At 73.2% G+C, this 57,671-nt stretch carries 47 protein-coding genes and 2 pseudogenes (2 of these 49 cut by a window edge); 23 read left to right on the top strand and 26 right to left on the bottom strand.

The genetic code is table 11. From position 1 onward, the window contains the following. Together eccB and eccD are read right to left on the bottom strand one after the other, a co-directional pair. A protein-coding gene (gene eccB / locus BR98_RS01885) for a type VII secretion protein EccB (protein WP_051969200.1) crosses the window boundary here: on the bottom strand, positions 1-1,043 show its 5' portion. The gene continues 205 nt to the left of window position 1, outside the view; 1,043 of the gene's 1,248 nt are visible here — the first part of the coding sequence; the start codon lies at positions 1,041-1,043; its stop codon lies off the left edge, out of view. A 66-nt stretch (positions 1,044-1,109) separates the two neighbouring features. Beyond that, positions 1,110-2,486, bottom strand: a complete 1,377-nt coding sequence (gene eccD / locus BR98_RS01880; protein WP_063774746.1) for a type VII secretion integral membrane protein EccD — start codon at positions 2,484-2,486, stop codon at positions 1,110-1,112. A 182-nt stretch (positions 2,487-2,668) separates the two neighbouring features. Between eccD and BR98_RS01875 the strand changes: the two genes are divergently transcribed. Beyond that, positions 2,669-6,673 carry a type VII secretion protein EccC gene (locus tag BR98_RS01875; protein WP_035839329.1) on the top strand — a complete coding sequence of 1,335 codons (4,005 nt, stop codon included), beginning with the start codon at positions 2,669-2,671 and terminating at the stop codon, positions 6,671-6,673. A gap of 286 nt (positions 6,674-6,959) precedes the next feature. On the opposite strand, the gene BR98_RS01870 is transcribed toward BR98_RS01875, so the two are convergent. Beyond that, positions 6,960-7,355, bottom strand: a complete 396-nt coding sequence (locus BR98_RS01870; RefSeq protein WP_035839326.1) for a MerR family transcriptional regulator — start codon at positions 7,353-7,355, stop codon at positions 6,960-6,962. A gap of 52 nt (positions 7,356-7,407) precedes the next feature. Here BR98_RS01870 and BR98_RS01865 point away from each other — a divergent pair, with 52 nt between their 5' ends. Next, the gene (locus BR98_RS01865) at positions 7,408-8,691 is read left to right on the top strand and encodes an MFS transporter (protein WP_051969198.1); all 1,284 of its coding nucleotides are present in this window, start codon (positions 7,408-7,410) and stop codon (positions 8,689-8,691) included. 219 nt (positions 8,692-8,910) lie between these two features. On the opposite strand, the gene BR98_RS01860 is transcribed toward BR98_RS01865, so the two are convergent. Both BR98_RS01860 and BR98_RS01855 read right to left on the bottom strand, forming a co-directional pair. Beyond that, positions 8,911-9,387, bottom strand: coding sequence for a hypothetical protein (locus BR98_RS01860; RefSeq protein ID WP_035839322.1), 477 nt, complete (start codon positions 9,385-9,387; stop codon positions 8,911-8,913). 99 nt (positions 9,388-9,486) lie between these two features. After that, entirely contained in the window at positions 9,487-9,669 is a 183-nt protein-coding gene (locus BR98_RS01855; protein ID WP_035839319.1) for a hypothetical protein, read from the bottom strand. A gap of 232 nt (positions 9,670-9,901) precedes the next feature. On the opposite strand from BR98_RS01855, the gene BR98_RS01850 reads away from it, so the two are divergent. Together BR98_RS01850 and BR98_RS40035 are read left to right on the top strand one after the other, a co-directional pair. Then, positions 9,902-10,591 (top strand): hyaluronoglucosaminidase, encoded by a 690-nt coding sequence (locus BR98_RS01850; protein ID WP_232247198.1) that lies wholly within the window; start codon positions 9,902-9,904, stop codon positions 10,589-10,591. A 1-nt stretch (position 10,592) separates the two neighbouring features. Then, complete coding sequence (locus BR98_RS40035; RefSeq protein WP_198042103.1) at positions 10,593-10,748, top strand: hypothetical protein; 156 nt, start codon at positions 10,593-10,595, stop codon at positions 10,746-10,748. Between the two features lie 33 nt (positions 10,749-10,781). Here BR98_RS40035 and mycP read toward each other — a convergent pair whose 3' ends face one another. Together mycP and BR98_RS35930 are read right to left on the bottom strand one after the other, a co-directional pair. Then, positions 10,782-11,966: a type VII secretion-associated serine protease mycosin gene (gene mycP, locus BR98_RS01845; RefSeq protein ID WP_035839314.1), complete on the bottom strand. Its 1,185-nt coding sequence runs from the start codon at positions 11,964-11,966 to the stop codon at positions 10,782-10,784. Continuing rightward, positions 11,963-12,649 (bottom strand): response regulator transcription factor, encoded by a 687-nt coding sequence (locus BR98_RS35930; protein WP_051969197.1) that lies wholly within the window; start codon positions 12,647-12,649, stop codon positions 11,963-11,965. Before BR98_RS35930 ends, mycP begins: the two co-directional genes overlap by 4 nt. A 244-nt stretch (positions 12,650-12,893) precedes the next feature. On the opposite strand from BR98_RS35930, the gene BR98_RS01835 reads away from it, so the two are divergent. Beyond that, positions 12,894-16,274: a right-handed parallel beta-helix repeat-containing protein gene (locus tag BR98_RS01835; RefSeq protein ID WP_035839312.1), complete on the top strand. Its 3,381-nt coding sequence runs from the start codon at positions 12,894-12,896 to the stop codon at positions 16,272-16,274. Positions 16,275-16,341: 67 nt separating this feature from the next. Here BR98_RS01835 and BR98_RS35925 read toward each other — a convergent pair whose 3' ends face one another. From BR98_RS35925 to BR98_RS01800, 8 genes and pseudogenes are all read right to left on the bottom strand, one after another. Further along, complete coding sequence (locus BR98_RS35925) at positions 16,342-17,391, bottom strand: hypothetical protein (RefSeq protein WP_051969196.1); 1,050 nt, start codon at positions 17,389-17,391, stop codon at positions 16,342-16,344. Positions 17,392-17,420: 29 nt separating this feature from the next. Beyond that, positions 17,421-19,472, bottom strand: coding sequence for a hypothetical protein (locus BR98_RS01825; protein ID WP_035839309.1), 2,052 nt, complete (start codon positions 19,470-19,472; stop codon positions 17,421-17,423). Between the two features lie 101 nt (positions 19,473-19,573). Continuing rightward, positions 19,574-20,092, bottom strand: coding sequence for a hypothetical protein (locus BR98_RS01820; RefSeq protein ID WP_157537312.1), 519 nt, complete (start codon positions 20,090-20,092; stop codon positions 19,574-19,576). Between the two features lie 96 nt (positions 20,093-20,188). After that, the gene (locus BR98_RS01815; protein ID WP_232247197.1) at positions 20,189-20,794 is read right to left on the bottom strand and encodes a sigma-70 family RNA polymerase sigma factor; all 606 of its coding nucleotides are present in this window, start codon (positions 20,792-20,794) and stop codon (positions 20,189-20,191) included. A gap of 393 nt (positions 20,795-21,187) precedes the next feature. Next, positions 21,188-22,348, bottom strand: a complete 1,161-nt coding sequence (locus tag BR98_RS40805) for an FtsX-like permease family protein (protein WP_051969195.1) — start codon at positions 22,346-22,348, stop codon at positions 21,188-21,190. A gap of 8 nt (positions 22,349-22,356) precedes the next feature. Beyond that, positions 22,357-23,610, bottom strand: a complete 1,254-nt coding sequence (locus BR98_RS40800) for an FtsX-like permease family protein (RefSeq protein ID WP_051969194.1) — start codon at positions 23,608-23,610, stop codon at positions 22,357-22,359. A gap of 156 nt (positions 23,611-23,766) precedes the next feature. Next, positions 23,767-24,510 (bottom strand): annotated as a pseudogene (locus tag BR98_RS01805) (ABC transporter ATP-binding protein); the annotation flags it as partial. A 95-nt stretch (positions 24,511-24,605) separates the two neighbouring features. Beyond that, complete coding sequence (locus tag BR98_RS01800; protein ID WP_035842437.1) at positions 24,606-25,109, bottom strand: PadR family transcriptional regulator; 504 nt, start codon at positions 25,107-25,109, stop codon at positions 24,606-24,608. 141 nt (positions 25,110-25,250) lie between these two features. On the opposite strand from BR98_RS01800, the gene BR98_RS01795 reads away from it, so the two are divergent. The 6 genes from BR98_RS01795 to BR98_RS01770 all read left to right on the top strand — a co-directional run bounded on the left by BR98_RS01795 (position 25,251) and on the right by BR98_RS01770 (position 33,249). Beyond that, the gene (locus BR98_RS01795) at positions 25,251-26,558 is read left to right on the top strand and encodes an ABC transporter substrate-binding protein (protein ID WP_083975858.1); all 1,308 of its coding nucleotides are present in this window, start codon (positions 25,251-25,253) and stop codon (positions 26,556-26,558) included. Between the two features lie 140 nt (positions 26,559-26,698). Continuing rightward, positions 26,699-28,345: a glycoside hydrolase family 13 protein gene (locus BR98_RS01790; protein WP_035839305.1), complete on the top strand. Its 1,647-nt coding sequence runs from the start codon at positions 26,699-26,701 to the stop codon at positions 28,343-28,345. A gap of 72 nt (positions 28,346-28,417) precedes the next feature. Next, on the top strand, positions 28,418-29,752 hold the full coding sequence (locus BR98_RS01785; protein ID WP_035839302.1) for an ABC transporter substrate-binding protein: 1,335 nt from the start codon (positions 28,418-28,420) through the stop codon (positions 29,750-29,752). 8 nt (positions 29,753-29,760) lie between these two features. Next, positions 29,761-31,068, top strand: coding sequence for a carbohydrate ABC transporter permease (locus BR98_RS01780; RefSeq protein WP_035842433.1), 1,308 nt, complete (start codon positions 29,761-29,763; stop codon positions 31,066-31,068). 2 nt (positions 31,069-31,070) lie between these two features. Further along, the gene (locus tag BR98_RS01775; protein WP_157537310.1) at positions 31,071-31,931 is read left to right on the top strand and encodes a carbohydrate ABC transporter permease; all 861 of its coding nucleotides are present in this window, start codon (positions 31,071-31,073) and stop codon (positions 31,929-31,931) included. 79 nt (positions 31,932-32,010) lie between these two features. Continuing rightward, positions 32,011-33,249, top strand: coding sequence for a sensor histidine kinase (locus BR98_RS01770; protein WP_083975856.1), 1,239 nt, complete (start codon positions 32,011-32,013; stop codon positions 33,247-33,249). A gap of 7 nt (positions 33,250-33,256) precedes the next feature. Here the strand turns inward: BR98_RS01770 and BR98_RS01765 are convergent, their stop codons facing one another. After that, a complete protein-coding gene (locus tag BR98_RS01765) occupies positions 33,257-33,811 on the bottom strand; it encodes a hypothetical protein (protein WP_051969193.1) in 555 nt (184 codons plus the stop codon). Positions 33,812-34,190: 379 nt separating this feature from the next. Between BR98_RS01765 and BR98_RS01760 the strand changes: the two genes are divergently transcribed. Both BR98_RS01760 and BR98_RS01755 read left to right on the top strand, forming a co-directional pair. Continuing rightward, a complete protein-coding gene (locus BR98_RS01760) occupies positions 34,191-34,952 on the top strand; it encodes a DeoR/GlpR family DNA-binding transcription regulator (RefSeq protein ID WP_035839299.1) in 762 nt (253 codons plus the stop codon). A gap of 72 nt (positions 34,953-35,024) precedes the next feature. Next, entirely contained in the window at positions 35,025-35,312 is a 288-nt protein-coding gene (locus tag BR98_RS01755; RefSeq protein ID WP_198042102.1) for a DUF4429 domain-containing protein, read from the top strand. Positions 35,313-35,383: 71 nt separating this feature from the next. On the opposite strand, the gene BR98_RS01750 is transcribed toward BR98_RS01755, so the two are convergent. Together BR98_RS01750 and BR98_RS01745 are read right to left on the bottom strand one after the other, a co-directional pair. Next, positions 35,384-37,147 carry a cation:proton antiporter gene (locus BR98_RS01750; protein ID WP_035839294.1) on the bottom strand — a complete coding sequence of 588 codons (1,764 nt, stop codon included), beginning with the start codon at positions 37,145-37,147 and terminating at the stop codon, positions 35,384-35,386. A 95-nt stretch (positions 37,148-37,242) separates the two neighbouring features. Further along, the gene (locus BR98_RS01745; protein ID WP_035839291.1) at positions 37,243-37,614 is read right to left on the bottom strand and encodes an ArsR/SmtB family transcription factor; all 372 of its coding nucleotides are present in this window, start codon (positions 37,612-37,614) and stop codon (positions 37,243-37,245) included. Positions 37,615-37,779: 165 nt separating this feature from the next. On the opposite strand from BR98_RS01745, the gene BR98_RS01740 reads away from it, so the two are divergent. The 4 genes and pseudogenes from BR98_RS01740 (at position 37,780) to BR98_RS01725 (ending at position 41,685) form a co-directional block, all read left to right on the top strand. Then, positions 37,780-39,837 carry a heavy metal translocating P-type ATPase gene (locus BR98_RS01740; protein WP_035839285.1) on the top strand — a complete coding sequence of 686 codons (2,058 nt, stop codon included), beginning with the start codon at positions 37,780-37,782 and terminating at the stop codon, positions 39,835-39,837. Beyond that, positions 39,834-40,241, top strand: a complete 408-nt coding sequence (locus BR98_RS01735) for a (2Fe-2S) ferredoxin domain-containing protein (RefSeq protein ID WP_035839284.1) — start codon at positions 39,834-39,836, stop codon at positions 40,239-40,241. The genes BR98_RS01740 and BR98_RS01735 overlap by 4 nt, the downstream gene beginning before the upstream one ends. A 101-nt stretch (positions 40,242-40,342) precedes the next feature. After that, positions 40,343-40,879, top strand: a pseudogene (locus BR98_RS01730) (MFS transporter); the annotation flags it as partial. Between the two features lie 44 nt (positions 40,880-40,923). After that, a complete protein-coding gene (locus tag BR98_RS01725) occupies positions 40,924-41,685 on the top strand; it encodes a maleylpyruvate isomerase family mycothiol-dependent enzyme (RefSeq protein ID WP_063774692.1) in 762 nt (253 codons plus the stop codon). Between the two features lies 1 nt (position 41,686). Here BR98_RS01725 and BR98_RS01720 read toward each other — a convergent pair whose 3' ends face one another. Then, positions 41,687-42,457, bottom strand: a complete 771-nt coding sequence (locus BR98_RS01720; RefSeq protein WP_035839282.1) for a pirin family protein — start codon at positions 42,455-42,457, stop codon at positions 41,687-41,689. 129 nt (positions 42,458-42,586) lie between these two features. Between BR98_RS01720 and BR98_RS01715 the strand changes: the two genes are divergently transcribed. Continuing rightward, a complete protein-coding gene (locus BR98_RS01715; RefSeq protein ID WP_063774691.1) occupies positions 42,587-43,153 on the top strand; it encodes a TetR/AcrR family transcriptional regulator in 567 nt (188 codons plus the stop codon). Positions 43,154-43,315: 162 nt separating this feature from the next. Continuing rightward, positions 43,316-46,033: a helix-turn-helix transcriptional regulator gene (locus BR98_RS01710; protein ID WP_035839278.1), complete on the top strand. Its 2,718-nt coding sequence runs from the start codon at positions 43,316-43,318 to the stop codon at positions 46,031-46,033. Positions 46,034-46,051: 18 nt separating this feature from the next. Here BR98_RS01710 and BR98_RS01705 read toward each other — a convergent pair whose 3' ends face one another. The 3 genes from BR98_RS01705 to BR98_RS01695 all read right to left on the bottom strand — a co-directional run bounded on the left by BR98_RS01705 (position 46,052) and on the right by BR98_RS01695 (position 49,292). Continuing rightward, the gene (locus BR98_RS01705; protein WP_035839275.1) at positions 46,052-46,825 is read right to left on the bottom strand and encodes a DUF1266 domain-containing protein; all 774 of its coding nucleotides are present in this window, start codon (positions 46,823-46,825) and stop codon (positions 46,052-46,054) included. 186 nt (positions 46,826-47,011) lie between these two features. Beyond that, positions 47,012-48,604, bottom strand: a complete 1,593-nt coding sequence (locus BR98_RS01700) for a serine/threonine-protein kinase (protein WP_035839272.1) — start codon at positions 48,602-48,604, stop codon at positions 47,012-47,014. Positions 48,605-48,674: 70 nt separating this feature from the next. After that, positions 48,675-49,292: an HtaA domain-containing protein gene (locus BR98_RS01695; protein WP_035839269.1), complete on the bottom strand. Its 618-nt coding sequence runs from the start codon at positions 49,290-49,292 to the stop codon at positions 48,675-48,677. A gap of 182 nt (positions 49,293-49,474) precedes the next feature. Between BR98_RS01695 and BR98_RS01685 the strand changes: the two genes are divergently transcribed. Beyond that, the gene (locus BR98_RS01685; protein ID WP_035839265.1) at positions 49,475-50,707 is read left to right on the top strand and encodes an NAD(P)/FAD-dependent oxidoreductase; all 1,233 of its coding nucleotides are present in this window, start codon (positions 49,475-49,477) and stop codon (positions 50,705-50,707) included. Here BR98_RS01685 and BR98_RS35910 read toward each other — a convergent pair. Then, positions 50,652-51,662 carry an SDR family oxidoreductase gene (locus BR98_RS35910; RefSeq protein ID WP_198042101.1) on the bottom strand — a complete coding sequence of 337 codons (1,011 nt, stop codon included), beginning with the start codon at positions 51,660-51,662 and terminating at the stop codon, positions 50,652-50,654. The two genes, BR98_RS01685 and BR98_RS35910, sit on opposite strands and share 56 nt — an antisense overlap. 46 nt (positions 51,663-51,708) lie before the next feature. After that, positions 51,709-52,905, bottom strand: a complete 1,197-nt coding sequence (locus BR98_RS38900) for a wax ester/triacylglycerol synthase domain-containing protein (protein ID WP_198042100.1) — start codon at positions 52,903-52,905, stop codon at positions 51,709-51,711. A 327-nt stretch (positions 52,906-53,232) separates the two neighbouring features. Here BR98_RS38900 and BR98_RS37315 point away from each other — a divergent pair, with 327 nt between their 5' ends. Together BR98_RS37315 and BR98_RS01665 are read left to right on the top strand one after the other, a co-directional pair. After that, positions 53,233-55,056, top strand: a complete 1,824-nt coding sequence (locus tag BR98_RS37315) for a fatty acyl-AMP ligase (RefSeq protein WP_051969190.1) — start codon at positions 53,233-53,235, stop codon at positions 55,054-55,056. After that, positions 55,053-55,331, top strand: a complete 279-nt coding sequence (locus tag BR98_RS01665; protein ID WP_051969189.1) for an acyl carrier protein — start codon at positions 55,053-55,055, stop codon at positions 55,329-55,331. The genes BR98_RS37315 and BR98_RS01665 overlap by 4 nt, the downstream gene beginning before the upstream one ends. Here BR98_RS01665 and BR98_RS01660 read toward each other — a convergent pair. After that, a complete protein-coding gene (locus BR98_RS01660) occupies positions 55,294-56,499 on the bottom strand; it encodes a cytochrome P450 (protein ID WP_035839259.1) in 1,206 nt (401 codons plus the stop codon). The genes BR98_RS01665 and BR98_RS01660 overlap by 38 nt on opposite strands. A 2-nt stretch (positions 56,500-56,501) precedes the next feature. Further along, a complete protein-coding gene (locus BR98_RS01655) occupies positions 56,502-56,726 on the bottom strand; it encodes a phosphopantetheine-binding protein (RefSeq protein ID WP_035839256.1) in 225 nt (74 codons plus the stop codon). A gap of 186 nt (positions 56,727-56,912) precedes the next feature. Here BR98_RS01655 and BR98_RS01650 point away from each other — a divergent pair, with 186 nt between their 5' ends. Continuing rightward, on the top strand, positions 56,913-57,671 hold the 5' portion of the coding sequence (locus BR98_RS01650; RefSeq protein WP_035839253.1) for a beta-ketoacyl-[acyl-carrier-protein] synthase family protein. 462 nt of this gene lie beyond the right edge of the window; only the first 759 of its 1,221 coding nucleotides appear in the window; the start codon lies at positions 56,913-56,915; its stop codon lies beyond the right edge, outside the window.

Raw genomic sequence — 57,671 nt, 5'->3', positions numbered from 1 at the left:
GAGCCCGAGGTGACGCCGAGCGGCTGCGGGACGCTGGGCGGGTAGTCGGCCGTCACCGAGGAGACGGCGGAGTGGTGGGCGGCGGCCAGCGCGGCCGAGCTGACCGTGATCGGGGCCACCGTCTGGTCCCCGTAGGCGGCCTGGGAGCCCGGGTCGCCGAGCAGCAGCGCCTCGTCCACCGGGGAGAGCGGCGACAGCCCGTCGGCGAGCAGCACGAAGTAGTCGCCCTTGGCGGCCGGGTTGTCCGCCTTGAGGATCTGGCCGACCCTGGTCGCCCGGCCGTCGATCACCGGGCCGCTCTGGCCTCGGCCGGGGATCTGACGGGCCTTCAGATCGGGGCCGGCCGGCAGCGCGTCCAGCCAGGCGGCGCCCACCGGCAGCGGCTGGACGCCCTCGTAGCCGAGCGCCGTGCGGGCGGTGCCGGACATCCTGAACCGGCGGTCGTGCCAGGCGAGGTAGCCGGCGCCGTCGGGGGTGCGGACCACCAGCGCGCGCCCGTCGTCCAGCGCGGTGACCGGCTTGCCGGCGCCGACCTCGACGGTGACCACCGGGCGCGGCTGGCCGTTCGGGTCGGGCACGCTGGTCGCGCAGACCGACCACGGGCCGGTGGTCAGCGCGGTCGCGGTGGGCAGCGACTCGGGTGCGTCCGGGATGCCCACCGGCAGCCCGTGCGGCACCCCGCTGAGCGAGGCCCGGGTCACCGTCTTCACCGCCGGGGTGGCGCTGCCGACCACCAGCAGGGCCGAGGTGTGGTTCAGCACCGGTCGCAACTGGCCGTCGGCGAACAGGAATCGGGCGCCGGTCTCCTTCTCCACCAGGATCGTGTTGGGCGAGCCGAGCTCGGACTTCGGCGGCGGCGAGATGAACCCGGCCACCGCGACGCCCGCGACGATCAGGATGGTCAGCATGGTGCCGGCGAAGAACCCCATGGTGGAGCGCCGCATGGGCGTCTGCGGTACGTCCGGCTCCCCGTGCACGAGGCCGGATACGAGCCGTCCCACCACGAACAGGTGGGCCTGCAACTGGTCGCGCCGGGTCTGCATCTGATGCTCCGTCAGTTGTGGTTCGCGCGGGGGGTGGCGTCGGGCGGGATGGCGTCGGGCGGGAGGTCAGGCACCGAGGGCGTGGGCCCAGCCGAAGACGCCGAGCACGGCCACGGCCAGCGGCGCCAGCGCGACCGCGACCAGGATCTCCAGGATCTCGGCCGCCCGGCCCCAGTAGGGCAGCAGGCGCCGCTCGGGCATCGTCCGGGACAGCGACAGCAGCAGCAGGCTCGCGGCCAGCACGGCGCCCAGGCCGACGCCGAGGCGCCGCACCTGGTCGGCCCCGGCGGCCAGGTGCACGGCCAGCACCGCCAGGCCGTACGCGGCCGGCACCAGCAGGGCCAGCCGCTGCCAGCCGCTGATCAGCAGCCGGGAGCGCAGCAGCAGCCCCGCGCAGACGCAGAGGATCACGGCCGGCGCCCCCCAGCCGCGCCCGTGCCCCAGCGCGGTCAGCGCGCCGACGCAGGTGGCGCCGGTGGCGAAGAACAGCGCGGCCATGAACTGGTCGGTGGCGGCGGCCCGTTCGGCCAGCCGCTCGGCGTCCAGCGGCTCGGTGTTCTTCAGCAGCTCGTCCACGTCGGCGGGCAGCGGCGGCACCCGCAGGCCGGCCAGCCGGAACGACAGGGTCGGCACCAGCGGATTGAGCGCCAGCGCCAGCACCGCCACACAGGCGCCCGCACCGACACCGGTGGCCGCTGTGCCGGTGGCGATCACCCCGCCCACCGCGCCGCAGAGCGCGGCCGTGCCGACCGCCAGGAAGACCCGCCGGTGGACACCGACCCCCAGGGCGCCGAGCACCGCACAGACCAGCACGCAGGCCGAGGCGCTGAGCAGCGCCGGCGCCCCCAGCCCCTGCCCGGCCCGTGGGGCCTGGGCGAGCAGCCCGCCCAGCGCGCCGTAGGGCAGCGCCGCGCAGCCGAGCAGCAGGCCGGCGGTGGCGTCGCCGAGCGCCCGGCTGGCCACCGTGCCGGTGAGCAGCAGCACCAGCGCCACGCCGCCGGCCGCGTACCCGCGCGGCGCGGAGCTGCCCGGCAGCAGCACCAGCGCCAGACCGATCGCCAGTGCGGCGGTGAGCAGGCCGAGGAACATCCACCGGGTCATCGCCGCGGTCCAGCGGTCCGGCCGCTCGCTGATGCCCTGGGACAGGCCCGCCACCAGGTCGTCGAAGTCGATCGCGGGCAACTGCTCGCGGCGCGGCCGGAAGTAGAGCCGGTCGCCGTCGTGCAGCCCGGCGGCGGCGACGGTGGCGTCCTCGTCGAGCGGCGCCTCGCCGAGCCGCTGCAGCACCCAGCCCTCGTGCTCGGTGCCGCCGTCGGCCAGGTCACCGCCGGCGTGCCGGAGCAGGGTGGGCAGCAGGTAGGAGATCGGTACGTCGGCCGGCACCGCGACGTCCAACGCTCGGTCGGAGGTCACCAGAACCAGTCGGCACAGGTCGTTCGGCATGTCGTCGCCCCAGATGACGGATCGTCGGCGGCACCCGGCGGCCCCGCACTCCAGGACACGGTCGAACCCCGCCGCCGGTTCGGTCGTGCCCACGGTCGAACCCCGCTGCCGGTTCGGTCGTGTCCACGGGTGCCACCCGTATAGCTCGCCCGGGGGCCGCCCGTCCATCGAAGGAGGCAGCCGTGACCACCGTGGTCTTCCGCCGACCGCCACGCCAGAAGGTGCCGCCGGCTCCGCAGGGCGAACTGGCGCTGCAGGAACCGCCGGTGCTGCCCGAGGCCGGGCGCGGCAACCTGGGCATGGCGCTGATGATGCTGCCGATGGCGGCCGGCTCCGGCGCCTCGATGCTGTTCTTCGCCCAGCCCGGCAGCAACCACACCATGAGCTACCTGTCGGCCGGCATGATGGCGATGTCCAGCGTGGGCATGGCCGCGGGCGGCCTGGGCCGCAGCGGCGGCGACCGAAAGGCGAAGCTGCGCGGCGAACGCCGCGACTACATGCGTTACCTGGGCCAGATGCGGCGCAAGGTGCGGGCGATGATCGACCAGCAGCGCGAGCACACGGCCTGGATCCACCCCGACCACGCGGGCCTGTGGTCGATGGCGATGAGCCGGCGGCTGTGGGAACGGCGCACCAACCACCCGGACTTCGGCGAGGTGCGGATCGGCACCGGCCCGCAGCGGCTGTCCGTCCAGCTGACGCCCCCGCAGACCAAGCCGGTGGAGGACCTGGAGCCGCTCTGCGCGGGCGCGCTGCGGCGTTTCATCAGCGCCTACGGCACCGTTCCGCAGCTGCCGATCGCCGTCTACCTGCGCGTCTTCGGGCGGGTGCAGTTCAGCGGCGACGAGCAGGTCTCGCGCGGCGTGGTCCGCGCGATGCTCGCCGAACTGGCCACCTTCCACGCCCCCGAGGACCTGCGGATCGCCGTCTGCGCGGCCCCCGACCGGCAGCCGGACTGGGAGTGGGTCAAGTGGCTGCCGCACGCCCAGCACCCCACCGAACGCGACGCCTCCGGCAACGTCCGGCTGGTCAGCAACAGCTACACCGACCTGGAGAACCTGCTCGGCGGCGACCAGTTCCGGGAGCGCCCGCGGTTCGACCCCCGGCCCACCCCCAACCCCGGCGAGCCCTACGTGGTCATCGTGCTGGACGGCGTGCGGCTGCCCGACGGCTCGCAGGCCGCCACCGCCGGCTACCGCAACACCGTGCTGCTCGACGTCGCCGACGGCCTGCCCTGGAAGGCCGGCAAGACCACGCTGCGACTGCGCACCGCACCCGAGAAGATCGAACTGGTCGGCGCGGACCGGGCCGGCAAGGACACCTTCACCGAGATCTGCGTCCCCAGCACCCTCAGCACCACCCGCTGTTCGGCACTGGCCGAGGTGATCGCCCCCTTCCGGCTCGGCATCTCCACCGAATCCGCCCAACCGCTGGCCACCGACATCGACCTGAGCTCGCTGCTCGGCATCGGCGACGCCCGCACCCTCGACCCGGCCGTCACCTGGAAGGCCCGCTCCACCTGGGACCAGCTGCGGGTGCCGATCGGCGTGGCCGAGGACGGCACACCCGTCGAACTGGACATCAAGGAGGCGGCGCGCGGCGGCATGGGCCCGCACGGCATGCTGATCGGCGCCACCGGCTCCGGCAAGAGCGAGCTGCTGCGCACCCTGATCCTGGCGCTGGCCGTCACCCACTCCTCCGAGGTGCTCAACTTCGTCCTGGTCGACTTCAAGGGCGGCGCCACCTTCCTCGGCCTCGACGACCTGCCGCACACCTCCGCCGTGATCACCAATCTGGCCGACGAACTGCCGCTGGTGGACCGGATGCACGACGCGATCACCAGTGAGATGAACCGCCGGCAGGAACTGCTGCGGCACGCCGGCAACTTCAGCTCGATCCACGACTACGAGAAGGCGCGCGCCGCCGGCGCCACCCTCGACCCGCTGCCCACGCTCTACCTGGTGGTCGACGAGTTCAGCGAACTGCTCGCCACCAAACGCGAGTTCATCGACCTGTTCGTGATGATCGGGCGCCTGGGACGGTCGTTGGGCATGCACCTGCTGCTCGCCTCGCAGCGCGTCGACGAAGGCCGGATGCACGCCCTGGAGTCCCACCTGTCCTACCGGATCGGACTGCGCACCTTCTCCGCCTCCGAGAGCCGCAGCGTGCTCGGCGTCACCGACGCCTACGAACTGCCCTCCGCGCCCGGCAACGGCTACCTCAAGACCGGCACCTCCAGCCTCACCCGGTTCAAGGCGGCCTACGTCTCCGGGCCCTACGGCAAGGAGAAGCCGGTCCGCCGCGAGGCCGTCATCCAGCAGCAGATCGTGCCCTACTCCACCCGGTTCCTGGAGCCGCGCACCGTGGAGACCGAGGAGCCGGTTCCGGTTGAGCCGGTTCCGGTTGAGCCGGTTGAGCCGGTTGAGCCGGTTGAGCCGGTGGCCGAGGTGGACGAGACCGGCGAGACCGTGATGCAGGTGATCATCGAGCGGCTGCGCGACCAGGGCCCGCCGGCCCACCAGGTCTGGCTGCCGCCGCTGTCCGAACCGCCGCTGCTGGACGAGATCCTGCCGCCCGTCGAGGAGGACCCCGACTTCGGACTGCAGGCCGCCGGCTCCCCGCACCGCGGCGAACTGCGCGTCCCCGTCGGCGTGGTGGACCGCCCCGGCGACCAGCGCCGCGACCTGCTGATGGCCGACCTGTCCGGCGGCGCGGGCCACGTCGGCATCGCCGGTGCCTCACAGGCCGGCAAGAGCACCCTGGTCCGCAGCCTGCTGCTCTCCCTCGCTCTGCTCCACACCCCGCGCGAAGTCCAGTTCTACTGCCTGGACTTCGGCGGCGGCACGCTCACCGCGCTGCGCGGCCTGCCGCACCTGGGCAGCGTGGCCAGCCGGCTGGAACCGGAGAAGGTCAACCGGACGGTCGCCGAGATGGTCGGGCTGCTGGCCACCCGCGAGGAGCTGTTCCGCGCCCACGAGGTCGAGTCGATGGCCGCCTACCGCAAGCTGCGCCGCGACGGGCACTTCAGCGAAGACCCGTACGGCGACGTCTTCCTGGTGATCGACGGCTGGTTCACCCTGCACTCCGACTACGAGAAGCTGGAGACCTCGATCCAGGAACTCGCCGCCCGCGGCCTCACCTACGGCATCCACCTGGTGGTCAGCGGTGTGCGCTGGAACGAGATCCGCCCCTGGCTGCGCGACCAGCTCGCCACCAAGTTCGAGCTGCGGCTGCCCGACCACATCGACTCCGAGGTCAACCCCCGCCTCGCCGCCGGCGTCCCCGAACAGCCCGGCCGCGGCCTGACCCGCGACGCCATGCACTTCCTGACCGCGCTGCCCCGGATCGACGGCCGCCCCACCGCCGAGGGCCTCGCCGAGGCGACCCGCGAACTGGTCGAGGAGATCGCCGCCGCCTGGACCGGCGCCCGGGCCCCCGCCGTCCGCCTGCTGCCCAACGTGCTGCACGTCCGCGACCTGCCCGCCCCCGACGGCGACCTGAGGGTCCCGATCGGCTGGGACGAGGCCGGACTCGGCACCGTCTGGCACGACTTCGAGCAGCAACCCCACCTGATGATCTTCGGCGACACCGAGATGGGCAAGACCAACCTGCTCCGGGTGGTCGCCCGGGCCGTCGCCGCCCGCTACAACCCCGACGAAGCCCGGGTGTTGCTCGCCGACACCCGCCGCGACCTCTACGACATCGTCCCCGCCGACCACCAACTCGGCTACTCCGTCTCCAGCGGCGCACTCGCCTCCAACGTCAAGGAAGCCGTCTCCATCCTCCGGGAACGGGTCCCCGGCCCCGACATCGCCCCGGGCCGCTTGCGGCTGCGCGACTGGTGGATCGGCCCGATCCTCTACGTCCTGGTCGACGACTACGACCTGCTCTCCTCCCCGATGGACAGCCCGCTCGCCCCCCTGATGGACCTCCTGGCCCAGGGCAACGAGATCGGCCTGCACCTGGTCGTCGCCCGCTCCAGCGCCGGCGCCGGCCGCTCCATGGGCGACCCGGTGATGCGGCGCCTGTGGGACCTGGGCACGCCCGGCCTGATGCTCTCCACCCCGAGGGAGGAGGGCCCGTTCCTCGGAAGCACGATGCCCCTGAAACTGCCGGTGGGACGGGCGCAGTTGGTGACGCGTCGAGGAGCGGCGCTGATCCAGACGGCACTGGTGGGGGGTGCGTGAGGGGAAAGCCCGAACCTGACCGCTGGAGCATTGCCTGGACCTAGTGCCGCGTCAGGCAACCTTCGCCCCGTCGCGACGCCCGGCACGCACTCTCGCCGCACCGGCCGAAAGCCCAAGTACGTCCAGTACGAGGACTTCCGGCCGGCACGCCGAGAGCACGCACCGGACGCCGCTCCTTGACGGGCAAAGGTTGCCTGACGCGGCACTAGACGAAATCCTGCGGCTGAAAGGAAGGCAGGTCGACATGCCCTCGCGGTGGAGGTCGCCTCCGGCTGGAAGGAGTCGATCACGTCTCCGCGGCGGGTGCGCCGGCCAGGAGTTCGCAGTCGGTGAAGTTCATGCAGCCGCAGGCGAGGCAGGCCGCGACCGCTTCGCGCAGTTGCTGGGTCTGCTGGACGACACGGTCGAGTTCGGGGAGCTTGCGTTCGGCCAGGGCCCGCCACTGGCGAGTGGCACCCTGGCCGGTGTCACTGTCCAGGAGCCGACGGATCTCGGCCAGGGTGAACCCCGCGCGCTGCGACATCCGGATCAGCGCGATCCGCCGCAAGGTGGCGGCAGGCCACAGTCTGCGGCCGCCCTCGCGGCGCGCGGCGGGCAGGAGCCCCAGGCTCTCGTAGTAGCGCAGGGCCGAGGCCCGCATGCCCGCCTGGCGCGCCAGCTCCCCGATGCCCACGTATCGCACCGCATCACCCGTCGTTTGACTTCAAGCGCGCTTGAACCGCTTGCCTGGCCACATGATCTCAGCACGCCTGCTCCGTCGGCTGCCCCAGGGGTACCGACCGCTCTTCGCCCACCGCCCGTTCCGGCGCCTGCTGCCCGCACTGGCGGTATCCGACCTCGGCGACGGGATGAGCGTCGTCGCGGTGGCGTGGCTGGCCGTGCAGCTCTCCTCTCCCGGTGCGCGCGGCCCGCTGATCGGAGCCGCGGTCGCCGCCTATGTCCTGCCCGGCGCCCTCGGCGCGCTGCTGCTGGGCCGTCGGCTGCGCTCCCTTCCCGCACAGCGGCTGATCCGCGCGAACGCCTGGATGCGCGCGGCCTTCCTCGGCTGCATCCCCCTCGCGTGGGCGCTCGGCCTACTCCACCCCGCCCTCTACCTCACGCTGCTCGCCGGCTCATCCCTCCTCCACGCCTGGGGTGGCAGCGCCAAGTACGCCATGGCCGCCCAGATCCTCCCCGCCGAGCAGCGCCTGGCGGCCAACGCACTGCTCAGCACCAGCGGCTGGGTGTCCACGATCGTGGGCCCAGCGCTCGCCGGAGTCCTCGCGGCGGCCATCGCCCCGGCCTGGATCATCGGCCTGGACGCCCTGTCCTTCGCCGCACTGGCCGTCCAGACCGCGCACCTGGGCGAGCCGGATACTCCGGTGCCCGCCGGGCCTGCCTCCGACGCCCGACCGGGTGAAGGCCTGCGCCTCCTGCGCACCCGGCCCGAACTGCTCGTCCTGCTCGCCGTCACCTGGCTGTTCAACCTGTTCTACGGCCCCGTCGAAGTCGCACTGCCCCTGTTCGTCGCGCAGGACCTCCACGCCGGCGCGGGGGCCCTCGGCCTGTACTGGGCCGCATTCGGCATCGGAGCGGTCAGTGGAGCCCTGGCCGTCGGCGCCCTGCGGAACCTACCGCTGTGGCCGGTCCTGCTGTGCATCATCGCCGGTCACGGCCTGGCCATGCTGCCCTTCGCACTCCACGCACCCGCCATGTTCTCCCTGGCGGGCTTCACCCTGGGCGGTGTGATCTACGGCCCCTACAGTGCCCTGGCCTTCAAACTGTTCCAGGACCACACCCCGGCAACCCTACTCACCACCGTCCTTGCCCTGCGCGCGTCCGTCCTACTGACAGCGTCGCCCGTCGGCGCGGCACTGGGCGGACCCCTCACCACCGCCCTGGGGGCCCGCCAGGTGCTGACCGGCACAGGCATCGCCATGATCCTCGTCGCCGCCTGCGCTGCGGCACTGTGGATCTACAGCACGAAACGGCACCAGATCCGAACCCACTCACTATCAGTTAGCGACCCACGCTCCTAGGATCTGCCCTGGTGAGGCTGAGCTGTGACGTCCTGGGCCGAGATCCACCCTGGTCAGGTGGTCGCCCGCGTCATGGGAAGGCGGCCAAGCTGCCCGGGGTGGACCCCCGACGAGTCTTGACGGCGGGCATGACCTGTTGGTCCCGGGGCAGCAGTTGACCTCGCCAGCCCGTAGCCCGGTGGGGTTGATCCATCGAAGCGTCGCAAGGTTGCCGTGTCCTCAGTATCCCGAGGAGCCCCAGAAGACGATCTGGTCCGGTTGGTCGGCGGCATAGAGCACCGTGCAGCGGCCCATCCAGCGGGCGGGGGACAGGGTGCGGTACTCGTCGAGCTGTTCGATCCGCTCCCAGTCGGCGAGGGTGGGGCGGGGTGAGGCGAAGAGTTCCAGGACCTCGTGCTCTGCCAAGGGGTAGAGCCGGTGGTAGTAGGTCCGGTGGCGCTGGTCGGCGGCCAGTGCTGCCGGGTCGCTGATCTCGTAGAGGTCGAGGATGGAGTGGGTGCCGCCCGCGAGCATCCCGTCATCGTCCTCGGACTCCAGGAGGGCCATCAGCTCCTCGATCGTCGCGGGCGGTGTCTCGTCCTCCGTAGGCGAGTGCTGGTAGTCGCCGGCAGCGAGCACGTCCAGCTTCAAGGCCTCCAGCGAGGCGGCGATGCTGCCGCGCCAGCGCGTGCGATACGTCCACCCAGTGCCACCCACAGCCGGTCGCCCCCCATTCCCACCCGGACCCGTTTCCGGTGCAACGGGAGGGTATCGCCCGCCTCTGACATCGCCTCTGACATCGCGTCTGACATAGCGTCAGGCCGGCAGTTGGCTGCCGAGGGCGGTGGAGGGGTTCGAGTTGCCGCACACCGTGATCGGGGCAGCAGCCGCCGCGTCACCGGCGGACACCGCGAAGGCCGCCGAAGTGCAGAGCAAGGCGGTGCCGGCGGCGACGGCGTGCAGGGCAGGCCTGATCGGCCGCCCGAGGACTCGGAGCATGAACGTTCCCCCTGGACATCGGCAGAGCCGGATCGTCGTTCCGCAGGCATCGGAACCATCGGACGACACCGCGCGGTGACGACCCGGGCCGACGACCCGATCTTGAACCGATTCCGATCACCTGCGAGCATGGGGCCGCCGCAGGATGCCACGGGGGTAGCGGCGTGAGCGGGAGGGGTTGGGCATGGCGCTGGCCAGGAGGTTGTTCCTTGGGGGGTTCACCGCGGGGGCGGTGACCGTTGCGCTGGAGGGTGCGACGCCGGCGAGCGCGGACACGACGACCACCACGTTTCCGGGGCCGGTGACGGCGGAGAAGTTCTACACCAACGCGAGCGCGGAGTCCGCGTACTTCAAGACCGCCTCGACGACCGATCACGCCGTGACCGTCTATCAGGCCGCCACCTCCGGCAGCGGGGCGGCGCTGAACGTGGTGTCCAGCAACCCGGGCACCTCGGCGATGTACCTGAGCGGGACGGAGACCGGGCGCGGAACGTTGAAGATCGCGCACGTCGGGTACGCCGATGGGTCGGACCTGAACGCCGCCGCGCTCTCCATCGACCTGCAGACGGCCGGTACGGCCGCCCAGGGGATCTACCTGACGACGACCAGTGGCGCGCCGACCAAGGGCAATCTGATCGCCGTGCGCAACAACGCGAACCTGGACGACTTCATCGTCAAGGGCAGCGGCCTGATCGGCGTCGGGATCGACCGGGCGTCCACCCCGCGCGCGCAGGTGCACATCAAGCAGCAGTCGAGTGCTCCGGCCGGCCTGCTGGTCGAGGGCGTGGTGCGGGTCGGCAACGCCGCAACCGTGCCGACCTCGGTCGACGCCACGGCCGGCGGCGGTGCCCTCTACGCCCAGGGCGGCGCGCTGATGTGGCGCGGCTCCAACGGCACCGTCACCCAGATCGCGCAGGCCTGAGATGCAGCTGACGCCCGAGGAGCTCGTCCGGGAGTTCCACGACGCGGTGATGGAGCTGTACTTCGCGCGAAAGCGGATGATCTCCCTGGAAGCGGAGAACGCGGAGCTGAAGGCCCAGCTCGCGGCGGCGCTGGTGGAGACGGACGACCAGGCCTGACGCTCACCGCCCGCCCCGTCACCGCCCGTCCCGTCACCGTCCGCCCCCGTCACCGCCCGCTCGCCACCCCCGCCGTCGCCCGCGCGGCAGCACCACCGCTCCCGCCAGGGCCACTGCGGCGAGGGCCGCGCCGCCGCCGGCGAAGAGCAGGGTGCCGCTGTTGGACGGTGCCGGCGGCGCGGCCTGAGGCAGCGTCAGCGGGGCGGGGGAGGGCGCCGGGCGGGTGGGCTGCTTGCCCTCCTCGGGCAGGATCGTGGCCACCGCCGCGTACGGGTCCACCATGCCCCACCCCACCTGCGGGTTCGGCAGCGCCGTGCCCGGGTGGTCGGCCGTCACCTCCAGCCGGTGCTTGACCTGGGCCGGCGTCAACTCGGGGTGGTAGGCGCGGACCAGGGCGGCGACGGCGGTCACGAACGGCGTGGCGAAGCTGGTGCCCTGGTCGAGGGCGTGGCCCGGGCCACGGGTGCCCAGGCTGAGGATGTTGGTGCCGGGGGCGACCAGGTCGAGGAAGCTGCCGGTCTCCGAGAAGTCGGAGCGCTTTCCGGTCTCGTCCACCGCACCCACCGCGATCACGCCCGGGTAGGCGGCGGGGTAGGTGACCGGGTTGCCCTGCCGCGCGGAGTTGGCGGCGGCGGCGACCAGCACCACGTTGCGCTGCAGCGCGTACTGGACGGCGGTCTGCAGCTCGTCGCTGGGCGCGTCCGCGGACAGCGAGATGTTGATCACCTGGGCGCCGCCGGCCACCGCCGCGACGATCGCCTGCGCCAGACTCGCCGAGCTGCCGTCCTGCCCGTTGGTGGTCTGCTTGACGGGCAGGATCCGCACGTCCGGCGCCAGGCCCGCGAAGCCGATGCCCGGGGTCGGCTGCGCCGCGATCAGGCCCGCGACGAAGGTGCCGTGGCCGACGCAGTCGCTGTCGCCGCGCCCGCTGCCGCCGACCACGTCGGCGCCCGGCAGCACGTGCCCGGCCAGCTGCGGCACCGAGGCGTCCACGCCGGAGTCGAGCACGGCGACGGTGACCCCGCCGCCCCGGGTCAGCGTCCAGGCCCGCTGCGGATCCAGCCTGGTCTGCTGCGGCGGCACGGTGTGCACCACCGTGGTGGCCGGTGCGGCGCACTGGTCGGCGGCGGTCGCACGGACCGGCAGCAGGCCGGTGGCGCCGGCGGTGAGAGCGGCGCAGACGAGCAGTCGCGACGGGGTGCGGAGCTTGCTGATCATACGTCGGATCCCTTGGTGGGCGCGGGCCCCAGCCGGTAGGTGGCGAGGCCGTACTCGGTGGCGGAGTGCAGGGTCAGGCCGGTGCCGCGCAGCAGCGGCTGCAGCCGCTGCATCCGCAGCTTCAGCGTGGGCAGCGGCAGCGGATGGCCCGGGCGGCCCAGCAGCCAGCGCAGCTCGTGGCAGCAGACCGGGCCGTCCGCGCCGCCGAGCAGGTCGAGCAGCAGGAACTGGGCCGCCGAGCCGCCGGTGATCCGCAGCGAGCGGGCCGGTACGGGGCTCGGGCGGCGCAGGTCGGCGCGCAGCCGTGCGGCGAGCTCCAGGGCCGGCGCCTCACGGTTCATCACGTCCACGGCACCCGCCTCCAGTGCGGGCACCGGGTCGGTGCCGGCGGCGGTCAGCACCGCGACCGGCGCGAGCAGTCGGCAGCCCCGGACCAGCCGGTCCACCGCCCGCCGGTCGGCCGGTCCGGCCAGGTCCAGCAGGACCAACGGCGGGGCGGCGCGCAGCAGATGGCGGTAGCCGGCGACGGTGCCCCAGGAGACCAGCGGGTACGGTGCGACGCCGACTGCGGCGAGCCGCGCGAGCAGCCGCCCGGTGGCGGCGGCGTCGAGGGTCACGACGGCCGGGAGTCGGTGCTGTGGACGGGGCCCGGGTGGGTTGGTGGCGACGGCCGGTGCGGACATCTGCGGTCCCCTCCCTGAGGGGGTTCCTGGGCTGACTGCTCTGACGGGGCCTGACTGGTCTGACGGGGTCTGACTGACCCAACACCGGTTTGCACGACCGCCGGGCCCGACGGGTTCACCCGGACCCGGCGCGGACCGAACCCGAACACCGCGCCGCACGTGTCCCGTGGTGCGGGCCCGTGCCCGCCGCACCATCGGCCGGATCCGCTTCCACGCTGGGATACTTGATGAGCTGGGATATTCGATGAGTCGTCACCTCCTCACCGTCTCGCCGACCCGGCCGGACGCCCACCGGACCATCGGCGGCGCGCTGGCCGCCGCCCGCGAGGGCACCATCATCACCGTGCTGCCGGGCCACTACACCGAGAACCTGGTCATCACCGTCCCGGTCACCATCGTCGCCGAGCCGGCCCCCGGCCCGGACGGCCCAAGCGTCACGGTCGAGGCCGCGACCGGCAGCGCCGTGCGGCTGACCGCCGAGGCGGCCACCATCTGCGGCCTCACGCTGGTCAGTTCGGACAACCAGGCGCCCACCGTGGACGGCGCGCAGGGCCGGCTGACCCTGGAGGAGTGCGTGCTGCGCGCCGACGCCTGGGCGGCCGCACTGGCCCGCGAGGGCGCCGCGCTGGTGCTGCGCGACTGCACGGTGACCAACCCGGGTGGGGCCGGCGTGGTGGCCGCCGGCGGCGAGGCGATGGTGGCCGGCTGCACCATCGAACGGATCGGCAGCTCGGCGATCGTGATCTCCGCGGCGGCCAACCCGGTGATCCGCGACTGCACGCTGCGCGACATCGCCGGCAACGCGGTCTGCGCGGGCGACCGGGCCCGCGGCACCGTCGAGTCCTGCGACATCTCGCGGATCGAGAGCCCCGCCCTGGCCTTCGAGAAGGAGAGCACCACCACCGTCCGCTCCTGCGTGGTGCACGACATCGACGACACCGCCGTGCACATCGCCAGCCGGGCCCGGCCCACCCTGGAGGACTGCGAGATCAGGGACGCCGGCGGCCACGGCTTCGCGGTCACCGAGCACGCCGACCCGGTGGTCCGCCGCTGCACGGTCCGCCGCACCAGGGGCCACGCGTTCAGCCTGTCGGCCGGCGCGCGCGGCCGCTACGAGGAGTGCCGGGTCAGCGAGATCCAGGCGCCGGCCCTGTGGGTCGGCGACGGCGCCGCGCCGACCGTGGTGGGCGGTGTGCTCAGCGACTGCAACGACGTGGGCCTGGTGCTCGGCGACGGCGCCGGCGGCACCTTCGAGGGCCTGGAGATCCGCGACCTGCGCAGCCACGGCATCGGCATCCGCGGCGGCGCCAACCCGCTGCTGCGCAAGCTGCGGATCCACGGCTGCCAGGGGCACGGCGTGGTGGTGCTGGAGCAGGGGCGCGGCCGGATCGAGGACTGCGAGATCTCCGGTACCCGGTTCGCCGCGATCGCCACCTCCGACGGCGGCAACCCGATGGTCCAGGCGACCCGGCTGATCGGCAGTTCGGACGCCGGGGTGCTGGTCGGCGCGGGCGGCCTCGGGGTGTTCCGCGACTGCGAGATCCGCGACGCGGCGCTGCACGGCGTCGCGGTGGAGGACGGCGGGGACGTCTCGCTCACCCGGACCAGGGTGCGCGGCTGCGGCGGCGACGGCGTCCACCTGGCCGAACGCACCCGCGCCTCGCTCAACGGCTGCGAGCTGGAGGCGAACGGCGGCGACGGGATCGCGGTGCGCACCACCGAGCCGGTCTCGGTGCGCGGCTGCACCACCCGCGGCAACGCGGGCGCCGGGCTGCGCCAGCACCTGCCGAACCAGCGCCTGACCATCGAGGACCTCAGCAGCGAGCGCAACGGCAAACCCGACGCCTACGGCACCGCCGCCGCCACCGCGGCGCCGCAGCCCGGCGACCCGCGCCGGGCCGACGCCCGGGCGGCGACGCCCGCGCCCACGGCCGCCCCCGAACCGGTCGCACCCGCCGAGCCACCGCGCTCGCTGGCCGAGCTGCTCAAGGAGTTGGAGAACCTGGTCGGTCTGACCGGGGTCAAGCAGGAGGTGGCCTCACTGGTCAGCCTCAACCAGCTCGCCCAGCGCCGGGCCGCCGCCGGCCTGCCCGCGCCGCCGATGAGCCGGCACCTGGTCTTCGCCGGGCCGCCCGGCACCGGCAAGACCACCATCGCCCGGCTCTACGGCCAGATCCTGCGCGCGCTCGGCGTGCTGCGGCTCGGGCACGTGGTGGAGGTGGCTCGGGCGGACCTGGTGGCGCAGATCGTCGGCGGCACCGCGCTGAAGACCACCGAGGTCTTCGACTCGGCGCGCGGCGGCGTGCTCTTCGTGGACGAGGCCTACACGCTCAGCGGCAAGGAGAGCGCCGGCCCGGACTTCGGCCGGGAGGCGATCGACACCCTGGTCAAGCTGATGGAGGACCACCGCGACGACGTGGTGGTGATCGCCGCCGGGTACTCGCACGAGATGCGCACCTTCCTGGCCGCCAACCCCGGCCTGACCTCGCGCTTCACCCGCACCATCGAGTTCGACAACTACAGCACCGCCGAACTGGTCACGATCGTCGAACGCGACTGCGTCCGGCACCAGTTCGTGCTGGAGGAGGGAACCCGGCGGGCGCTCACCGCGCACTTCGACCGGATCCCCAGGAACGAGCACTTCGGCAACGGCCGGACCGCGCGGCAGGTCTTCGAGGACATGGTGGGCCGCCAGGCCCAGCGTCTCGGCGCGCTGCCGGAGACGGGCGAGGCCGACCTGGTCCGACTGCTGCCCGAGGACCTCGGGGTGGCCGCCTCGGCCGGCGTCGGGACCTCGGCCCGGGCGGCGGACCGGGCCGGCGTCGACGAGCTGAGGGCCAAGCTGACCGCGATGGTCGGCCTGGAGCGGGTCAAGCACGACGTCACGGACCTGGTGAACCTGATCGCGGTGGCCCGCCAGCGCGAGCAGGCCGGACTGCCGGTGCCGCCGCTCTCCCGCCACCTGGTCTTCTCCGGCGCCCCCGGCACCGGCAAGACCACGGTGGCCCGGCTCTACGGCCAACTGCTCACCGCCCTGGGCGTGCTGGCCCGCGGCCAACTGGTCGAGGTGGCCCGGGCCGACCTGGTCGGCGAGTTCGTCGGACAGACCGCCCAACGCACCCGCGAGGTCTTCGACAAGGCCCGCGGCGGCGTGCTCTTCATCGACGAGGCCTACACCCTCACCCCACGGGGCGCCACCGGCGGCGACTTCGGCCGGGAGGCCGTGGACACGCTGGTCAAGCTGATGGAGGACCACCGCGACGAGGTGGTGGTGATCGCCGCCGGCTACGCCGAGGAGATGGACGAGTTCGTCGCCGCCAACCCGGGCCTGGCCTCCCGCTTCTCGCACCGGATCGAGTTCGAGAACTACGCACCCGAGCAGCTGGTCACCATCCTGGACCGGCACGCCACCCAGTCCGGCTACCAACTGGCCGACGAGACGAAGCAGTTGCTGCTCGGCCACTTCGCCGTGGTGGAACGCGGCCGGACCTTCGGCAACGCCCGCTACGCCCGCCAGGTGCTGGACTCGATGATCACCAGGCAGGCCGGCCGGCTGGCCGGGCTCACCGCCACCCTGGACGACCTGCGGCTGCTGCTGCCGCAGGACGCCTCGGCGGTGGTCTGACACCCGTGCGCCGGAGGGACGTTGAACACTCGCCCGTCCGGCGCACGGTCAGCAGGGTGGACGAGGCTCAGTGCTCGCCCGGCACCCAGACGGCGGACTCCTCCTCGTCCGGGTCCGGCAGCAGCAGGAAGTCGGCCGCCCGCGATACCGTCTCGTCGTCCGGGGCCGGGGCGATGAAGTCCGCGTACCGGATGTGGGCGAGCAGCGCGGGGTCCGGCGCGAGGCCGTGGCGCTCCAGGAAGTAGCCCACGGCCTCGGTCCAGACCCACTCGCCGTCGGTGAGGAAGCCGAGCGGGACCACGTCCCCGGCGGCCGGGTCCAGCGGGTCGGGCATCCGCGAGGTGGTGCTGAGCACCGGCCGGCCGGCCGCCAGGTACTCCAGCAGCCGGGCCCGCAGCGCCAGGTCCTCGACGAGCGGGTGGTCGGGCGCGAAGCCGGGGCCGTGGACCGGGTCCACCTGGTCGTAGATCCGGGCCACCTGGAACTCCGGCGCGCCGCTGTCCCCGCTCGCCCAGAGCAGCAGCGCCGCATCCAACGCCCGGCGCTGATAACCCGTCAGTTCCGCGCCGACGGCCACCACCTCCACCCCGGCGCGCTGCTCGCCCACCGCGTCCAACGCGTCGTAACAGGTGCCCGCCAGGGCCGGCGCGGCCGCCGGCTCGCCGGTCTGCACCAGATACACCCGGCGGTCCGGCTCCTCGCCGAACACCGACTGCCGCCAACACCGCCAGACGCCCTCCACCTGCTCGCCGCAGGCCTCGGCCGCCAGCAGCAGCGCGTCGTCCACGGCATCCCGGCGGATCGCCGCACCCGGGCCGGTCTCCACGAACTGGTAGGGCAGATCAGGAAGCTGATCAACCGTCAGAAAAACTTCTGTGCCGCCGAGCTGCTCGATCGGATCCGGATCCCCGGCCAGCTGCCGGGCGGTCGTGAGCTCGGCCGGGGTCACCGCCGCGCCACGGTCGGCCAGTGCGTCCAGCGCGGTGGCCGCCGCCGTACTGATCTCGCCGTCGGCCAGCGCCCGGCGGGCCGCCCGCAGCGCATCGTCGGGCAGTCGGCCGGCCAGCGCCAGCAAGAGTTCATGGCAGGCGGCATCGCGCAGCTGGGGCTCCGACATGCTCGGGTCACCGTCCTTCGGGAATCGGGTCAACTACTCAGGAACAGCAGGCCGTTGGCGTCCAGCCCGAGCGGGAAGAAGTGCCGGGGCTGGGAGCGGACGACAGGCGCGGCAGCCTTCGCGGCGCCGGCGCCGTGGCGGGAGGGGACGGGCCGCGCACCGTCCTCGCCCGGTGCGGCGCCCAGCGCGGTCCGCAGCCGGTCCAGGATCGTGCGGTCGGCCTCGGTCAGCTCGACCGTGCCGTCCGGACCCGGCTGCGCACCCGCCCGGGGGCTCTCGCGCAGGTAGACCACGGCGGGCCCGGACTCCTGCGCCGCCTCCACGTCCAGCACCAGGAACTCCGTGCCGGCCACGAAGAGCGCCTCCTCGCCGGCGCTGCCGGTGTCCAACCAGCCGGTGCGCCGGGCGGTCTGCGACCAGACGGCGTACCGCACCCGCGCCGTACCGGGGGCCTCGCCGCCGGCGGCCCTACCGGGCTCCGGGCTGGGCTTCGTACCGGGTTCCGCTGCGGGGTGGGGTGCCGGGACGCCCGCCGGGGAGGTCGCCCCCGAGACGAAACCGGGCTCGATCAGCGGCAGGCCCGGACGGTACCGCGCGAGTGCCTCGGCGGAGAGCCGCGCCGAGCGGAAGACCGCTCCCCGGTACGCCGGGAGCACCCGCAGCCCGGAGACCAGGCAGGCGGTGTGCGCCCGGGCTGGGGACGGGTTGGCGCTGCGCAGCACGTCGTCCAGGTTGAGCGGCTCGCCGCACAGGTAGGCGCGCAGGGCGGCCAGATCGACGGCCACCACGTCCTCGGCCTCCCGGGAGGAGCGGGGGGAGGCGCCGCGCAGCGCGGGACGCTGGGCGAGCGCCCGGGCGACCGCGACCACGTGCTTCTCGTGGCGCGAGCCCGCGTGTTCGCGGTAGCGCTGGCGCTCCTCGGGGGTGCTGGCGTGCAGGCGGGGGACCAGGACGACGGCGCGCACGGGAAAGGTCTGGGCGACGGGCTCGGCTACGGGCTCCCGCGTCGGCTCGGGCTCCGGCGCCTGGGTCGGTGTCGGTGTCGGGCCGAGCGGCAGCGCCGCCGACGGAGCCGCTGCCACCGTCACCTCGGCCGCGCCGGGATCACTGTCGATCACCGGTCCCAGCGCCAACGGCTCACGGTGCGGCGCGAACCGCACCCAGTTCCCGTCCGTGGCGGTCTCGGTCTCGGTATCCGCCTCGGCCGTCGCCACCACCCGCAGGCCCGACGGCCCGTGCGGTACGACCTCGCCGTCCGGCGCGGTGAGTTCGGCGGCGAACTCGTCACTGAGCCGCTGCAGGTCGCCGGCCAGCTCCGGGGCCGCCGCGTACGGCCAGAGCAGCCGCACCCGGGCCGGCTGCCAGCGGGCCAAGGCGGTGAGCAGCGCGGTCAGCGCCTCCAGCATCGCCGGCTCCCGCCCGACGGCCCGCACCAGCACGGTGAGATGGTTCGGATCGGGTCGCAGCCAGCCGGCGGAGCGCATGAAGCCGGCGGCCGGATCCGAGGTCTGATGCAGCACCAGGCCGGCCGGGACCCGCTGCAGCAGCACGCCCGGCACATCCGGCACCTTGCCGGGCCGCACCCCGCGTGCCAACAGCGCGAGCTCCCAGGGCGGGCACGGATGCAGCGCGCCGCACGGCTCCGGCGGCAGGTGCGGGCGGAACCGGCGCCACTGCCAGAAGGTGTGCGGGCGGCCCGGATCGAAGCCGGCGACCGCCACCAGCCCGTCGGGCGCGCTCAGCAGGTGGCCGCTGGAGGCGACCAGGTCGAGATCGAAGCGGTCCGCGAGATCCTGCGCCAACGCGCCGTCCACCAGCGCGAGCACCAGCCGCACGGCCCGCGGCTGCTGCGGCGGCAGCAGGGCCAGGGTGGCCTCGACGGCGCGGGTCACCTCCGGGCCGGGCCCGTCGGCGTCCACCACCAGGGTCAGCCGCTCCGGATCGCGCGCCACCCGTCCGGCCGCCGCGGCCCGGACCGTGTCCGAACTCCCGGCGGAGAGCCAGATACCCGCCGGGATCTGCCACGCCGACCAGCCGTCACCGACCGTGGCCACCGCCGACCGGCTGACCAGAGCGCTCATCGAAAACGGCCACCCCTCGTGGAAATTCGGGCAATCCTGGTGTCACCTCGATGCACGGGTCCGACCGGCGAGTGGTTCACCCAGAGCCACCACGACCTGCCCTACGGGTGGATCGAGAGCAGCAGCTGACCAGTGCCGGAGCGCACCTCGAAATGGTCGATCGCGTCCGGCTGCAGGGCGGTGGCGGCGGTGATCGACACCGCGGCCGAGGCGCCCGGCGCGCTGGGCGCCGCCACGGTCCAGCCGCCGATGGTGCGGGCGGCGCCCGTCCGGTCCACCACGAACAGCGCGCAGTCGCGCGGTCCTTGGCCGTCCCGCAGTTCGAGCAGTACCTCGGTGCCCCAGTCGTGCCGGGCGGTGCCCAGTCCGGCCCGCACGCCCGTCACGGGATCGGCGGCGATCACGGTGACCGCCGGTCGGTGGGCGGCGCCGGCGGCGACGCCCGCGTCGAAGGCGCGAGTCAGGACACAACTGGCCGCCATCAGGGCCAGCGCGCCGAGCAGGACGGCGAGCCGTCTTCGCAGGGCCGCTCGGCGCCGCTCACTGTGCATGTCACCCAGCAGGCCGCGCAGGACCAGGTCGTCCGGACCGAGGTCGGCGTGGAGGTCGTTGGGCGCCACCACCAGTCCTCCTTCGCTCACCGAGTCGCGCACGGCGGCCGGTCGGCCCTGAGCCGTCCAGTCGGCCCTGAGTCGTCCAACGGTACGCGCGCGTGGCTAGTGGGCGAGAACACCACGGCGGGTCAGACTCTCACGCAGCGCCCGCAGTGCGTAGTGGCTGCGCGACTTGACGGTCCCCTGCGGGACACCGAGCCGGCGCGCGGCCTCGGCCACCGAACAGCCCCGGTAGTAGAGCTCGACCAGCACCGCACGGTGGCTCGGGCTCAGCGTCTCCATCGACTCGTGGAAGGCGGCCCGGGTGGTCACCCGCTCGATCGCGTCGTCGGGCAGCGGCTGGGCCTCGAGTTCGGCGTCGCCGATCTCCTGGGGCCGTACCGCCTGCGCCCGCCGGGCGTCGATCACGATCCGCCGGGCGACGGTGAACAGCCAGGGCCGGATCGACAGATCCTCGGCGAGCAGAGCCTCCGGGTGGCGCCAGAGCCGCAGGAACGTTTCCTGGACCACGTCCTCGGCGCGCTGCCGGTCATAGATCAGCGACAGCGCGAACTTCAGCACGGCCGCACCGTGTTCCTGGTAGACGGCGCGCATCACCCGCTCGTCCACGTGCTCGGCCGCCCGCGCGGCCCGTTTGCCGCGGGTTCGGGTGTTGGCGGTCGTCGCGGCGGAGCCGGCCAGGCGAGCGGCGGTCAGCGTCGGGCTCACGAGGTCACCGTCCTTCGAGGGTTCGGGAAAGCGAGAGGGTTCGGGGGTGCGAGAGCTCGGGACCACGGGAGCTCGGCACTACAGGAGCTCGGGACCACGAGAGCTCGGCGCTACGGGAGCTCGGCACTGCGAGAGAGCGAGAGTTCGGAACGAGCTCCTGCGGCCACCGTAGAGAGCGCTCTCGACCGCCGGAACGGCCACCGCTACCGGCCGCGCCGAACGGCGGCAACCCAGCGGCGCACGGCTGACCGACCAGCGCCGAACGGGTGAGCGCATGCGCCGAGCGGCAGGAACGGTCGCGCCGAACGGTCGGGCGGCGCGCCGAGTGGCGAGGGCGACACGCAGCCGTGACCTTCAGCGGTCGCCGTGCGCCCCACGGGCCATGACGCCGAGTCAGTCCCGGGGTACGCCGTCCCCACCCGGCAGGCGGGCGGCGCGCAGTGCCGGCAGGGCCGAAAGCGCGGCCGCCGCGGCTGCGGTAAGGGCGGCCAGGGTGAGCACGGCGCCGATCGACGGCGCTCGGGCGATGCCCTCGCCCACGCCGCCGGTCCGGCCCTGCAGGTCGATCAGCCGGCGGGCCAGCGGGACGCCCAGCGCGGTGCCCAACGCCACCCCCGCGAGGGCCAGCGCGGCGCCCCGGGTGGCCATCATGGCGCCGGCCTGCCGTGGCGTCAGCCCGATGGCCCGCAACAGGCCCAGGTCGTAGCGGTGTTCGCGCAGGCCGGTGGCCGCCGCCGTCAGCAGCTCGGCCAGGGCGATCAGACCCAGCAGCACCAGCAGGCCGACCACCGAACCGCGCAGCGCGGTCAGCTGAGCGGCCGGGTCGGGGGCCGGGCGCACGTCCAGCTGCCCGGCCAGGCCGGCCAGGGCGGAAGTGCGGGTGGGGAGTTCGCGCTGGACCCGGGCCGGGTCGCTGCCCGGGCGCAGCACCATGCTGTAGAAGGCGGGCCGGCTCGGGTCGCCGGGCCGGTCCAGGGTGTCGAGCCCGGTGGAGATCACCCGGCCACCGCGCTCGGGCTCCAGGTTGCGGCCGACGATGTGCAGGATGCGTGGGGTGCCGCCGGTGGTCACCCGGACCCACTGGCCGACCCGGACGTCGAGCAGGTCCAGCGCTCCTTGGCCGGCTACGGCCTCGTCGGTGGCCTGGACGCCGCGTCCCTCCACCACCCGGAACGGGAACGGCACGGTGCTGCTGCCGAGCGCGCGCAGGGTGAGCGTGGCGGACTGGCCGGGCGCCAGCGCCTCCAACTCGACCCCGGGGTAGACCCCGGCCGAGGCCGGGTCGGCGGCGAGCGCCTCGCGCAGGGCATCGGGGTTCGGGGTGCCGCTGCCTGCACTCCCCGGCGCGCCGGCAGGCGCACTGCCGGTGCCGCCACCGCCCGCCCCGCCCCCGCCACTCACCTGTCGCACCGTCAGGACCGCCGACCGCACGCCCCCCGCCGAGGTCCGAGCCACCGCGTCCAGGGTGGCCCAGGTGCTCAGCGCCAAGGTGCAGGCCAGGATCGGAACGGTGAGCCGCAGCACGGTGACGGCGCTCGGCCCTCGGTGCCGCAACGCGCTGCTCAGACCCAGGACCAGAGCCGGCGGCAGCCGGCGCAGCGCGCCGAGCCGGGCCGGGCGGGGGCCGCGCTGCCCATCCGGGTGCCCTCGGCGGGCGGCACCGGTGCCACCTGGGCGGCCCGGTAGGCGGGCAGCGCGGCGGCCAGCCCGATGGCGGCGAGCGCCACGGCCGTGACGGCGCCGGTGACCGACGGCCCGACGGGTAGTGGCCCGCCCGCGAGGACCGGCCAGAGCCGTCCTGCGAGTGCGGCGCCGCCCGCGCCCAACAGGGCGCCGGCGCCGGCGAGCAGCAGGTGCTGCGCGGTGAACATCCGCACCACCTGGGCGGGCGTGAAGCCGAGCGCCTTGAGCAGCGCGATGTCGCCGGTCCGCGCGCGGATCCGGCCGCCGGCCGCGCCCGCCACCGCGAGTGCGGCGGCGAGCAGCGCCGCCAGGCCGGTGAGGCCGAGCAGCAGCCCGGCCAGCCGGTCGTCCTGGGCCCGGTCGGCCCGCGCGTCCAGCCAGGTGCTCAGCCGGGTCACCCGGCCGGCGCCGACCGAGGTGACGGCGCGCTGCGCCGCGTACCCGGCGGTGGCGGGGTCGGCGAGCCGCAGTCCCACGGTGCGGCCCTGGGCGGCCCGGTCGGGCTGGATCAGGTCGAGGGTGGCGGGCAGCACCCAGCCGAGGCCGAACCCGGCCTCGGGGTAACGGATCTGGTCGGGGCTGTCGGCGATGCCGAGTACCTGCAGCTGGATCAGCTGCCCCCGCTCGCCGAGCAGGGTGAGCCGGTCGCCGGGCCGGGCCCAGGCGGCGTCGGCGGCCGAGCGTTCCAGCACCAGTCCGTCGAGGACGGTCGGGTCCAGCCAATGGCCGGCGGTCGGCAGCGGTCGCGGGGCACCCGGAGCGTCCGCCCGCAGGGTGAGCGGGATCCGGTCACCACCCCCGCCGCTCCCACTGCCGGTCAGTGTCGCGTTCGCCGTGTGCTGCTGGGCGGTGAGCGAGAGGACGCCGGGCAGTTGGGCCAGCGCGGCCAGCCCGGGATCGTCACCGATCGGCGCGCCCGTGCCCGCCCCCGCTGCTGCCGCCGACCCGGTGTCGATCCGCACGTGCGGCGCCTGGGCCTGGCGGAACTGGCGCTGCCAGGGGTCGGCGGTGCCCAGCAGGGTGCCGGCGAGCAGCAGTGCGGCCACCGTGCCGGCGGTCGCCGCCACCACCAGCAGCGAGGGTAGCCGGTGCGAGCGCAGGTCGGCGCGGATCCACCGCAGGACGGCGCGCACGACTCACCCGCCCAATTCCGGATCGACCTGCGGTGCGGTGCGGTCGCCGCCGACCGGCGGCTTGACCCGCCGCCGCGCACCCGGCGAGCCCGGCACCTTCGTTCGGGGAGCGCGCCCCGCCCCCAGCTCCAGGATCCGCCGAACGGCCTCCGTGTCCCGTCCCGGTTCCGGTTCCGCGACCCGGGAGTCGTCGGCGATCCGGCCGTCGAAGAGGCTGATCACCCGGTCCGCGCTGCTGGCCACCCGGGCGTCGTGGGTGACCAGTACGATGGTGCGGCCGAGGCGGTGGTAGCGGGTCAGCAGGGCCAGCACCTCGCGGGTGCTGCGGCTGTCCAGGTTGCCGGTGGGCTCGTCGGCGAGCAGCAGGTCGGGGTCGTTGACCAGGGCGCGGGCCAGCGCGACCCGCTGGCGTTCACCGCCGGAGAGCGCTCCCGGTCCGGCGGTGGCCTTGTCGCCGAGGCCGAGTTCGGCGAGCAGTTCGCGGCGCCGGGCCCGCGCGGTGCGGACCGGGACACCGGCCAGCAGGGCGGGCAGTTCGACGTTGTCGGTGACGTTGAGGTCGCCGAGCAGGTTGCCGCTCTGGAAGACGATGCCGAGCCGGCGCCGGCGCAGCACCGCCCAGTCGGCCTCGCCGAGCCGGTCCACCCGGCGGCCGTCGAGGCGCAGCTCGCCCTCGTCGGGCCGGAGCAGGCCGCCGAGCAGGTGCAGCAGGGTGGACTTCCCGGCCCCGGACGGCCCGGTGACCGCGACGAACTCGCCGCGCTCCACCCGCAGGCTGACGCCGCGCACGGCGGGGACCGTCGCCGAGCCGCTCAGGTGCGCCTTGACCAGCCCCTCGGCCAGCAGGAGCGGTGCCGGCCCGTCGGCCGACCGCTGCGCCTCCGGCCCGTTGGCGGACAGCCGTGAATGCGGCCCGTCGGCCGACCGCCCTGGCTCTTGCGCGTCGGCCTCGGCCGGCGGCCGGGCGGCCGGTACCGCTGTCGGCTCCGGGTCGGTCACGTCAGCTCCTCCTGACAGCGTTCCAGCCAGTCCAGGTCCGCCTGCAGGTGCAGTACGGCGCCCTCGATGAGCAGTTGGGAGACCCGGTTGCCCTGTTCCTCGGCGGCCAGCCGGTTCAGCCCGCGCATCATGGTGAGGCAGTGGCGGCGCTGGTTGTTGATCAGCGTCAGCTGGTCGGCGAGCTCGGTGCCGGGCGCCAGGACCAGCTTCATGAAGAACTCGTCGCGTACCCGGGGGCCTTCGGTGGGCGCCGCGAACCACTCGGCGAGTTCCTGGATGCCCTCCTCGGTGATCTCGTAGACCTTCTTGTCGGGCCTGCCGTCCTGGGCCACCTCCTGGCCGCGGATCAGCCCGCCCTTCTCGAGTCGACCCAGGGTGACGTAGATCTGACCGATGTTCGGCTGAGGGTACGCCGGGCCGAAGGTCTGCTCAAGGCCCTGCTTGAGTTCGTACCCGTAGGCGGGCGCTCTGGCCAGCAGGGCCAGCAGCTGGGGCCGCACCGGAACCGCCACCTCCTCTCGATCGCGCTGGTCACGCCTTGGCCACACATTACGGGGGACTCTGACCGTGGTCGCCGGTCGGGAGGTATAGGTTGACGGATTTCCGGTGTGGGCGCACCGGTCAAAGCTCGGGGAGGTTCAATGTCGAACCGGCCGGCCGCGCAGTCCCCCCTCAGCAGGCGGACGCTCGCGGGGGCGCTGGCGGGCGGCACGCTGCTCGCCGGTGGCGCCGGCGCGCTGGCCTGGCGTGTGCTCGCCGGCGGCGCCGAGCCGGCCGGAGACCCGAACGGCACCGGGCCGGTCACGCTGGCGACCGGCAAGGACACCACCGGCTACCTGCGCGGCGTGCTGGCCGACTGGAACGCCGCGCACCCGGCCGAGCCGGCCGAACTGGTCGAGCTGCCGGAGGCCGCCGACGAGGTGCACGCCCAGCTGGCGGGCGAACTGGGCCGGGGCGACAGCCGCTTCGACGTGCTCAACCTGGACGTGGTCTGGACGGCCGAGTTCGCCGCCCGGCGCTGGATCGCCCCGCTGGACGAGGCGCGGTTCCCGCTGGACCGGTTCCTGCCGCCGGTGCTCTCGGCCGGGCGCTTCGCGGGGCGGCTGTACGCGGTGCCGTACGTGGCGAACGCCGCGATGCTCTACTACCGCAGCGACATCCTGGCCGCCGCCGGTCAGCAGCCGCCCACCAGCTGGGCCGAGTTGGCGCGGCAGGCGAGCACGCTGGCGCCGGCGGCGGGCCTGGCCGGGTACGCGGGCCAGTTCAAGCCGTACGAGGGACTGACGGTCAACGCGCTGGAGGCGGTCCGCTCGGCCGGCGGCGACCTGCTGGACGGCAGCGGCGCGGTGGTGGTGGACAGCGCGCGGGCACGGGCGGGGCTGGAGTTCCTGGCCGGCGGGCTGCGCGCGGGCTGGATCCCGCAGGCGGCGCTGGAGTACCAGGAGGAGGAGTCCCGGCAGGCCTTCCAGGACGGGCACCTGCTCTTCCTGCGGAACTGGCCGTACGTCTATCCGGCGGCGCAGGGCCCGGGCTCGGCGGTGACCGGCCGGTTCGGGGTGGTCCCGCTGCCGGGGCCGGACGGTCCGGGCAGCGGCGTGCTGGGCGGCTCGGGCCTGGCGGTCAGCCGCTTCTCGCGGCGCCAGCGGACGGCGCGGGCGCTGATCGCCGAACTGACCGGGCGGCAGGTGCAGCGCCGGGTGCTCGCCGAGGGCGGGCTGCCCCCGGTCTGGGCGGACCTGTACCAGGACCCGGAGCTGGTGGCCCGGTTCCCGTACCTGCCGGTGCTGCGCAGCGCGATCCTGGCGGCCGGCGCGCGGCCCGGGATCCCGCAGTACCAGCAGCTCAGCCTGGCGGTCAGCGAGGCCTCGTACGAGATCCTGCGCGGCCGGCGGACGGCCGCCGACGGGCTGGCGCGCCTGGCGGCGGACCTGCGGGACATCGTCCGCTGACAGCTGCTGCATAACCGCTAGGTAGACCCCGCGGTCTGACGCTGCGCAAAAATCACTGTTGCTGAAGGGCTAGTGGCGACGTGCGCCCAGCGGTATACCTAACACGAATGTATGAGCCACTCCCCGAGAGACGGTGCAGCATGCACACGCCCACGCTCCCGAGCGCAGTACTCGGACCCACCGCCCAGCGCACCGCCACCGGGGCGGGCTGGTGGCGGGACGCCGTGATCTACCAGGTCTACGTCCGCAGCTTCCGCGACAGCGACGGGGACGGGATCGGCGACCTCGGCGGGGTCCGCGAGCAACTGCCGTACCTCAAGCGCCTCGGCGTGGACGGGATCTGGCTCAACCCGTTCTATCCCTCGCCGCAGCACGACCACGGCTACGACATCACCGACCACCGCGCCGTCGACCCGGTCTACGGCGACCTCGCGGAGTTCGCCCAACTGGTGTCCGCCTGCCACCGGTTGGGGCTCAAGCTGGTGGTGGACGCGGTGCCCAACCACTGCTCCATCGAGCACCCGTGGTTCCGGGCGGCGCTGGCGGCCGGCCCGGGCAGCCCCGAGCGGGCCCGTTTCCACTTCGCCGAAGGCCGGGGCGAGAGAGGCGAGTTGCCGCCCAACAACTGGCGGGCGATGTTCGGCGGCCCGGCCTGGTCGAGGGTGGCGGACGGTCAGTGGTACCTGCACCTGTTCACTCCGCAGCAGCCCGACTTCAACTGGCGCCATCCGGCGGTCGCCGAGGAGTTCGAGCAGGTGCTGCGGTTCTGGCTGGACCAGGGCGTGGACGGCTTCCGGATCGACGTGGCGGCGGGCCTGTTCAAGCACCCCGAGCTGCCCGACTCCCCGGACCCGGAGGCCGACGAACGGGCCCGCGACTCGGTCAACCCGCTGGCCTGGAACCAGCCCCAGGTGCACGAGATCTGGCGCTCCTGGCGGGCCATCTGCGAGGAGTACACCGCCCGCGACGGCCAGGACCGGCTGCTGGTCGGCGAGGTCTCCGTGCCCACCCCCGCCGACCAGGCCGGTTACCTGCGCCCCGACGAGCTGCACCAGGCCTTCTTCTTCCACCTGCTGCACGCGCCCTGGGACGCCAAGCAGTTCTGCCGCGCGATCGACGAGGGGCTGCGCGACATCGCCGCGACCGGATCCACCGTCACCTGGGTGCTCAACAACCACGACCAGATCCGCACGGCCAGCCGGTTCGCCGGCCCCGACCCGGTCTCCGGCCCGGCCCGGGCGGCGGCCGCCGCCCTGCTGATGCTGGCGCTGCCCGGCGCCGCCTACGTCTACCAGGGCGAGGAACTCGGCCTGCCGGAGGTCACCGACCTGCCCGACGAACTCATCACCGACCCGATCTTCCACCGCACCGGCAGCCGCATCGGCATCCGGGACGGCTGCCGGGTCCCGCTGCCCTGGTCCGGCGGCCAGGCCCCGTACGGATTCAGCCGCGAGGGCGCCGCCGCGCCCTGGCTGCCCCAGCCCGCGCACTTCGCCGCGCACACCGCCGAGCGGGTGCTCGCCGACACCGGCTCGATCTGGCACCTGTACCGCGACGCGCTCCAACTGCGCCGCGCACTGCCCCAACTCGGCGAAGGGACGCTGACCCGCCTGCACACCCCGCCCGGCCTGCTCGCCTTCGAGCGCGGCGAGGGCTTCGTCTGCGCCGTCAACTTCAACGACGGCCCGGTCCCCGCGCCCTGCCCAGGCACCCCACTGCTCGCCAGCGGCCCGTGCCCGCCCGGCATCCTGCCGGCCGGCACCGCCGCCTGGTGGATCTCGCTCTGACCCGTCGCACCCCCTTCCGCACGCTCCGGGCGGGCCACCTCCCGCCCATCGATCCGAGAGGACGTCTCGACGATGAGACTGCACCGCACCACCACCGCCCTGGCCGCCACCCTGGTCACCGCCACCGTCGCCACCGCCTGCAGCAGCAGCGGAGGCGGCGCCAAGAACAACGACAGCGCGAGCAGCCAGGAACTCAAGGGCCAGACCGTCTCGGTCGCCGCCGTGTGGACCGGCACCGAGCAGGAGAACTTCAAGAAGGTGCTGGACGCCTTCACCGCCAAGACCGGCGCCACCACCACCTTCATCTCCACCGGCGACAACCTGTCCACCCTGGTCGGCAGCAAGATCGCCGGCGGCGACCCGATGGACGTGGTGATGGTCCCGCAGCCCGGCGTGCTGCAGCAGTTCGCCAAGCAGGGCTGGCTGGAGCCGCTGGCCCCGGCCGTCACCGAGGCCGCAGGGAAGAACTTCGCCGCCGTCTGGTCGAACCTCGGGACGGTGGACGGCAAGCAGTACGGCCTCTACTTCAAGGCCGCCGACAAGTCGACCGTCTGGTACAGCCCGCAGGCCTTCCAGAACGCCGGGGTCCAGCCGCCGACCAGCTGGGCCGAGCTGCTCAAGGCGAGCAAGGCGGTCTCCGACTCCGGCCTGCCGGCCTTCTCGATCGGCGGGCAGGCGGGCTGGCCGCTCACCGACTGGTTCGAGAACGTCTACCTCTCGCAGGCCGGCCCCGAACTCTACGACAAGCTGACCAAGCACCAGATCCCCTGGACCGACCCCTCGGTGGTCAAGGCCCTGACCACGCTGGGCCAGCTGTTCGGCGACCCGACCCTGGTGGCCGGCGGCACCAAGGGCGCCCTGCAGACCGACTTCCCGACCTCGGTGTCCCAGGTCTTCGGCCCGCAGCCGAAGGCGGCGATGACCTATGAGGGCGACTTCGTGGGCGGCGTGGTCTCCGGCGACCTGAAGAAGACGGTCGGCACCGACGCCAAGGTCTTCGCCTTCCCGGCCGTGGACGGCGGCAAGGCGCCGGTGATGGGCGGCGGTGACGCGGCCGTGGTGCTCAAGGACGGCCGGGACAAGGCGGCGGCGCAGAAGCTGGTGGAGTTCCTCGCCTCGCCGGAGGCGGCGGCCGTCTGGGCCAAGGCCGGCGGCTTCCTGTCACCGAACAAGGCGCTCGATGCGGCCGTCTACCCGGACGACACCACCCGCCAGTTCGCCAAGTCGCTGATCGACGCCGGGGACGGCTTCCGCTTCGACATGTCGGACCAGACCCCGGCCGCCTTCGGCGGTACCGCCGGCACCGGCGAGTGGAAGGACCTGCAGGACTTCCTGGCCAACCCCGCCGACGCCCAGGGCGCGGCGGCGCGCCTGGAAGCCGACGCGGCCAAGGCCTACCAGGGTTGATCGCCGCCATGCCGACGACCGCCCACCGGCCCAGCACCCCCGTCGCCGCCGCTCGTCGGCGGCGCCGGGTGCTGGCCCTGCTCTTCACCCTGCCCGCCCTGCTCCTGCTGGGCGCCCTGGTGGTGTACCCGATCGGGTACTCGCTGGTCCGCAGCCTCTTCGACGCCACCGGCCACCGCTTCGTGGGCCTGGGCAACTACGGCGAGGCCGTCCACGACAAGGCCACCCTCACCGCCCTTCGCAACAACCTGGTCTGGGTCCTGGTGGCCCCGGCCCTGGTCACGGTGATCGGCCTGATCTTCGCCGTGCTGACCGAGAAGGTCCGCTGGGCCACCGCCTTCAAGCTACTGGTCTTCATGCCGATGGCGATCTCCTTCCTGGCCGCCGGCATCATCTTCCGCCTGGTCTACGACGCGGACCCGCACCGCGGCATCCTCAACGCCGCCGCCGTCACCGTGCACGACAGCTTCCACGACGACTCCCCGTACCCGGGCGCCCGGCCACGCGACAACACCGGCCTGACCGCCCAGCCCGACGGTTCGCTGCGCACGCCCGCCACCGGCACCACCGTGCTGCTCCCGCTGGTCGGCATCGCCCCCACCGCCGTCCCCGCAACCGCCCGCCCGGCCGGCGCCCCGGCCTCGGGCGACGGGGTGAACGGCGTGGTCTTCCTCGACTTCGTCCCCGGCGGCGGCGGTCACCCCGGCCAACTCGACCCGGGCAAGAAGGGGTTGCCGGGAGTCAGCGTCCAACTGGTCGACGGCGGACGCAAGCTCGCCACCACGACCAGCGCCGCCGACGGCTCCTTCCACTTCGCCGCCAGGCCCGGCGCGACCGCCCAGGTGGTGCTGCCGGCCGCCGACTTCGCCAAGCCCTACAACGGCGTCGACTGGCTCGGCCCCGCCCTGGTCACCCCCGCCATCATCGGCGCCTACCTGTGGATCTGGGCCGGCTTCGCGATGGTCATCATCGGCGCCGGCCTGGCCAACCTGCCGCGCGAACTCCTGGAGGCGGCCCGGATCGACGGCGCGGGGGAGTGGCAGGTCTTCCGCCGGATCACCGTCCCGCTGCTGGCGCCGGTGCTGGGCGTGGTCTTCGTGACCATGGTGATCAACGTGATGAAGATCTTCGACCTGGTCTACATCATCGCCCCTGGCCCGGTTCAACAGAACGCCAACGTGCTCGCGCTGCAACTGTGGCTGGTCTCCTTCGGCGGCGGCAACAACCAGGGCCTGGGCAGCGCACTCGGCATCCTGCTGCTGCTCCTGGTGGTCCCGTTCATGATCCTCAACATCCGCCGATTCCGGAGGAGTTAGCAATGGCCGTGCAGAGTTCGCGCGCCGCCCGGCTGGTCGCGCTCACCCGCAGTGGAATCGTGCAGTCCGTCCTGGTGGTCGCCGCCCTGGTCTGGCTCACCCCGACGATCGGCCTGCTGGTCTCCTCACTGCGCCCCAAGCAGCTGAGCTCGGCCACCGGTTGGTGGACGGTGCTCAAGGCGCCCTCCCAACTCACCCTGCAGAACTACACCGCGCTGCTGCACGGCACCGGCGTGCTCGGAGCGCTATGGAACACCGTGCTGATCGCGGTGCCGGCCACGCTGCTCACCGCCGCGCTGGCCGCGCTCGCCGGGTACGCCTTCGCCTGGCTGGACTTCCGCGGCCGCGACACCCTCTTCCTGGTGGTGGTCGGCCTGCTGGTGGTCCCGGTCCAGATCGGCCTGATCCCGGTCGCCAAACTGATGGGCACGGTGGGCCTGTTCGGCACCATCCCCGGCGTGGTGCTGTTCCACGTCGGCTACGGCCTGCCGTTCGCGGTCTTCCTGATGCGCGGCCACTTCCTGGAGATCCCGCACGAGATCCTGGAGGCCGCCCGGGTGGACGGCTGCGGCGAGTGGCGGATCTTCCGCTCGCTCGCGCTGCCCCTGGCCGCCCCCGCCCTGGCCTCGCTCTGCATCTTCCAGTTCCTCTGGGTGTGGAACGACATGCTGGTGGCGCTGATCTTCGCAGGCACCGACAACCAGCCGCTGACCGTGCTGCTGCAGTCCCAGATGCGCCAGTTCGGCAGCAACCTGGACGTCCTGGCGCCCGGGGCCTTCCTCTCCCTGCTGGTCCCCGTCATTGTCTTCTTCTCCTTCCAGCGCTACTTCGTTCAGGGAGCGATGGCAGGATCGGTCAAGTAGGGGACGGGAATGGATTTGTACTGCTTACACTCCTCGCGGAGCGACTCGAAGTGCAAAGGAGCACCGCACCGATGACGCGATGTCAGCGAGGACTTCGGTGACCGGCGGGCTGTGGACGGCGCTTCTGGTGCTGAGCTGCTCGGCGGTCGCCTACGCGCTCGGACGGTGGCTCCGGGTCGGCCCCAGGCCCGGCTGGACACCCGGCGACGGCCCGGCCGGCTCGGTCGAACGCGCCACCTTCCACACCCTGCACACCGCCTCGCTCGCCGCCCCGCCGCTGCGCGCCGGGCTGACCACGGACAGCGCCCGCAAGGCGGCCCGCCAACTGCGCTCGCTGCTCGGCAGCCCGGCCCTGTGCCTGCTGGACGAGGAGCAACTGCTCGCCTGGGAGGGCAGCGGCAGCCACCACCGCGAGGAGGTGCTGGCCCACGCCAGCCGGACCGGACCGGCCGGGCGGCCCCGAGTGGTGCCGCTGACCTGCGACGACGCCGAGTGCCGGATCCGTTGGGCGGTGATCGCGCCACTGCGGGTGGACGACGCGCACCGCGGCCAACTGGTGGCCCTGGCCGAGCAGGAGTCGGACTCACTCGCCCGGGCCGCCCACGAACTGGCCCGCTGGACCTCGGCCCAACTCGAACTGGCCGAACTGGACTGGGCCCGGACCCGGCTGATGGAGGCGGAACTGCGCGCGCTGCGGGCCCAGATCTCGCCGCACTTCATCTTCAACTCGCTCGCCGTGATCGGGTCGTTCATCCGCACCGACCCGGAACGGGCCAGGGAGCTGCTGCTCGGCTTCGCCGACTTCCTCCGGTACTCCTTCCGGCGTGGTGGCGACTTCACCACCCTGGCCGAGGAGTTGGGCGCCATCGAGCACTACCTCAAGCTCTCCCGGGCCCGGTTCGGCGAGCGCCTGCAAGTCACCTGGCGGGTGGCACCCGAGGTGCTGCCGGTGGCGGTGCCGTTCCTCTGCCTGCAGCCGCTGGTGGAGAACGCGGTCAAGCACGCGATGGTCGGCCGGCAGACCACCCTGATCACCATCGCCGCCGACGACGAGGGCTCCACCGCGCGGATCGTGATCGAGGACGACGGCGCCGGCATGGACCCGAAGGACCTCGCCAAGGTGCTCGCCGGCGAGGTCGGCCGGGAGGCCGGGATCGGGCTCGGGAACGTGGACGAGCGGCTGCGCCAGGTCTACGGCAAAACCCACGGGCCGGTGATCGAGACGGCGGTCGGCGCGGGGATGAAGATCACCATCCGGATACCCAAGTACCACCCCGGGGTGCAGGCCAACCCGCGGCCGTTCCCACAAGGGGACTGAGGGATCGTCAGCCCTGTGCCGGGATGCTGAGCAGGCGGTCGCCGCCCATGGTGGCCACCTCGAAGTGGTCGAGGTCGGGGAGTGCGATCGCCGCCCCGCCGTGCACGATCAGGTGCTCCGGATGCCCGGGCACGCCGTAGCCGGCCGCCGGCACGTTCCACGAGGTGATGTTCTCCCGCTCGCCCTGCTTCGAGACGGCGATCAGGCTGCACTTCAACGGGCCGGTCAGACGGCTGAGGTCCAGGCCGATGTGGGTACCCCACTGCTTGCTCTCCAGCCCCACCGTGCCGGCCAGCCCGGTGCGCGGATCGACGGCACTGTGCTGCTCGCCCCAGAGGACCAGCTGCACGGCCGGTGAGGTCGGCAGCGGCGCCGGCCGACCGGCCGGCGGCGCCAGTCGCACCGCGAGCAGCGCACCCACCAGGACCATCGCGCCCGCCGCGCCCAGCGTGCAGAGCCGCCGCACCCCGCGGACCCGCCGGGCCACCGCGAGCTCGCCCAGCAGCCCGCCGTGCATCCGCATCGGCGACTCGGCACCGAGGTGACGCTGCGTCGACGCCACGCGCTGACTCCTCGTTCTCCGGGCAACTCCGAGGCGACCAAGCCGGAAAGGGCCCAGTACCCCGGCACATTGTCCCACGCAGCAGGGCGTGCGCGGGTTCATTGCCGGGTCATCCGCCGCAACAGGCCGGTACCGCTGCACCGCCCGCGGGCCGAAACAGGCAGCCCATGACGTGGTTTCGGGCAGCTGACGATGCGTCAGGTCTCCGCTGCACCGGCGCTGGGCTGGGTCCACGCGGCCCGGAAACGGGCATGATTCGGGCGCGTTTGCGCCGGTCATGGAGGGCGGTGCGGTCCCGGCCCGGCGGTATAAATCTCACACGGGCGGATTCGGGCCCCGGATGACCGAACGGGCGACACGCAACGGGCGGGAGCAAGTGATGCGGGCGGAGGAACGGCAGCACCGGATCCTGGTCCTGGCCCGCCAGCAGGGCCGGGTGGAAGTGGCGGTCACCGCCGCCGACTTCGGCGTCGCCCAGGAGACCGTACGACGGGACCTGGGAGAGCTGGAGCGTCGGGGTCTGGTACGGCGCACCCACGGCGGGGCGTACCCGGTGGAGAGCGCGGGGTTCGAGACGGACCTCGCGCAGCGGGTCACCCGCCATGTGGAGGCGAAGCGGCGGATCGCGGCGGAAGCGGTCAGGCTGCTCGGCGAGGCGGAGACGGTCTTCGTCGACGAGGGCTACACCCCGCAGGTCCTGGCCGCCCTGCTCCCCGGGGACCGGCCGCTGACCGTGGTGACGGCCTCGCTGTCCACCGCGGCGGCGGTGGCCGACTCCACCAACATCACCGTGCTGCTGCTCGGCGGCCGGGTACGGACCCGGACGCTGGCGACGGTGGGCTCCTGGGCCTGCGCGATGCTGGCGGGCTTCGTGATCGATCTCGCGTTCCTCGGAGCCAACGGGATCTCCCGCGAACTGGGCCTGACCACCCCCGACCCGGTGGTGGCCGACGTCAAGGCCAAGGCCCTCGAGGTCTCCCGCCGGCGGATCTTCCTGGGCCACCACAGCAAGTTCGGGGTCAGCAGCTTCTGCCGCTTCGCCGAGGTCGGCGACTTCGAGGCGATCGTCACCGACACCGGCCTGTCGGTGGTGGAGGCGCACCGCTACGCACTGCTGGGCCCACAGGTCCTGCGGGTCTGAGCCGATCGAGGCCCTGAGCCCCCTTGACGCCCGTCGGCCCGGTGCTGACATCCTGTGGACATGATCGAAGCCGTGAGTAGCATCGCCACCATCACGTTCGACGGCCAGCTCGTCACCATCACCCGCCCCAAGAGCGCCCGGAGTTACCGGATCGACCAGATCACCGGCCTCCAGTGGCGCGCCGCCGGCCTGCTGTACAACGGGTACCTGCGCCTCGCCGTCCGCGGCGTGGCCGACGTGCGCGGCAAGGGGGGCAGGGTCGACCTGCTCCGTGACGAGTTGGCCGCGCCGTTCACCAGGGGCAACCAGCCGGCTTTCGAGCAGGTCCGAGCCGCGATCGAGCAAGCGCTCGCTCAGTGACCCTCGCTCACTGACCCTCACTCAGTGACCTTTGCTAGTGACCCTCGCCCAGTAGCGCTCGGCCCGGCCCGTCAGTCCCGGTGGTCGGGCCCGAGCAGGACGTACAGGCCGTCCTCGCCCCCGGTGGGCGGGCGGCGGTCGGCGGTCACCGGCGTCAGCCGGCCCGCCGGGTCCACCAGGAACAGCGCCTCGTGGCCCGGCGGCACCGACTCCCCGGCGGGCCGCGCGGTCAGCCGGGCACCAGCCGCGAACCGGCGGGCCACCGCCTCACCGGTGAGCCGTCGGCCGAAAAGCACGGAGCCGTCCCGGCCGGGCGCGACCACGCCCTCGCCCGGCTCGGCGGGAGCCAACTGAAAGACCGGCAGCTCGGTGTCCTCGCGCAGCACCGCGCAGGCCAGCGCGTTGAACTCGTCCTCGCCGGTGAGCAGGAAGACGGCGGTGACGCTCTCCTGCTCGGCGCCCTCGCCGGTGGCGGTGGCCAGCAGCTCGCCCACCGCCAGCTCCAGGCCCGCGGCGCTGATCCGGTCCCGCTGGTCGGCCCGGGCAGCCCACATCAGCACGTCCAGCCCGGTCGAGCGCAGCACCTGGCCCAGCTCGACCGCCCACGGGTCGCCGCCCACCAGCAGCGGCCGCGAGCGGGCGGGGCGCATCACGCCCAGCCGCCGGGCCACCGGTCCGGCGCTGAGCCCGTAGAGCGTGACGGTGGCGACGATCACCACGAAGGTCACGGGCAGGATCCGGGCCGCGCCGTCGATGCCGCCGATGGCGAGCTCGGTGGAGAAGGTGGCGGCGGTCGAGGCGGCGACGATGCCGCGCGGCGCCATCCAACCCAGGAAGGCGCGTTCGGGCCGGGCCAGGTCGGTGCCGAGGGTGGACAGTCCCGCCACCAGCGGCCGGGCCACCAGCACCAGGACGGCGACCAGGCCGAGCGCGGGCAGGACCACCGGCCGCAGCGAGGTCCAGGTGACGGTGGCCGAGATCGAGATGAACAGCACCCCGACGATCAGCGAGACCAGCGCCTCGAAGAAAGGCCGCCGGGCCGGCAGGTCGAACTCGGGGACGCTGGCCACCGCCACACCCATCACCACGGCCGCGATCAGCCCGGTGTCGTCCCGGGCGGTGTCGCAAGCGGCCGCCACCCCGATCACCACCGCCAGCTGCGCCGTGGTGCCGAGGATCTCGCCCAGCTCCAGCCGGACCAGCAGCCACCAGAGCAGCGCCGCACCGAGCAGACCGCCGGCCAGGCCGATCGCGGTGCTGGCCAGGAACTCCAGCAGCCAGGCGCCCAGGCCGTGCCGGCGCTCGTTCAGCAGGACGTGGAAGACCAGCGCGCCCAGGATCCCGCCGACCGCGTCGATCAGCGAGCCCTCCCACATCAGGATCCGCTGCAGCCGCTCCTTCGGTCGCACGTAGCCGAGCAGCGGCCCGACCACGGTGGGGCCGGAGACCACCAGGATCGCGCCGAGCATGGCCGCCGCCTCGGCGGAGATGTCGAGCAGCGGCACGGCGGCCAGTGCGGCGATCACCGAGGTGAGCAGCACCCCGATCCAGACCAGCCGGATCACCGTGCGCCGGTCGTGCCCGACCAGCTTGGCCAGGTCGAGGCCGAGCCCGGCGTCGTAGAGGACGACGCCGACGGCGAGCGAGACCAGCGGCGGGTAGGCCGGGCCGAGCAGATCGTCCGGATGGATGTTGTCGGTGATCGCACCGGCGGTGAACCCGACCGGCAGCAGGACGATGATGGCCGGGATCCGCAGCCGGGTGGCCAGCACCTGCGCGGCGACGGCCAGCACCACGGTCAGGCCCAGGCCGATGAGGATCTGCTGGGACGTCATGGTCCCATCTCACTGGGCCGAACCGGCCCGCCGCACTCCGGTCCGGGGCCGAGCCGGAGCGTTCACCGGTTCGGCCTACTCGGGCTGCCCGCAGGTCAGTCCTGGGCGTCCGCCGCGTCGTTGAGGCCGAGCCGCAGGTGCTCCACGTGGTAGACGGCCTGGTCGAGCAGGGCGGCGACATGGTTGTCGTACAGGGCGTAGACCACGGAGCGTCCGTGCCGCTCGCCGACCACCAGGCCGAGATTGCGCAGCAGGCGCAGCTGGTGCGAGCAGGCCGACTGCTCCATGCCCACCTCGGTGGCCAGCTCGGTGGCGGCGCACGGGCCTTGGCGCAGCCGGGCCAGGATCAGCAGCCGGGAGGGGGTGGCCAGGGCCTGCAGGGTGGTGGCCACCTTGGCGGCGTTGGACGCGTCCAGCTGGGTGCGCGGGACGGTGTTCTCGGCGGCGTTGACGACTCCATGACCCATGCGCCTATCCTACAAGAGACAGATGAAGGACTGTTCATATGTTCCTGTATGGTGGGCGAGCCCCGGTTCGCCACGGATCCGTCCTGCCCGCCGCCCTGTCCGTCCTGCCCCTGCCCTGCTGCTGTCCTGCCCGCCGCCCTGCCCGCGTGAAGGAACACCACACCGATGTCCACGACCCTCACCGAACGCCCGGCCGCCGCCGCGGCCCCGCGCGATGCGGTGGCTCCCCGGCGCCGCACCCGGGTCTTCGCACTGGCCGAGGCCCGCTGGGCGGCCGCCGCCACCCTCGCCTTCCTGCTCGCGCTGCCGCTGCAGCTGACCGGCGCCCCCGCCTGGGCCTGGGCGCCGCTGTACGCGATCGCCTACCTGACGGGTGGTTGGGAACCGGCCTGGGCCGGGCTGCGGGCCCTGCGCGAGAAGACCCTCGACGTGGACCTGTTGATGATCGTCGCCGCGGTCGGCGCGGCGTCGATCGGGCAGCTGATGGACGGCGCACTGCTGATCGTGATCTTCGCGACCTCCGGCGCGCTGGAGGCGCTGGCCACCGCGCGCACCGCGGACTCGGTGCGCGGCCTGCTCGACCTGGCCCCGGCCACCGCCACCCGGCTGCGGCCGGACGGCACCGAGGAGACCGTCGCCACCGAGGAGTTGACGGTCGGCGAGACCATCCTGATCCGCCCCGGCGAGCGGGTCGGCGCCGACGGGCGGGTGCTCGACGGGGCCGGCGAGGTCGACCAGGCCACCATCACCGGCGAGCCGCTGCCGGTCGCCAAGCAGCCCGGCGACGAAGTCTTCGCCGGCACCCTGAACGGCACCGGCGCGCTGCGGGTCAGGGTCGAGCGGGACGCCTCGGACTCGGTGATCGCCCGGATCGTCGCCATGGTCGAGGAGGCCTCCGAGACCAAGGCCCCGACCCAGCTGTTCATCGAGAAGGTCGAGCAGCGCTACTCGATCGGCATCGTCCTCGCGACCCTGGCCGTCTTCGCGGTCCCGCTCGCGTTCGGCGCCGACCTGACCGGCGCGCTGCTGCGGGCGATGACGTTCATGATCGTCGCCTCGCCGTGCGCCGTGGTGCTGGCCACCATGCCGCCGCTGCTCTGCGCGATCGCCAACGCCGGACGCCACGGCGTGCTGGTGAAGTCCGCCGTGGTGATGGAGCGGCTGGGCCAGATCGACGCGGTGGCCCTCGACAAGACCGGCACCCTGACCGAGGGCACCCCCCGGGTCACCGAGATCCACCCGCTGGCCGGCGGCGGGCTGACCCGGGATCAACTGCTGACGCTGGCCGCCGCCGCCGAGCACCCCAGCGAGCACCCGCTGGCCCGCGCCGTGCTGGCCGCCGCCCGCGAACGCGGCCTGGAGTTGCCGCCCGCCCTGGACTTCGCCTCCACTCCCGGCCTCGGCGTGACCGCCACCATCGACGGGGCGGTGATCACCGTCGGCGCCCCGGCCCGCCTGCTCGCCGACTGTGCTGCCGCCGCTGCCGATGACGCCGGCCTCGCCCGTGACACCACCACCGCCCGTGACACCACCACCGCCCGTGACACCACCACCGCGCAGGCGGCGGCCGTCGCGGCGGACCTGGAGCGCGGCGGCCGCACCGCCGTGCTGGTCAAGCGGGACGGCGACCCGGTCGGGATCCTCGGCATCGCCGACCGCCTGCGCCCGGACGCCGCCCGCACCGTCGCCGCCCTGGGCGCGCTGACCGGCACCGCCCCGATGCTGCTGACCGGCGACAACCCGCGCGCCGCCGGCCGTCTCGCCGCCGAGGTCGGCATCACCGAGGTGCGCGCGGCACTGCTGCCCCAGGACAAGGTCGCCGCCGTCCGGCAACGGGAACGCGAAGGCCGAAAGGTGCTGGTGATCGGCGACGGCGTCAACGACGCCCCCGCGCTGGCCGCCGCCCACTCCGGCATCGCGATGGGCCGGGCCGGCTCCGACCTGGCCCTGGAGACCGCGGACGCGGTCGTCGTCCGCGACGAACTCGCCACCGTCCCCGCGGTCGTCGCCCTGTCCCGGCGGGCCCGCGCCCTGGTGGTGCAGAACCTGGTGATCGCCGCGGTCTTCATCTCCGGCCTGGTGCTCTGGGACCTGGCCGGCCGGCTGCCGCTGCCCCTGGGCGTCCTGGGCCACGAGGGCTCCACTGTTATCGTCGGGCTCAATGGCCTGCGACTTCTTCGGGACGCGGCCTGGCAGCGGGCCGGCGTGGAAGGTGTGAAGTGAGCAAGCAGAGCCGACGGACGGTCACCGGGAAGGTGGCGGCCGCCCCATGCACCGTCACGGTCTGCCGCGGCTGCTGCTGCGGCACCCCCAAGGTCCCCGGCCTGGACCACGCCGCCCAACTCACCGGCTTGCGCGCCGCGCTGGCCTCGGTCGCCACGGTACGGCCGACCGACTGTCTGGACGCTTGCGACCAGGCGAATGTGATCGTCATACAGCCCTCCGCCGAGGGACGGAAGGCCGGCGGCCGGCCGGTGTGGCTGGGCCTGGTCAACGACCCCGACGCGGCGGCCGACATCACCGCCTGGGTCAAGGCGGGCGGCCCCGGCCTGGTCGAGCCGCCCGACATCCTCGAGCTCTACACCTTCGCGCCCTCCCGCCGCATCCGGCAGGCTCTCGACAGCTGATCACCCACCACGCTTCGCCCGGTTGACGATGGGCTGTCAAGTTCCGTCCCAGGGCCCTATGGTGGGCTGGCCGAAGGATCAGGCCGGCAAGGAGGTCGCTGATGACCACGTCCGCACCATCCGGGCCGCTCGCCGGCGCCCGGGCCGTCGCACCGCCGTCCTGGAACCGGTGGCTGGTCCCACCCGCCGCGCTGGCCATCCACCTGGCCATCGGTCAGGCCTACGCGTGGAGCGTCTTCAAGCCCCCGTTGGAGAACTCCCTGCACCTCAGCGGCACGCAGAGTGCGCTGCCCTTCCAGTTCGCCATCGTCATGCTGGGCCTGTCGGCCGCCTTCGGCGGCACCGTCGTCGAACGGCGGGGCCCACGCTGGGCGATGGCCGTCTCGACGCTCTGCTTCAGCTCCGGCCTGCTGGTGGCCGCGCTCGGTGCGGCCACCCGGCAGTACTGGCTGGTGCTCCTCGGGTACGGGGTGATCGGCGGCATCGGCTACATCTCACCGGTCTCCACCCTGATCAAGTGGTTCCCCGACTGCCCCGGGCTCGCCACCGGCATCGCCATCATGGGGTTCGGCGGCGGCGCACTGGTCGCCTCACCGTGGTCCACCCGACTGCTGGCCCACGCGGGCGCCACGCGGTCGAGTGACCAGCACTGTCACAACACGCGCGGCACTACCGTACGGACATGCGCGAGATCATCGACGAAGTCACCCGCTCCGGCGCCCGGTTCGCCGCTGCCCTCGACCAGTTGAGCGACGCCCAGGTGCGCGAGCCCGCCGCGCTGCCCGGCTGGACCCGCGCCAACGTGATCGCCCATGTCGGCTGCGCTGCCGACGCCTACCTGTGGCTGCTGGCCGTGGCCCGCACCGGCGTCGAGCCCGGCCCGAGGCCCAGCGCCGACGCCCTCGCGCGCGCCGTCGAGGACGGCGCCGCCCGGCCGGCCGCCGAACTCGTCGCCGGACTGCGCGCCCGGCTCGGGCGGCTGCTCGAGGACGCCGAATCGATGCCGGAGGACCGCTGGGACACCCTGGTCACGGCCCTGGCGGGCTGGCGGCACCCGGCCTGGTACACCCTGCACCGTTGCTGGCGCGAGCTGGAGACCCACCACCTCGACCTGGACCTCGGCTACCGCACCAGCGACTGGCCCGCCCGCTACGTGAGTTGGGCGCTGGACGACACCCTCGCCGCGCTGGCCGCGCGCGAGTTCCCGGTCGGCCGGGTCGAGGCGGTCGACCTCGGCCGCTCCTGGACGGTCTCCGCGACCGGCCCCGACCTGACCGGTGAGGGCCACGCCCTGCTCGGCTGGCTGAGCGGCCGCACCCCCGCCGCTCAACTCACCGCCGCTCAACTCACCGTGACTCAACTCATCACCGCCCAGCCCGCCGAAGCCCGTCCGTTGCCCGGGCCGCCCACCTGGCCACTGCCGCCGGCCCCCGGCTGGCACTGAGTCAGAGCGCGAGGGTGGCGTGCATCTCCCAGACCAGGATCTCGGCGGGCTCGACCGCGGTGACCCGCTGCCCGCCGGTCGCGGTGAAGCGGACGGCGTCGCCGGAGGTCAGGGGGCCGACGCCTTCGAGGATGACGTCGCCGCGGGGGGCGAACAGGTGCACGAAGGGGGCGTCGGGCAGCTCGACGCTCTGGCCGGGCTGCAGCCGGGCGACATGCAGCGCCGCGTGGCGGTTCTTGATGCGGATCGCCGACGCGCCGTCGTGCTTGTCCATCCCGGAGGCGACCGGGATCAGCGCGCCGGACAGCAGCGCGTCGTCGATTTCGAGTTGCTCGTAGCCCGGCGTGATCCCGCGCTCGTCGGGCACGACCCACATCTGGACGAAGTGGACCGGGTCGGTGTGGGCGTCGGCGCCGCTCAGCCGCCAGGAGTCGTTCTTCTCCGAGTGCAGGATCCCGGTGCCGGCGCTCATGCGCTGGGCGAGTCCGGGATAGATCACGCCGGAGTGGCCGGTGGAGTCCTGGTGGACCAGGGAGCCCTGCATCACCCAGGTGACGATCTCCATGTCGCGGTGCGGGTGGGTCTCGAAGCCGCTGCCCGGTCGGACGATGTCGTCGTTGTTGACGAGCAGCAGTCCGTGGTGGGTGTTGGCGGGATCGTAGTTCCCGCCGAAGGAGAAGGAGTGCTTGGAATCCAGCCAGTCGATCTTCGTGGCCGAGCGCTCGCCGGCCCGGCGGACATCGATCCGGGGGTGGATTGCGGTGGTGTTCATCCCATGGTCCTTTCGGGCGTTCCCGCCCCGACGTGCTTCGCGAGGCCTTCGCACCACGCAACCTAGTTCATCATTCAACTATTCCGCCATGCCGTTGACGGGCAAAAGTGTGAGTGGTTGAGTACTCACATGAGCAAGGAGCGAGCCCGCCGGCTGTCCACCGCCGAGGAGCGTCGCGAGACGGTGCTGCGCACCGCCATCGGCGCCTTCGCGGCGCGGGGCTACTGGGGCACCACCACCACCGAGGTGGCCAAGGCGGCCGGCATCTCCCAGGCCTACGTCTACCGGCTCTTCCCCAGCAAGGAGTCGCTCTTCGCGGCCGTGGTCGAGCACTGCTTCGTCCAGGTGCGGGCCAGCCTGGAGAGCGCGGTCGCCGAGGCCACGGGGAGCTCGCCGGAGGTGGTGCTGAAGGCCATGGGTGACGCCTACGCCCGGTTGATCAGCGACAACGACCTCATGCTGATCCAGCTGCACGCCCAGGCCGCGGCCGTCTCCGAGCCTGCCGTGCGCGAGGTGGTCCGCCGGGGCTACGCGCGACTGGTGGAGTACGTGCGCGGCGCCTCCGGCGGCAGCGAGGAGCAGGTCCAGCAGTTCTTCGCCGTCGGCATGCTGTGCCACCTGATCGTCTCGATGGGTGCGGACGAGGTGGACGCGCCCTGGATGCGGACGCTGTCGGCGGGTGTCAGGCACGACTGAGAAGCGGGGTCGGCGGGGTGTGTAGCCCCGCCTCCTTCTGGCGCATGAGTAAGTGGTCAACCACTCATAGAGCTCTGCGGCTGCGCGAGGCACAGGCGCCCCCGGGGCAGCGCCGCAGGCCGTCGAGCGGAGGCGTCGGCGGGGGCGACTACTCTGCCGTGCATGTCTGACGATCTGTGGAGTCACGACTCGCGGCCGGTCGGCCGGGAGGCCGAGCTCGAGGAGGTGCTCGCGGCCCTGGGCGAGCTGGCAGCCGGCCGAGGGCGGGCGATCGCGCTGGTCGGGGAGCCGGGCATCGGCAAGAGCACGCTGCTGCTGGCGGCAGCCGGGTACGCCCGGGCCGCCGGAGTGCGGGTGGTCGCGGCGGACGGCCCCTGCCCGCTCGCCCGCACGCCCCGCGACCTCCGCCCGCCGACGAACACCTGCTGCGAGCTGCACGGACAGCCGGACCCGGGGACGGCCACACTGGTCGCGATGGACGACCTGCACCGTCTGACGATCGATCAGATACCGGACCTGGAAGGGCTGCTCCGCACGGCCGCCACCAGTCCGGTACTGCTCCTGCTGGCCTACCGGCGGCGCCAGCTGACACCGGCGCTGGCCGCCGTGCTCTCCCGCGCCGCGTCGGCGGGCCGGCTCGCGGTACGGCACCTCGGAACGCTCTCCCGCGAGCAGGCCCTCGCCCTGCTCGGCGACCACCCGGAGGCCGAGCAGGTCCACCGCGCCGCCCAGGGCAATCCGCAGTACCTCAAGGTGCTCGCCGCCAAGGGGGAGGCGAGCGCCGACGCCGCCCTGGCGATCCTCGGCGAGCTGGCCGAGCTGGACCACACCGCGCTCGCCGTGGTCCAGGCCGCAGCGGTGCTCGGCGAGCCGTGCCACCCGGACCTGCTCGCCGCGGTCGCCGGGCTGGAGGTGGCCGCGACCATGCCGGCCCTGGACGTCCTCGCCCGCCTCGACCTGGTCCGGCCGGCCGACCCGGCGCCCCAGCTGATGCTGCGGCACCGCGCGGTCGGCGAGGTGGTCTACCAGCGACTCGAACCCAGCCGCCGGCTCGCCCTGCACCGCAGCGCCGAACTCGCGCTGGCCGAGCGGGCGGCGCCGATCGCCCGGCGCGCCCAGCACGTCGTACGGGCCGCCGACCCGAGCCGACCGGAGCACGTGACGACCCTGATCGCCGCCGCACGCGACTCGCTGCACAGCTCGCCCGCCGCTGCGGCCGAGTACCTGCAAGCCGCGTTGGCCCTGCTCCACGAGGGCGAGCCGCACTGGCACGAGGCGCGCGTCCTGCTGGCCCAGACCCGGCTGCTGACCGGAGACGCACCGCAATCGCGCGCGCTGCTCGACGCGCTGCGCACCGCCGGACCAGGCCGGTCGCCGCAGCAGAGCAGTGCCCCGACCGCGCTGGCCGACGCCAGCCGGCTCGAACGCCGGCTCGGTCGCTTCACCGAAGCCGGAGCCATCGCCCGCGCCGGGCTCACGGCACTGGCCGACCAGGACTCCGCGACGGCCGCCGCCCTGCACGCCGAACTCGCCAACTACACCTACGACCTCCAGGACTTCGCGACCTCCCTGCAGCACGCCGAGACGGGTGCGGCGATCGCGCGCAGGCACCATGACCGGGTCGGTGAGGCCAACGCCCTGGCCCAGGCATCCCTCGCCCACCTGTTCACCGCCGACCTCGCCGCCGCCCGCACCGCGGTGGCCAGGGCGGCCGAACTCCTCGACGCCAGCTCCGACGCCACGCTGCTGACGAACCTCGAGGCCGCCTACCAACTGGGCATGACCGAAGGGATGTTGGGACTCCTCGCCGACTCCGAACGCCACCTCGGCCGCGGTGCGGCGCTGGCCAGGCGCACCGGGCAGACCTATGTCCGGCCCATGACGCTGATGAGCCTGGCCAACACCCAGCTGCGGGCCGGGAACCTGCGCCGCGCCCTGACGACCCTCGACGAGGCCACCCCGCTCGTCGAACGCGCCGGAAACCCCGCGACCCGGGCCGGCCTGGCGGTGTTCCGATCCGAGGCGCTGCTCTGGCGTGGCAGCGCGGACGACCTGCAGGAGGCCGTCGAGTTGGCCGACCGGGCCGCAGCGATCGCCGACGGACAGTCACCCGGGTGGGCCGTCGGCGTCCGCTGCCTGGCAGCAGGACTGGTCCTGCTCACCGGCGACCCGGTCCGCGCCGGCTGGCTGCTGCTGGACGCGGCCGGTGGAACCGACCTGCCCAGGCTCACCACCTGGCGCCAACCGCGTTTCTGCGACACCTTGGCCCAGACGGCCCTGGCCGAGCGCGACCAGGCCTCGGTCGAGCACTGGGCGCGGCTCGCGGAGAGTTGCGTCGAGCAACTGCCCTCCGCGAGCCGGACCGGCTTCGCCCTTCGCACCCGGATGCGGGCCCACGCCGTGCGCGGGGCGACCGAGCAGGCCCTGCTCAGCGCGCAGGAGGCGATCGCGCAGTTCGCCGCCGGCGGTGAGCGCCTCGAGGTCGGCCGCACCCTGGTCATGGCGGCCGCGCTCGCACTGGACGCGGGAGCAACCGATCAGGTGGCCGACCGGCTGGACCGGGCGGCGCTGCTGGCCGACCAGTGCGGTTCGGCCCGACTGGCCGAGGAAGTCGCCGAGCAGCGCGGTCGGCTCGCCGCGCACACCGCCGGGACCGGAGCCCCGGGACCGCTCGGCGCGCTGGCCGTGCTCACCGCGCGGGAACGGGAGATCGCCCGCCTCGCCAGCACCGGCCTGACCAGCGGCGAGATCGCCGAGGCCCTGGTGATCAGCATCCGCACGATCGACAGCCACCTGGGCCGGATCTACCGCAAGCTCGGCGTCCCCAACCGGGCGAGCCTCACCCACGCCCTGCTCGCCACCGCCGCTGACGCACCGTGAGCCCGGGGCGGGCGGCTGCTACCAGGCGAGCCGGGCCCAGGGGCTGTCCTCACGGGTGAGCAGGCGCTCGGACTCGAACTGGAAGGTCGAGACGTCCCGCTCGATCTTCTCCCCGTCCGCGCCTGCCATGCCCATCTGCCAGAACGCGCGGCCGAAGATGAAGCCGCCGTTGAACTCCGCCCAGGACGCGTGCTCGGCGCGCGCGAGCTGCACCGCCTGCGCGATCGCCGCCCAGGCCTCCTCCGGCTGGATGAAACCGGCGTCCAGGAAGAGCCGGCTGACCTGGACCACGCGGGCCGCGTCCCAGCCGGCGATCGACTTCGGCAGCTTCTCCGGAAGGCTGCGCTCCACGTAGTAGACCGTGCGGGTGTAGCCGTTCAGGTAGCGCAGCACGTCCTCGGGGTCGAGCCCGTGCCGTCGCGCCGCCTCGGGCAGCTCCTGCGTCGCGCGCTGATGGATGGCGACGTGCTCGCTGCGCTTCGTCGCCTGCCCGATCTCCTCGAGGTAGGGGCGCAGCACCTGGTAGATCCCCCGGTGCCCGGAGCCGAGCAGGTACTGGTAGACCCCCCGGGCGGACTCGGTGTCCACCGCTCCCCACGGGCCGCGCACCACCTTGGCGGCGGTCTTGGCATCGGCCTCCGCCGTCAGGGCGTTGATCGGCAGATGGGCCTCGAGCGCGTACACCGCTCCGAGCGCGAGGCCGCGCTCCTGCTCGGTGGTCAGCGCCGGTGCGTCGGCCAGGGTGTTGTAGCTGAACGTGAAAAGGCCCTTGATCGAGCCGAAAATACCCATGCGTTGCGTGTCTCCGCGTTCAATCTGTCAGGAGCCGGCGAGGGCCGGCATCCGGTTGATGGCACGTCAGGTGCGGCGGAGCGCTGGATGGACCTCGCCTCGACGCCGCACCTCACATGCTCCTGGAGATCGCGCGCGGGGACATCGGTAGAACTACGTAAACTCACATGAATCTAGCTGCCTCACTCATCCACGTGGGCTGGTCTGCTGCACCTCGCCCTGGAGATTCGCCGTCAGATAGGCGGAGCCGTACGCGTCCTTGACGTAGACCATGATCGCTTCTCCGGGCGTGTACACGTCGTCCTGCACGATGACGTACTCGTCGGTCGGGTGGGCGATGCCGAGGTCGGTGTAGGCCTTCTGCAGGAGCCCGGGAAGCTTGTCCCAAGCCACCGAGTTGAGGTCCAGCACCTTGCCCGTGCCCGCGATCGTGCCGCCACCCAGCGGATTGCGGGTGGTCTTGCCGCCCCGGTAGTCCCACTTGTCGTAGAGCCTCGGGTCGCCCGGGGTGGGCGACCGTGCGTACGCGTTGTCCGCGGAGAGCCAGAACTCCAGGACCCGAGTGCCGCCCAGCTGCGGGCTCATCGCCTGGACCACCGAGCGCGCGCCCTGCGGGGTGATCAGGCCCGGGTGCTCGGGAGAGGCGGTGACCGGCTGGTGGTTCGACGGATCGTCCTGCCCGTAGCCGTAGTTCACCGTCCACAGCACGGCGCCGGCCAGGACCGCGGCGGCGGACCAGCTGGACCAGATCGCCCTGCGCCTGGAGTAGCCGCCGACCCGGCGGGGCCGGTCGGGCTCGGGGCGCAGGGTGTCGAGCCGGGTGGGGGAGGTGTGGGGCTCCGTGCCCAACCGCACGGTGTCGATCGGGGCGCGCACGGTCTCGGCCGTCGGCTGCGCGCCCGGTGCGGCTCCTGGCCCGGCCGTTGCCCCGGCCGCTGCTTCAACCTCGGCCTCGGCGAGCAGTCGGTCGAGTTGCTCGGCGTTCGGCCGGGCCGCGGCGTCTCGGACCAGCAGGGCGTTGAGCACGGGGCCCAGCGGTCCGGACCGTGCGGGCGACGGAATCGGCTCGTCGAGCACGGCGGCGAGGGTCGCGATATTGGTGGCGCGCCGCAGCGGGTGCCGGCCCTCGACCGCGACGTAGAGCATCATCCCCAACGACCAGAGGTCCGAGGCCGGGTTGCCCTCCTCACCGCGGATCCGCTCCGGAGCGATGTACTCGGGTGAGCCGATCAGCCCCCCGGTCGCGGTCAGACTGGTCGACTCCCGCAGCGCGGCGATGCCGAAGTCGGTGAGGACCGGCGTGCCGTCAGCACGCAGCAGGACGTTGCCGGGCTTCACGTCACGGTGCTGGATACCGGCCGCGTGTGCGGCGCGCAGCGCGGACAGCACCCCGCGGCCGAGCCGGGCCGCCTCGGCCGGTGACAGCGGGCCCCGCGCCAGCCGGTCGTGCAGCGAGCCGCCGGTCACCAGTTCCATGACCAGCCACGGATGCGGGAATTCGGGCAGATCCACGATGTGATGGATCGTCACCACGTGCGGATTGCTCAGCCGGGCCAGCGAACGGGCCTCGCGCAGCACCCGCTCCCGCAGCACCCGCGCCGCCTCCGGGTCGTCCTCGAGCACCGCCGGGTCCAGCGGACGGACCTCCTTCAGCGCGACTTCGCGGTGCAGCGCGGTGTCGCGCGCCCGCCAGACCAGCCCCATCCCGCCGCCGCCGAGCCGTTCGAGGAGCTCGAAGCGACCATCGATGAGCTGGGTGTTCCGACCCCCTGTGTTCATGGCGGTCATCGTAGGGGTGCGGCGCCGTCAGGTCCGCAGGGGGTCACGGTGGCTCAGGGCAGGGGGACGACTACGGAGTGGGGAAGCCCCCCAGCGGGTTGGTGATCTCCGCGTGTCCGGCGAAGGTGAAGAGCGTCTCGCCGACCTCGACGGGGCTTTCGCCGAAGGCGTCGGTGAAGGCGGCCGCAGCCGGGGCCGAGAGGCGCAGCGGGATGTCCTTGGTGTCCACGGTGGTGGGCGTGAACTCGACCCGGCTGGGAGAGACGGGGAAGGTGAGCAGGTGGATGTTGGTCGCCGGCGCGCCGTCCTGGGAGACGTCCGCGCTGGTGTAGCCCTCGCCGAGCCGGATGTGGACGACCAGGTTGGACAGGTCGAGCCGGTGCCCGCCGCCCGAGAAGCTCATGCCTCCCTGGATCGGGATCTCGCCGCCGGTGAGCCGCGGTGAGAGCGTGCCGGAACCGGGGTACGTGAGGCAGTTGTTGGTGACGGTGGCGGGTGCGATGGGCTCCAGCGTCACGTTCTGGGCGGCCAGGCTGCGGTCCGCCTCCGGAGTGAGGCACTGGGTGCCGGTGCCGCGCACGGGCAGATCGAAGGTAACGGCACCGGCCTGGATCGCGCCGAGGCCGACGACGGTGGCGGATGCGAGTCCGAGCAGGACAACACGCTTCTTGCTACTGAAGATCCTCATGATCCGGCAACGACTGATCGTTCGTCAGGAAACGATGAACTCACGGAGATCACCCGTGCGGACCAATCGGCTCCCGAGGGGAGGGCCTGACCTGCGGACCTTTCCGTCCCGTAGTGGAAAGCCGTACCCGGCAGACAGGGGTGACCGTTATACGAGGTCGACGCCGTGAAGGAGATCGCCATATGAACAGCAATGCCGAATACGACGTGGTCATCGGTGGTGCCAGTATTGCGGGGTGCGCGGCAGCCGTGCTGCTGGCTCGGCGTGGGGCCAGGGTCGCTCTGCTGGAGCGCCGCACCGAGCCTGACGCGTACAAAGTGCTCTGTACCCACTACATCCAGGCCTGCGCCTATCCGGTGCTCGAAGAACTCGGCCTGGTACCCGAATTGGAGAAGGCCGGGGCGGTACGCACCGGCGGGCGCTGGTACACCCGTTGGGGTTGGACCGAGCCGAGGCCGAGGCCGGGGGAGGGGCCGCTGCCGTATGCCTACAACGTCCGGCGGAGCACCCTGGACCCGCTGATGCGTGCTCGGGCGGCCGGGACACCGGGTGTCGACCTTTTTCTCGGCCACACGGTGGTCGGCCTGCTCACCGACGTCGGGGGCCGTACCGTCGGCGTGCGGGCAAGCACCGCGGACGGTGAGCGGGAACTGAGGGCCCGTCTGGTGGTCGGCGCCGACGGCAAGGACTCCGCGATCGCCGGGCTCGCCGGTCTTCGCGCACGTACACATGAGAACGCGCGGTTCATCTACTTCGCCCACTTCCGGCAGATGCCGCTCGAGGGCGGAGGCACCCATGCCTGGTTCCTCGAACCCGATGTGGCATTCGCCATGCCAACCGATGGTGGTGTGACGGTCGTTTCGGTCCTTCCGGACAAGAAGAAGCTCCCGGCGTTCCGGGCGGATCTGGAGGGGAGTTTCACGGCGTTCGTCCGGGACCTGCCCGGGGCGCCGCCGATCCAGGCCGCCGAACGCGTCACGAAGATCACCGGGACCGTCAGTTATCCCCTGCACTCACGTCGGCCGACGGCACCGGGGCTCGCGCTGGTCGGCGACGCCGCGACGACCAGCGACCCGCTGTGGGGCGTCGGGTGCGGGTGGGCGCTGCAGTCCGCGCAGTGGCTCGCCGATGCGGTCGGCCCGGCCCTGGCGGAGCAGGGGGAGCTGGGCCGGGCCCTGGACGGGTATCGCCGACGGCATCGGCGGGGCGTGCGGGGCCATCACTTCCTGGCGGCCGACTATGCGAAGGGACGCCGATTCAATCTGTTCGAGCGACTGATGTTCTCGGCAGCGGTGCGTGATCCGGACATCGCCCGCCACTTGCATCTGTTCGAATCGCGGCTGATCAGTCCCTGGCAGCTCATGAGCCCGACGGCTGTGCTGCGAGCTCTGCGGGCAAGCCTGCGCAGCGCCTGACGTTGTGTGCGAGGGCCTCCAGCACTTCGCCGCGGGTGGGTTGGGCGGGCAGCAGGCGGCGCAGGTCGGTGGGCAGGGCCGGTCGGGTGGGCGGCTGGAATCCGAGTTGGGCCAGGCGGGCCATGCCGTGGGTCCGCGGCCGGGCCGGGTCGGGAGCGGACAGCAGCTGCCCGGCAGCCGGACGGCCCAGCTCCTCGAGGAGCGCGAGGCATGCTCGTTCCATATCGCCCGCCGTCAGCCGTGCGGGTCCGGCCGTGGCCCAGTGGATTCCGGGCGCGCCGACGTCGCCGCGGAGCTGGGCCTCGGTCAGCGCGACGACGTAGTCGACGAGGGTCTCCATCGGGAGGATGTCGCACCAGTGGTCCGCGTCGATGGGCAGTCCGCCGGTCCGACCCTGCAGCATGGCGGTGAACAGGGCGTGGGGGAACTGGTGTTGGGGGACGGCGGTGGCACTGCGGGCGGCGAACAGCAGGGCCGGGCGGACCACGGCAACGGGCAGACCGCTCTGCGCGGCCAGTTCCTCGGCCCTACGCTTGGAATGGCTGTACGCGCGCATGGAACGGGCGGTGAGATCGTCGCCGGCTGCTTCGAAGACGGCTGCGGCGGAGGAGAGCAGGACGACGGGCACACCCGCGTTCTCGGCGAGTCGAAGGATCCGGCGGGTGCCCTCGGCGTTGATGTCGTCGAAGGCGGTCAGGTCGGGCGGGGCGAAGGCGGTGAGGGCCGCGCTGTGGACGACGACGTCGACGCGGGCTGCCAGGTCCCGGCGTTGCCGGCCGCTCAGGCCGAGGTCCTCGGCGGTGAGGTCGGCCGGCACGCAGTCGATGGCTCCCTCGGGTCGGCGGCGGTGCACCAGGCAGACGACCTCATAGCGGTCGGCAAGGGCCGGCAGCAGGCCGGCCCCGATCACCCCGGTTGCGCCGGTGAGCAGGACGGTGGGACGAGAAGGGGGCACGATGGCCTCTCGACGGGGGCTGAGGTGGTCAGCCCGGCCTACGGGGTCATGGACAGCTGGCGGTGGCCAGCTCGACCACTGCGCGCTGCCACAGCCGCGGCAGGTCGCGCACGTGATCGTGTCGGCGCTGCGCGGTGACGGACAGGCAGGCGCGGGCGCCGTGGATGAACAGCACACTGGAGAACAGGTGGCCGCCGATCAGCGGGGGCAGCGCGAGGCCGCCGGTGACGGGGGAGCCGTCGAGGGCGAGGGGAGTGTGGGCCCCGAGCAGCGTCACGGTCGCCAGGGAGTCCTGGGAGCTGAGGAAGTCCGAGATGTGGTCCCGCATCAGGTCGTCGGGGATGAGGTCCAGGAGTCGGCGGTTGCGGTCCCTGGGCCAGACGCTGGTCTGCTCGACGACCTGCGCCAGCCGTTGCCGCGCACTCGGTTCGTCCACCGGCAGGAGCACCCGCTTGTATCCGTACCGGTTGCCCCGGTCCTGGCGCTCCTGACGCAGCCGGACGTTGAACGGGACCCGCACGGGGACGGGGTGGTCGCGTGCGCCGGGTGGCAGCCAAGCGCGCAGGGCCCCGGTGAGGGCAGCGAGATGGACGTCGTTGAGGGAGGCACCCGATGCTCGGCTGATCGCGCGCATCGCCTCCACGGGCACGTCCGCTGCCGCCAGCAGCCGGTCGCTGCCCGGGGGTGGGGCACTGGCCCACCGACCCGCGTCGGTGGGGCTCCGGCCAGTGGGAAGAGCCGGCACGCGTGCGTCGAGCAGCCGCCCGATGGTGTGGGCGACGGCCGTACCGTCCTGGGCGGCGTGGTGGACCCGGTAGGCGAGCAGGAACTCGTCCTCCTGCGGGGTGTCGAGCAGCCACAGACCCCATCGTGGCCGGTCCCCGCAGACCGGCTGATTGGCCATCAGCTCGGCGCCCCGGTGCGGTTCGGCCGCACCGTCGAGGGTGTGCACATGGTGGGCGGCGTCGAAGTCCTCGGCCGGGCGCCACCGCTCCTGACCGGTCGGGCCGTCCAACCGTTCCGCGAGCCCGGGCAGCGCGGGCAGGCGTGCCGCGAGGAGCGCTGCGAGCCGCGCCGGCGTGGGCCTGGGGCCCCGAAGTCGGAGTGCGACGCCGATGACGAACCCGTCGTCGGGGCGTTGGCGGGCCCACTCCAGCATTCCCCGGTCCTGCACGGAGCCGAGTTCGGCAGCGCAACGGCTCGACCGGGCGGCATCGGGCGCAGGGGCGTTGTTCGTCGTCATCGCTGCTCCGCTGGGACTCATCGCTGCTCCGCTGGGACGGTGGGCCGAGGGCACTGTGGCGAGGCAAGGGGCGTGCAACCGATGAAACGAGCCATGGGCCGCGCGGACACTGACGCGGTGACAGATCGCCCCGGCATGCGGCGCGCGTTCGACCAGCCGGGATCGGCAGCTGACTCGAAGGGTGGAATGAATCACCCGGATGGCGGAATCGGCCCTCGGTTCGTTGGCGTCGCCCGCCGGCGTTGCGGTCAGCTGGCGGCCGCACACACCAGGCGCGGGACCCGTCGCGTACCGCTCAGCCCGGCCGCCCGGCGAGAGGACCCCGCTATGCCCGACCACCGCGTGCTCGGATCCGCCGCGCGGGCGGGCGCGACGATCACGGTCGGCACCACGCCCGCCGGCAACCCGTCGGCGGACGAACCCGGGTGGCGGCCGCTGCCGGCGGTGCTGAGCGGCCACGCGGCAGTACACGGCGCCCGTCCCGCGCTCAGCTTCGTGAGCTACGGCCAGGACCCCGAAGGCAGTTGGCAGACCCTCACGTTCGCACAGGTGGACCTGCGGGCCCGGGCCCTGGCCGCCGCACTCGAAGCCGGATTCCCCCGGGGCGGGCGGGTCGCCGTGCTGTGCCCCCAGGGCCTGGAGTACGGCGTCGCCGTCCTGGCCTGCCTCTACGCCGGGATGATCGCGGTACCGCTGTTCCCGCCGGAGGATCCCCGCCGGACCGACCGCCTGGCGGCCGTCCTGGCGGACGCGGACCCGGTGTGCCTGCTGACCGTCGGGCCGCAGCGGGATGCGTGCCGGAGGCTGGGCGCCGGGCGGGTACCCGTGTGGGCGGTGGAGGAGACCGATCCGCGCCACGCCGGCGACTGGTCGGGGCACTGGGCAGGGCTGACGGACGCGGCCTACCTGCAGTACACCTCGGGCTCCACCGGGCGTCCCAACGGCGCCGTCATCACCCACGGCAACCTGGTGGCCAGCACCCGGCAGGCCATCGACGGCTCCGGGCTGTCCCACCGCACGCCCATCGCGAGCTGGCTTCCGCCCTTCCACGACATGGGCCTGTGCATCGGCGTGCTCGCCCCGATGCTGGTCGGGGCACACGTCGCGCTCATGTCGCCGCTGGCGTTCATCCAACGCCCCTGGCGGTGGCTGAAGCTCCTGGACACCCATCGGGCCCACCTCAGCGGCGGCCCCAACTTCGCCTTCGATCTGTGTGTCCAGAAGGTCCCCGACCCCGCCGGGCTCGACCTCAGCAGTGTCCGGGTGCTCACCAATGGAGCCGAGCCGGTGCGGGTCGGCACACTCCGCCGCTTCACCGAGGCCTTCGCGGCAGCCGGGCTCGCTCCGGATGCGGTCAAGCCCAGCTACGGATTGGCGGAGGCCACCGTGCTGGTGGCCTGCAATCGCGTCGGGCAGCGGTGGACCGAACTCGACCTGGACAGTGACGCACTGACCGCCGGCCGGATCCGCATCCGGCACGACCGGGATCCGGCAGGCCGGGTGACCACGGTGGCGGGCTGCGGCCGCCCGGTCGGACAGGACCTGCGGGTGGCGGACCCGGAAACCGGCGTCGAACAGGCGCCCGGTCGCGTCGGCGAGCTGTGGGTGCGAGGACCCAATGTGGCAGCCGGCTACTGGCGCCAACCCGGGCGCACCGCCGCGCTGTTCGACCGCACTCTCACGTCCCCGGGCGGCTCTGAGCGAGGCTGGCTGCGTACCGGGGACCTGGGCTTCCGCTACGACGGAGAGGTGTTCGTCCTCGGCCGGATCAAGGACGTCATCATCATCCACGGCGCCAACCACGCGGCGAGCGACATCGAGGACACCGTTCGCCAGGCGATTCCCGAAGCCGTTCCCGCATCGGTGGCCGCCTTCGCCGTGCCGGGCGAGGACAGTGAAGGCGACCGGCTGATCGTCATGGTGGAACTCACGGCAGGCCCGCAGAGCGCGGACGACATCGGGCTGCGGCGCCGGGTGCGGGCGGCCGTCGCCGAACGGCACGGCGTGCGGCCCTACGAGGTGCTCGCCGCCCGGAGGGGCAGCCTGCCGCGCACCACCAGCGGAAAGCTCCGGCGTGGCGACTGCCGCGACCGGTACCTCGCGGACCGGCAGACCCAGGCCGCGGCCACCGACAGTGCGGAGAACACATGACCAGCCCGACCGACCCCGAGGAGATCGTCCAGTGGCTGACCGGCCGACTGGCCGAACTGCTGGAGATGCCCGTCGCGGATATCGACGTCACCGTGCCGCTGGACGCGCTCGGTGTCACTTCGATGGAGGAGGCGGTGATCACCGGGGACCTCGAAGCGCGGTACGGACTGGTGGTTCCGGTGGCCGACCTGAGGCGCCACCCCACCGTCGAAAGCCTCGGCAGCTACCTCGCCGACCTCACGCCCGCGGCTTCCGGCCCCTCGGCGCTTCGGTGACGAGCAGACGCGGAAGGTGGGGGAAGGCGACGCCCGTGGACCGGGGGAGCGGCTCGGCGAGCCGCAGCGCGGGGAAGCAGCGCGCGATCAGCGGCAGCAACGTCTGCAGGTGCAACCTGGTCAGGGGCGCGCCGGGGCAGTAGTGCATGCCGGCACCGAAGGTCAGCATGGTGTTCGCGCGCGCCGGATCCCGGTTGGCCGGCCCGATCAGCGCGTGGACCAGGCTCCCGGCCTCGACGGGGACGCCGGCGAGCAGCGTGTCCCGGGTGGCGACGCGGGTGACGACGCCGACCGGTGGCCGGAGCCGGGCGATCTCCGCACCGAGGGCCGCGGCGCAGACGGTGCCCTCGCGCAGCCCACCGGCCAGGGACGGGTCGGTGAGCAGCGTGTGGACAGCGGCCGTGATCAGGGCGCTGAGGTCCTTGGCACCGAGCAGGAGAACGGTCGTGTTGGTCAGCACCCGCGTCGTGTCGAGGCCACCACCCCGTGGTGCGGGGAGCAGCCAGCGCGACAACGTGTCGTCGGTCGGAGCGTGGTGACGGTCCATCAGGTGCGGGCGGAGGTACTCGTGCAACGCCTGGTGGGCGCGGTCGGCGTCGGCCAACTGCTCGGGGCTGGGGCCGAGCTCGTAGGCGACCGACCAGCGGCGGGTGAGCCCGGCCAGCAGACCGGCGTCCCCGGTGGGCAGCCCCAGCCAGGTGCAGAGGATCTCCATGGGCAGCCGTTCGGCCAGGACCGGGACGAGGTCGGTGGTGCCGTCAGCGGCCAGCGCGGCGGCCAGGTCGTCGAGGCATCGCTCGGCGGCCGCCGTCAGCTGGGGGCGAAGGGCGGCGGCAGCGGTCGGGGACAGCCCCGCGGTGAGCGTCCTGCGCAGGCAGGCGTGGGACGGCGGGTTGGTGGTGGGGAGGGCCGAATGGAGGGTGACGAGGGACTGGTTGGCGCGCCAGCCCGGAGTGATCCGGTCGCGCCAGGTGGCGTCCACGGTCGCGTAGGCGGGGTCGGTCATCACCTTCCGGCAGGCCGCGTAGCTGGTCACCACGACGGCCTTCCACGGCATCATGTGCACCGGCCCGAGCTCCGCGAGGCGCGCGTGCACCGCCGCCTGGTCCTCGGCCGAACGCAGTTGCAGCACCAGTCGGGCGGCTTCGACGGCCGGCGGCGCGGCCATGGCTACGCCTCCTGCGGCTCGACCGCCGCGAGCTGCCGGGCGACTTGAGCCAGCGTCGTGTCCAGCGTCATCCCGTGCGCAAGGACACCGGTCTCGGTGTAGGCGTTGACCGCCAGCTCGGTGATCGAGAGCGAGTCCATGTCCAGGTCGCGCAAGGTCGACTCCGGTGTGACGTCGGAGGTGTCGACCCCGAGTCGAAAGAGCAGGGAGATGAGCGTGTCGTACATGGCGGTGCTCCGCTTCGTGGGGACTGCTTCGTGGCGACTGCGCACGGTCAGCCGGGTAACGGTGCTGCGGCCGTCCCGGTCACGCGCGCGGCGCAACTTCGCGCCCCCGTGGGTCGTTTGCACCGTGTGTCCCGCTGCCGCATGACTCCAGCTGCTGAAGGACTCCCACCGCTGAAGGAGCGTGGCATGACAGCCGACATCGCCGTCACCGGTCTCGGGATGGTCACCCCGGCCGGACTCGACACGCAATCCACCTGGCGGGCCGTCTGCGACGGCAGGCCGACCGCCGCGACCGCCGACCAACTCGTCGGGCTGCCCGTCGACTTCTGCTGCTCGGTGCCCCCCTTCGATGCCGCGCAGTCCCTCGGGCGTCGCACCGCCTACCGCCTGGACCGTGCCACCCAACTCGTCCTCATGGCCACCGAGGAGGCGCTGCACGACGCGGCCCTCGACTCGCGGACCTGGGACGGTGCCCGGGTCGGCGTCGTGATCGGCGGCGGCCTGAACGGCGCCCAGACCTGGGAGACCCAGTACCAGCGACTGCGAGACAGCGGGCCCCGGCACATCTCGCCGCTGCTGATCCCGATGATCTCCCCGAGCACCCCGGCCGGCGAGGTCGCGCTCGCCCACCAGGCCCATGGCCCGAGCCTGGTGACGGCGACCGCCTGCGCCTCGGGTGCGACCGCCGTCGTCGTCGCGCGGGACCTGCTGCGCTCCGGCCAGTGCGACATCGTCATCACCGGGGGCACCGAAGCGTCCAACACGCCCCTGATCGCCACCGGCTTCGCCCAACTCGGCGCCCTGTCGACCCGGTGCGACGATCCGGCCGGCGCCTCCCGGCCGTTCGACCGCGCCCGCGACGGATTCGTGATGGCCGAGGCCGCAGCAGTCCTGATCCTGGAACGGGCGAACGAGGCCAGGGCTCGCGGGCGGAAACCCCGGGCG

The organism is Kitasatospora azatica KCTC 9699 (genome assembly GCF_000744785.1).
GTDB lineage: Bacteria > Actinomycetota > Actinomycetes > Streptomycetales > Streptomycetaceae > Kitasatospora > Kitasatospora azatica.
This window is presented reverse-complemented; position numbering and strand designations above follow the sequence as displayed.

Coding starts and splice junctions, on each gene's coding strand:
- BR98_RS01855 (WP_035839319.1), bottom strand. CDS start 9,669: ATGCTCCGAGTCCTCGGGCGGCCGATCAGGCCTGCCCTGCACGCCGTC.
- BR98_RS01780 (WP_035842433.1), top strand. CDS start 29,761: ATGCCGACGACCGCCCACCGGCCCAGCACCCCCGTCGCCGCCGCTCGT.
- BR98_RS01770 (WP_083975856.1), top strand. CDS start 32,011: ATGTCAGCGAGGACTTCGGTGACCGGCGGGCTGTGGACGGCGCTTCTG.
- mycP (WP_035839314.1), bottom strand. CDS start 11,966: ATGATCAGCAAGCTCCGCACCCCGTCGCGACTGCTCGTCTGCGCCGCT.
- BR98_RS01725 (WP_063774692.1), top strand. CDS start 40,924: ATGCGCGAGATCATCGACGAAGTCACCCGCTCCGGCGCCCGGTTCGCC.
- BR98_RS01665 (WP_051969189.1), top strand. CDS start 55,053: ATGACCAGCCCGACCGACCCCGAGGAGATCGTCCAGTGGCTGACCGGC.
- BR98_RS01685 (WP_035839265.1), top strand. CDS start 49,475: ATGAACAGCAATGCCGAATACGACGTGGTCATCGGTGGTGCCAGTATT.
- BR98_RS01700 (WP_035839272.1), bottom strand. CDS start 48,604: ATGAACACAGGGGGTCGGAACACCCAGCTCATCGATGGTCGCTTCGAG.
- BR98_RS01785 (WP_035839302.1), top strand. CDS start 28,418: ATGAGACTGCACCGCACCACCACCGCCCTGGCCGCCACCCTGGTCACC.
- eccD (WP_063774746.1), bottom strand. CDS start 2,486: ATGCCGAACGACCTGTGCCGACTGGTTCTGGTGACCTCCGACCGAGCG.
- BR98_RS01865 (WP_051969198.1), top strand. CDS start 7,408: ATGATCTCAGCACGCCTGCTCCGTCGGCTGCCCCAGGGGTACCGACCG.
- BR98_RS01750 (WP_035839294.1), bottom strand. CDS start 37,147: ATGACGTCCCAGCAGATCCTCATCGGCCTGGGCCTGACCGTGGTGCTG.
- BR98_RS01740 (WP_035839285.1), top strand. CDS start 37,780: ATGTCCACGACCCTCACCGAACGCCCGGCCGCCGCCGCGGCCCCGCGC.
- BR98_RS01655 (WP_035839256.1), bottom strand. CDS start 56,726: ATGTACGACACGCTCATCTCCCTGCTCTTTCGACTCGGGGTCGACACC.
- BR98_RS01710 (WP_035839278.1), top strand. CDS start 43,316: ATGTCTGACGATCTGTGGAGTCACGACTCGCGGCCGGTCGGCCGGGAG.
- BR98_RS01775 (WP_157537310.1), top strand. CDS start 31,071: ATGGCCGTGCAGAGTTCGCGCGCCGCCCGGCTGGTCGCGCTCACCCGC.
- BR98_RS35925 (WP_051969196.1), bottom strand. CDS start 17,391: ATGTCGGAGCCCCAGCTGCGCGATGCCGCCTGCCATGAACTCTTGCTG.
- BR98_RS01695 (WP_035839269.1), bottom strand. CDS start 49,292: ATGAGGATCTTCAGTAGCAAGAAGCGTGTTGTCCTGCTCGGACTCGCA.
- BR98_RS35930 (WP_051969197.1), bottom strand. CDS start 12,649: ATGTCCGCACCGGCCGTCGCCACCAACCCACCCGGGCCCCGTCCACAG.
- BR98_RS37315 (WP_051969190.1), top strand. CDS start 53,233: ATGCCCGACCACCGCGTGCTCGGATCCGCCGCGCGGGCGGGCGCGACG.
- BR98_RS38900 (WP_198042100.1), bottom strand. CDS start 52,905: ATGACGACGAACAACGCCCCTGCGCCCGATGCCGCCCGGTCGAGCCGT.
- BR98_RS01795 (WP_083975858.1), top strand. CDS start 25,251: ATGTCGAACCGGCCGGCCGCGCAGTCCCCCCTCAGCAGGCGGACGCTC.
- BR98_RS01660 (WP_035839259.1), bottom strand. CDS start 56,499: ATGGCCGCGCCGCCGGCCGTCGAAGCCGCCCGACTGGTGCTGCAACTG.
- BR98_RS40035 (WP_198042103.1), top strand. CDS start 10,593: ATGCAGCTGACGCCCGAGGAGCTCGTCCGGGAGTTCCACGACGCGGTG.
- BR98_RS01720 (WP_035839282.1), bottom strand. CDS start 42,457: ATGAACACCACCGCAATCCACCCCCGGATCGATGTCCGCCGGGCCGGC.
- BR98_RS01790 (WP_035839305.1), top strand. CDS start 26,699: ATGCACACGCCCACGCTCCCGAGCGCAGTACTCGGACCCACCGCCCAG.
- BR98_RS01715 (WP_063774691.1), top strand. CDS start 42,587: ATGAGCAAGGAGCGAGCCCGCCGGCTGTCCACCGCCGAGGAGCGTCGC.
- BR98_RS01825 (WP_035839309.1), bottom strand. CDS start 19,472: ATGAGCGCTCTGGTCAGCCGGTCGGCGGTGGCCACGGTCGGTGACGGC.
- BR98_RS01760 (WP_035839299.1), top strand. CDS start 34,191: ATGCGGGCGGAGGAACGGCAGCACCGGATCCTGGTCCTGGCCCGCCAG.
- BR98_RS01705 (WP_035839275.1), bottom strand. CDS start 46,825: ATGGGTATTTTCGGCTCGATCAAGGGCCTTTTCACGTTCAGCTACAAC.
- BR98_RS01745 (WP_035839291.1), bottom strand. CDS start 37,614: ATGGGTCATGGAGTCGTCAACGCCGCCGAGAACACCGTCCCGCGCACC.
- BR98_RS01835 (WP_035839312.1), top strand. CDS start 12,894: ATGAGTCGTCACCTCCTCACCGTCTCGCCGACCCGGCCGGACGCCCAC.